The sequence below is a fragment of the Sneathiella sp. genome (assembly GCF_041689005.1).
Taxonomy (GTDB): Bacteria; Pseudomonadota; Alphaproteobacteria; order Sneathiellales; family Sneathiellaceae; genus Sneathiella.
Window position 1 is genome coordinate 1 of sequence record NZ_JBDNHC010000087.1, and the last position, 57,671, is coordinate 57,671.

Sequence of the window (57,671 nt, forward strand, 5' to 3'; positions counted from 1 at the left end):
AATGTAAACAACAATTGCTCGACGGGTTCTTCTGCCCTTTTCCTGGCACGCCAAGCCGTTGAATCGGGAGCGGTAGATTGTGCGCTGGCTGTGGGTTTCGAGCAGATGACGCCGGGAGCGTTAGCCGATGTTTGGACGGATCGACCGAGCCCGCTGAGCAAGTTTAATAAGCTTACAGATGAGCTAACTCAGGACTTCACGTCTCCAATGGCGCTGAAAATGTTCGGAGGCGCCGGACTTGAACATCAGAGAAAATACGGCACGAAGGATGAGACTTTCGCCAAAATTCGCGCCAAAGCAAGTACCCACGCTGTTCACAACGACAAAGCAATTTTTCGCAAGGAAGTTTCTGTTGAAGACATCATGGAATCGCCTAGGGTCACTAGTCTCCTCACACGGCTTCAATGCTGCCCGCCAACCTGTGGTGCGGGTGCGGCTATTGTTTGCACGGAAGAATTTGCTAAAAAGCACGGCATCAACGCAGACGTAGTCATTGCCGGTCAAGCAATGACTACAGATTTCGTTTCAACGTTTGGCGACGACATGATGCGGGTAGTCGGGTATGACATGACAGTTGCCGCCGCCAAGAAGGTTTATGAAATGAGTGGTGTTGGCCCGGAAGAAGTTGACGTAGTCGAGCTTCATGATTGTTTTACGGTGAACGAACTTATCACCTATGAAGGTCTTGGCTTTACCACGGAAGGTGGCGCTGAGAAATTCATTTGGGACGGCGATAATACCTATGGGGGAAAAGTTGTCACTAATCCGTCCGGTGGACTGCTTTCCAAGGGGCATCCTCTTGGCGCAACCGGCTTGGCGCAATGTTTTGAGTTGGTGAACCAGTTGCGCGGAAATGTGGGTAACCGGCAGGTGGACGGTGCAAGAAACGCACTCCAGCATAATCTTGGGCTTGGTGGTGCTTGCGTTGTAACTCTTTATCAAACGGCCTAGCCCTTCCTCCCGCAAGAGCGCCGGCACGTCTTGTATCGCTGTCATAGTACCGCATTGTTACCGATGGATGCCCAGTGCTTTCTGTACTGAGTTTTCATCGGGCGGCGGGGGGGCATGGATGAAAATGCCCAATGCCGACATATCGTTTGTTCAGCTCAGGGTTTTAAATCTTCAAGGAAAAAAGTCTGGTCTTTCCAGATAACATCGAGTTGGCGCTGGCTTTTTTCGTTGATCATTGCATAGGCTGTATGAGCATAGCCTTTTGCATTCTCAAAACCCACAGTCTGGTATGCCTGCTTCAGATGGGCTCTTTGGCTATCCACAACACCATGCCAGGCTGTCAGCCCTTTTTCAGTTAAATAAAGATGTCGGCTGCGCCGATCTTTGAGGTTTTCCTTCTGGGCTATGAAACCCTCCGTAATCAATGTCTTGATTGTGGGACTGATTGATTGTTGTGTTACGTCAAGGAAAGCGAGAATTTCTCTCACAGTCGCTCCAGGTTTGCGTTGAATTACATACAGTGCCCTAAAGTGGGGACGGCGCAGGCCGATAGACCGGAGGTAGATATCCCCCGCTTCGAGCATACTGTTGTAGCCCAAATACATAACCGCAAACAGCCAATGTGCATGATCCTCGGGGCAGAGGCTATCCTCATCCGGTGTCATTTCGGTGTTTACTCCTTGTTTTGGAGGGGCCTCACCAACTGCAGTTGGCCCCTGAAACTCGTTACGTGACTGTGGTTCGCTTGCAACTACTTATATTATAACATGAAGCTGGAATGAGGAAAGGCGACAGAGATACTTCCCGAACATAGGCCGCAAACATAAACTATATCTTGTTGTTTTTCGACAAGATGAGGAAGAAAGACCTCGAAGCAGAACCAGCTACCTACAATGTGTAGGCGCAGGAAATGTTCGGCGCCCGTGTTCTTTCGGACACCTAACGTTATTTGTTTTTCCCTTTTGCCAGATCTAGAGTCCCCGTTTGTGTCATTCCGGCCGAGGCATAACCGCCATCAACGGTCAAAATTTCGCCATTTACGTAACCGGTTTTGGGACTCGCTAAATAGCAAACGGCCTCCGCAATATCAGAGCAGCTTCCAAAACGCCCAACTGGAATCATGGGCAACAGGCGTGCAATCGTTTCTTCGGAATACGTCGCCTCAATCAAGGGGGTCATAATAGGGCCCGGCGCGATCGCATTCGCGGTTATGCCATAAGGTCCCATTTCGAGGGCGATTTGCCGGGTCAATCCAATTATCGCCGCTTTTGATGTGCCATAGGCAGTCCGTCCCACGCCGGCACGAAGGCCGCTAACAGACGACATGTTGATTATTCGTCCATAGGATTGACCGATCATATCGCGCGCAGCTCGCTGCGCGCACAGGAAGCTGCCGGTAAGGTTTACGTCCATTACCTGGTGCCAGCTCTTGGCGGTGAATTCGAGGAACGTCTGAATATTAACGATCCCAGCATTGTTCACCAGTATGTCTACGCATTTGTCCCAGCGTTCCGCCGCTGCAAAGGCGGCTTCGATGTCATCGGGATCGCTCACATCGAGCCTTTGACCGAGTGCGACGCCGCCCAAGGCTTCAATCTTCCTTACAGTGTCAGAAATGCCTGCTTCGGAAATATCTGTAACTATCACGCGGGCGCCTTTTTCCGCCAAATGGATGGCGGTCTCCTGTCCTATCCCCGAGCCAGCGCCGGTCACCAAAGCCACGCCGTATTCTTTCATGGTCATGCCCTATTATTTTTCATAATCGTAGACGCTTTTTTAGCTCTTCTGAGGCAGCGCATTTAATGCCGCCAGCCAATGTAAAGTAGATACAAACCCCAGAGATCGCAAAGCCGGTATGTCGATTGACTTCTTTGATCCCCGAAATTGATTTATCACCGCATTTTGTACTTATAGTGATCAAAACCTTCGAACTGATTATTTGTAAACAGGGGGCCTGATTAAGTCAATTTGATTGTTGCATTAGCGGTCCGTCTACCGTGTTTGGATATATAACAAACAAATTGACTTAAGCAGTTACCCTGTTATATAATTTTTGAAACTTGGAGGATTGTGCTGCGAATATGCAGTGCATGATAAAATCTATAAAAGCGTTGGGCGATAAAGAGCCTGTAATTAAACTACCAGAGCCTTATTAGGGAGGAACCATGAACGTTTTCAAATCTACAATTTTAACTGCTGCCTGCATCGGTGTACTAGCCGTCGCGGGGGGTAATGTTGTTCGTGCGGATGAAGCAGACGTCTTCAAGATCGGCGCTGTGCTGCCTTTTTCGGGACCCTACGGAATCATCGGTAAGGGCATGAAGCAAGGCGCGGAACTTGCTATCGAAATGCGCGGCAGCAAAGTTCTCGGAAAACCGATCGAGGTGACATGGGAAGATAGCGAAACGAAACCGCAACCATCTGTACAAAAAGCAACCCGCCTGATTTCTTCCGGGGCGCAGATGATTTTTGGTGCCGCAAGTTCCGCCTCAACCGTGGCCCTTCAGGGTATTACAGAACAGCGCAAAATTCCGCTTCTGGTGACCATCTCGGCCGATGACAAAATCACGCAGGCAAACGGATATCGTTATACTTTCCGGACATCCAACACACTTGGAATGGAAATTCGCATGGCGATAGAATTCGCTAAGGTTCGGGGTCTTAAAAAGATTTACGGCGTCGCCGCAGATTACGCGGTTACCCGTGATGGTATGGATTCCTTTAGTGCCGCCGCAAAAGAGGCTGGCATCGAGATCGTGGATGTTGATTACCCGGCGCTCGGAAATCGTGACTATTCCATCATCATTGACAAGATTTCCAAGACCGATGCCGACGGTGTAGCCCTGATCGTCACGGGAAGTGACGGCGTGACCTTCCTGAAACAGGCGGGCCAGGCCGGTCTGGGCAAAAGCAAGGTCCTGTTTGGTCCGGTTTTGCAAGATGAAGTTCTGGCGGCGGCCGTAGGGCCTGATGCCATCGGCGCAGCCTCGGGCGTCCGGTATCACTATTCCGTCGATAACCCTGCCAACAAGGAATTTGTTGAGGCGTATCGCGCCAAATTCAATGAATGGCCAGATAGTTTTGCTGGCGAAGCTTTTGATGGGATGAGCTGGTTCCTCGACGTGATTGATGGCACCAAGTCATGGGACCGGGAGAAATGGGTCGATGCCTTTGCAGGTAGTGTCCGCGAGAACTCCGTGGAAGGCCGAAAAGAAATGCGCGCTTGTGATCATCAGGCATTGCAGGTCGGCCTCTGGGGCGTTGTCGAAAAGGGTGAAGCTCCTTATCCTGCCCTAAAAATGAAGATCACCAATGTCTTTCAGCCGGAAGCTCTGTTCCCCGACTGTAAAGAATAGTCTGACTAGAAAAATCCGGGCGGTCGAAAACCAAATTTGACCGCCCTATTCTAATTGCAGGTTAGGTGATCGAGTTATGTCCACCATTGTGATAGGCCTCTCCATGGGGATGCTGCTATTTTTGCTGGCAGCGGGATTGACCCTTATATTCGGCATGCTCAGGGTTATTAATTTTGCGCATGGCTCCTTATACATGCTCGGGGCATATCTGGCTTTTCAGACGGTTAATATTACCGGTAACTTTTGGGCGGGATTGATTGCAGCGCCGATTATTGCGGCGGTTGTCGGGGCGTTAATGGAACGTATCGCCCTGCGTCCAGTCTATAATCGTGACCATGTTTACCAGTTGTTGCTGACCTTTGGTTTCATTCTTGTTGTTGACGAAGCCGTCCGGATGATTTGGGGGCTGGAATACAAGCAGATGTATCCGCCGGAGCTGTTTTCGGGGGCCGTCGAGATGTTTGGCAGTTCAGTTCCAAGCTACCGCCTTTTCATTATAGGCTTTGGTGCGGCCGTTTCCGCGGCCTTGTTCTTTATGCTCGATCGTAGCCGCTACGGCATGATCATTCGGGCCGCCAGCGGCGATCCCGAGATGGTGCGGACGCTCGGCATAAATGTTTCTCTGGTTCGCACGGGCGTTTTCTCCTTTGGCGCGGGGCTTGCTGCCCTCGGGGGCGCTGTCGCGGGGCCCTTGTTCCCGATCGAACTCGGCATGGGGTTTAACATTATCATCGACAGCTTCATCGTTGTGATCATCGGCGGTCTCGGCAATATCCGGGGCGCCATCTTGGCCTCGCTTTTAATCGGGATGACGCGCGCATTGGGGTATAGTTTCGCGCCGAGCTGGGTCGATTTCCTCACTTTTGTGTTGTTAATCGGGACACTCATCCTCAGGCCCGAAGGGTTATTCAGTCGCAAGGGGCGGACGGCATGAATGCACAACGTCTCATGGCATTGATCGTCGCCCTCGTTATTTCCACGCCTTTGATGTTTCCAGACGGACAAAGCGTCGGCCTGGTGAATGCCATACTGATCTGGTCAATATTCGCAATTGGATTTGACCTAGTATTTGGGGTTGCCGGAATGCTGTCGTTCGGTCACGCGGCTTTTTTCGGGGTCGGGGCTTATACGCTTTCGCTGGTGACAATGCGCCTTGGCTGGGATTTCCTTCCGGCACTTGGGGCCGCGGGCCTGGTTGGCGGCGCCTTGGCCTTGCTTTTCAGTTATTTTGCCATGCGGGTATCGGGATTGTTCTTTGCCCTTCTCACGCTCGCATTATCGCAATTGATCTATATTATGGCAGGCACTAAGCTTCGAATGCTCACAGGGGGCGTTGATGGCATTGCGGGTGTGCCGCGCCCGGACCTGTTTGGCGTCGATTTTTATGACGACGGCAACTACTATTTCTTCCTGCTGGCGTTGTTCCTTGTCGCCTTGCTGATTTCCGGGCTGATCCGGATATCGCCCTTGGGCCAGGCTTTAAAGGCCGTGAAATCCAATGAAGTGAGAGCGGAACAGATCGGCTTCAATGTCCAGCGGTTACAACGGTCCGTTTTTACAATTTCCGGGGTTTATGCCGGGGTCAGCGGGGGCTTGCTTGCCTCTCTGATTTTCTACGTCGGTCCGCAAATGCTGCATTGGACGACGTCTGGTGATATTGTAATCATGGTTCTGCTAGGCGGTATGGGAACATTGTTTGGGCCTGTTCTCGGGGTCGCGATATTCGAAATCATGCGTGAATGGCTTTCAACACAGACGTCCCACTGGTACGGAATTCTCGGGCTTATATTTATCATTTCAACGATTGGAATGCCAAAAGGCATTGCCGGCCTGATAACGCAGCTTTGGAACCGCTTCATGCCGGGAGGCAAGCCATGAGTGCTGCAGCCGAGAATAAACATGCTTTGCGTTGTGAGAATATTGAAGTCTCTTATGGCGCCTTCAAGGCGGTAACCAACGTCACCTATGATTTTAAGCCCGGATTACTATATGGTTTGATAGGCCCCAACGGTGCGGGCAAGACAACTCTTATGAACGCCCTGTCAGGCCGGGCGCAACTCAGCAAGGGTCGCGTGTTCCTCAATGAGCAGGAAATCACCGGTAAGTCCCCGCATGCCCGGACATGGGCAGGTCTTGGCCGTAGCTTCCAGATCACCCAGATTTTCGCTGAGATGACGGTGTTTGAGAACCTGCGGTTGGCGGCTCAGGCTCATCGGTTCAGGTTGCAGCCTTTCTGGCGCCCCGTTCATCATTTTAGAGAGATTGCAACGGACGCCGAGCGCGTTCTGGCAGAAATTGGCCTGGAGGGGTTCGGCCATGTTGATGCCGGAAGTCTTTCTCATGGTGATCAGCGCGCGCTCGAAATTGGATTGGCGTTGTTGAGTGAACCCAAGGTATTACTGCTGGATGAACCACTCGCGGGTGTCGGCCAGGATGTCGCTGAAAAGGCGGTCGAACTGATCCGCCGGGTGTCACAAGAGCGAACCGTATTGCTGATCGAGCATAATATGGACGTGGTTATGGAAATTTCCGACGAGATTATCGTCATGCTCTCGGGGGAGATCTTGGCGGCGGGAACGGCCGAAACGATCAAGCACGATCCGCGCGTTCGGAGCGCATATCTGGGAGAGGAAGAATGAGCCTTCTGGAAATGCGGAATTGTGACGTTTTCTACGGTAAGGCCCAGGCTTTGCACGATGTATCTATTAACGTGGAAGAGGGCGAGATCGTTTCCCTAATCGGCCGGAACGGTGCGGGCAAAAGTACGTTGCTGAAGGCGATCATGGGTCTGAACCCGCTCAATGCCGGTCAGCGCATGTTTGAGGGCCGGGACGCAACGAAAATCCCGACGGAGAAGCTCGGGCGTTCGGGTATTGCTTATGTGCCCGAAGATCGCCGGATATTTGCGACGTTGAGCGTCGATGAGAATTTGCGGATTGCGACCGTGATGGGACGCGAGGGGGCCTGGGACCTGAAGCGGGTATATAACCTGTTCCCCCGCCTACAGGAACGGAAGAATTCACGGGGCGATACACTGTCCGGCGGGGAACAGCAGATGCTCGCGGTAGGTCGTGGATTGTTGACAAACCCGAAGCTCCTACTGCTGGATGAACCCACGGAAGGTCTGGCGCCGCTGGTGGTTGAAGATCTTATCAAGGCAATGTCGTTAATTAATGCCGAGGGCGTGGCCATCCTTCTTGTTGAGCAGAACTTGAAAGTCCCGCTTAAACTGGCGCAACGGCAGTATATGATCGACAATGGCCATATTCGCTGGTCAGGAAAAACAGAAGAGCTGCTGGCGGAACGGGAAAAAATCGAAGGCTTGATAAGCCTTTAAATCAGGGAGTTAATCAAATGTCAGACGTGTATATCATTGGAATAGGAATGACACAGTTCGGTAAGTTTTTAAACCGTTCGGTCAAGGACATGACGTCAGAAGTGGTTGAAGAGGCACTGGAAGATGCGGGGCTAGAACGCAGCAGCATTCAGGCCGCCTTTTTTGCCAATGCCTCCCAGGCGGCCGTTGAAGCGCAATATCTGGTGCCGGGGCAGATCGCACTGCGGTCAGCTGGCTTCGAGGGCATTCCAATTACCAATATAGAGAATGCCTGCGCCAGCGCGAGCACCGCGCTCAACTCGGCGTGTGCGTTCATCCAGTCGGGGCAGGGCGATATTGCCTTGGCCATTGGGACGGACAAGATGAATTCCACCGATCGTGCGCGCTCCTTCGCTGTCTTTGATGGCGGCTGGGATGTTCATGCAGCGGAAGAATCGATTGCCCGTCTCAAAGATATGTCAAAAGATATGCCATTGCCGCCAGAAGCGGAAGACAACGGCGGTCAGCGCAGTGTTTTCATGGATGTCTACGCGTCACTCGCGCGCAATCACATGCACAGCTTTGGGATAACCCAAGCCGAAATTGCCGCCGCCTGCGCGAAGAATCACACCCATTCCCAATATAATCCAAAAGCACAATATCAGAACAAGATGACGGTGGAAGAGGTGTTGAGAGACCGCCCGGTGGCGTGGCCGCTTACACTTGCGATGTGTGCCCCGATCAGTGATGGCGCCGCGGCGGCCATTGTCTGTTCGGAAGAAAAAGCACGCCAGCTTGGTTTCGGTCGGGCGATCCGTGTCGCGGCATCTGTCTTGCGGTCGGGTACGAACCGAAAGCATGACGAATTTAACAAGCAGATTACGCATCTGGCGGCAAATGCCGCCTATGAAAAGGCGGGGCTCTCTCCGGAGGATATGGATGTAGCTGAAGTTCATGATGCAACCGCATTCGCCGAAGTTCTTCAGGTGGAAGCACTGGGTTTTTGTGAATTTGGGGAGGGTGGACGCTTGTCCGCGGAAGGCCATACGACCGTGGGCGGCCGGATACCCGTCAATCCTTCGGGCGGCCTGGAATCCCGTGGGCATCCGATTGGCGCCACCGGCCTGGCACAGGTCTATGAACTTGTAACACAGCTCCGCGGAGAAGCGGGTCCCCGCCAGGTGGACGGAGCGAGGACAGCCATTGCCGAGAACGGGGGCGGGTTCATGGGTTATGAGGAAGCCGCCGCCTGCATCACTATTTTGCAGAAAAACTAATCGACCGGGAGGAAAATTCGTGCGGGTAATTGATTATTTTGATCGCGGCGTCGCCTTGGATCCAGAAAGAGTTTGCCTAAAAGACAGCGATATTTCGCGCAGCTACGCGGACGTGCAGGAGCGGAACTACAGGATCGCCAATTCGCTTATCCGTCTCGGAATAAAGCCCCGGTCAAAAGGTGCGGTTTTCAGTTCCAACGCTGTTCCGGCTTTTGAATGCTGTTTGGGATTGCTGCGCGCAGGTGTGGTTTGGGTTCCGCTAAACGCCAAAAACGAGGTCAAGGAAAATGCTTATATCCTTGATAATTCTGACGTGGAGCTTCTTTTCTACCACAGCTCCTACGAAAGCAAAATTGAGGAGTTCGCGAGCCTTTGCCCGCAAATTCGTCATTTTATCTGTATTGATAAGGCCGGCGGGCGCGGCCAGTATCTGGAAGACTGGATCGACGGGGAAGCCAGTACCGACCCCGATATCCCGGGCGATCATGACACGCTCGCCTCGATCTTTTCGTCGGGCGGAACGACGGGCCTGCCCAAGGGCGTGTTATGGCCCAATCGGGTATGGGATGCCATGGTAACGGCATTTTACACCACCATGCCGGTGAAGAAACCTCCCGTGCACCTTGTCGTCGCGCCGATGTCCCATGCGGCGGGTGTTCTTGCCATTATCTCCATGGCAAATGGCGGTACCCAGGTTATCTTGCCGCAATTTGATGCGGAGAAGGTTGCGGAAGCAATCCAGAATGAAGGGGTAACCCATCTTTTCCTGCCGCCCACGGCGATCTATATGTTGCTGGCCTCTCCCGGGGTCAATAAATACGATTACAGCAGCCTGGAGCATTTCATTTACGCGGCGGCGCCGATGTCCGTGGACAAGCTGAAGGAATGCCTCAATGTCTTCGGGCCGGTGATGACCCAATCTTTCGGGCAGGCGGAGGCACCGATGTTCTGCACGTATCTATCGCCGGAAGATCATCTCGTAATCGGCAGCAATACAAAAGAAAAGAGGCTGGCCAGTTGTGGGCGACAGACCTTGCAGATGCGGGTGGCAATTATGGATGACGATGGCAATATCCTGCCGCCAAACGAGCGCGGGGAAATTGTCGTAAACGGTAATCTGGTGATGATGGGATATTATAAGAACCCGGAAGCAACCGAGGAAGTCTCCACCTTCGGATGGCATCACACCGGCGACATTGGATACAAGGACGAGGACGGCTTTGTCTATATTGTTGATCGCAAGAAAGACATGATCATTACGGGCGGTTTCAATGTCTATCCAAGCGAGATTGAGCAGGTAATCTGGGGGCATCCCGCCGTTCAGGACTGCGCCGTCATTGGCGCACCTGATGAAAAATGGGGCGAGGCCGTGAAAGCCGTGATTGAGCTAAAACCAGGGTTTAAGCTTGAGGCCGAAGAAATTATGAGCCTTTGCAAGAAAACATTGGGCAGCGTGAAATCGCCAAAAACTGTTGAATTCTGGACCAGCCTGCCGCGTACGCCGGTTGGGAAGGTTCGTAAAAAAGATATCCGTGCGAGCTTTTGGACCGAAAGGGACCGGGCAATTTAATTTTGCACAGACGCATCAGTAAACCCTAAGAATAAGCAAAAATATTGCGTTGCTGATTATGCCTGAAAGGAAAACTATGAGATGAATATATCGGCCTTTTTACCGGGCGTTGCGAAAATATACGGGGAGCGCCCGGCAGTTTCGCTCGGCACAAAGCTACTTTACACCTATCGTGAGTTTTCCGAACGCGTGATCGGTTTGGCCGGGGCGCTCCGCGGGGAATTAAATTTGGAACAAGGCGACCGAGTTGGCCTTGCCATGACCAATACTCCGCAATATCTTGAACTTCTGGTCGCCTGCTGGCATGCAGGGCTTTGCGCTGTTCCCATGAACTCTAAACTGCATCCGAAGGAATTCTCCTATATTCTAGAAAACGCAGGCGTAAAAGTCTGCTTCGTCACTGGAAACCTGATCGAGAACCTGAGCCAGTCGCTGACTGCTGTCGACGGATTCCACCGGGTTATCTGTGTAAATGATGATGAATATGAGACGTTGGTAAACAGCGCTTCAATCGATATGGTCGACGTCGAGGCCACGGACCCTGCATGGATTTTTTATACCAGCGGGACAACCGGGCGTCCCAAGGGCGCAACACTCAGCCATCATAACCTGATGGCGATGACCTTGCGGTATTACGCGGATATTGACCAAGTCTCTAGCAACGACTGCTATTTGCATACTGCTCCCATATCCCATGGCGACGGGCTCTATGCTCTTCCTCATTTATTCAAGGCAGCGCATCATATTCTACCGGAAAGCGGCGGCTTTAACGTTGAAGAGGTTTTCGAACTCCTTGAAACGTTTGAAAATGTAACTTTTATGGTGGCACCGACAATGTTGACGCGGATGACAAACCACCCCGGGTCGGCCACTGCCAAGGCGGAGAATATTAAGACAATGTATTATGGCGGGGCGCCCATGTATCTGGAAGATATTAAGCGGGCCATTGCTGTCTTTGGACCTAGATTTTACCAAATCTTCGGTCAGGGGGAATCTCCCATGACGGGGACGGGCCTAAGCAAAGAACAGCATGCTGATTTCTCTCATCCAAGATATGAGAAAAGGCTCGCGAGCACGGGGGCGCCGCGAACCGGGGTCGACATCCGTGTTGTCAATTCAGAAGACTTGGATGTCCCAACCGGGGAAGACGGTGAGATTCTGCTGCGCAGTGACGTGACAATGTCTGGATACTGGAATAATCCGGACGCCACAAACGACACCATTAAAGACGGTTGGCTGCATACTGGAGATGTCGGCTTTGCCGATGAGGACGGATTCATTACGTTGAAAGACCGTTCTAAGGATATGATTATTAGCGGAGGAATGAATATCTATCCGCGCGAAATAGAAGAAGTTCTCATGATGGATAGTCGTGTGGACGAGGTTTCAGTTGTCGGTCGTCCACAAACTGATTGGGGCGAAGAAGTCGTCGCCTTTGTCGTCCTGAGAGAAGGGGCTTCGATTATTATAGAAGAACTGGACGCGCTATGCCTTAATAACATCGCCAGGTTCAAACGGCCCAAAGAGTATTTCTTTGTAGATCAGTTACCAAAAAGCAACTATGGGAAAATTCTAAAAACCGAACTCAGGAAACGATTTTCAGCAAGGTAAACGGTACTGTCAGATGAAAATGGCTTGTCGTCTTATTTGGCATTTTTTACTCTCTCTGAATGCAAAATCGTAATCCGTTACGCTATTTCAAAACCTCACTAGAGGTTATGCGCCTTGCTGTGATGATGTATGTCAGATTTCCGCTGTCCCTTCGCAACGTCGAAGATCTTCTTCATGAACGAGGCATCGACATTAGCCATGAATCCGTTCGCTACTGGTGGAACCGGTTCGTCCAGTTTTTGCGCGCGCGATCCGAAAGAAACGGATCAATCCACCTTAAAATTATTCAAACTGGAAATGGCACCTGGAGGAAGTATTTGTGAAGATCAATGGAGAAACTCATTACTTGTGGCGAGCCGTCCACCATGAGGGCGAAGTGCTGGAAGCCTTTGTTTCTAAACGTCGGGATCGCAAGGCAGCCTTGGCGTTCGTTAAGAAAATTATGAAACGGTACGGAAACCCACAGGAAACAGAAACGAACAGATTACGTTCATATCGTGCCGCGATGCCGTTAATTAGAAATGAAGCATTGCAAGAAACAGGCCGTTGGTTGAACAATCCCTGTGAAAACTCCCACCTACCATTTCGACAACGAGAGAAGGCTATGCTGAAATTCAAGCACTTTCACAGATTGCAAAAATTTATTTCTATTCACGCATAGTTCCATAACCATTTCAACTATGAGCGCCACCCAAACGACAGAGAAACATTCAAGCTTCAAAGAAGTGCCGCACTGGCCGAGTGGCAATAACTTAACACTAAATTACGCCAATCAGAAATGAGGTCGCATTCTTGCTGACGGCACCGCTCAAGCTATTTGTCCTCTGACAACGCCATGCTGGATACTGCACATATCTCTGCCGTTCGATATATGTGTTTGGCGAGACATTCGCAGGCCTTTTTGACATTGCGCTCAAGCGTCGCGTTGAGAATTTCCGAATGCTCTTCGGGTACGTTGCGGCTTCCGGGAGTCTTGGTCAATGAAAGCCGTCGATACCGTTCACTTTGGTCAAATAATTGTCGTCTGATATGCTTGAGTTTCTCGTAAGGGCTGGCCGCGACCAGGCTTTCATGAAATTCCAAATGAACGCGTTCCCAAGCATCGTTCGGAGGATTCTGCCCAAGCTTTTGATCGAGTTTTGATAAACGATGGAATGTGGCAAGTATTTGCGCTTCCCATGAATCGCCCTGTGTCCCGTCTCCTGCATTCTCTATCGAAGATTTTAAAGCGGCGATTTCGACGACGACCCGAGTCTCAGTGATATCCCACAATTCTTCGGTTGAGATGCCTGCAACAGTAAAGCCACGACGTTCCTCGATAATCACAAGCCCATCCCCGCTTAGACGAGACAAAGCTTCTCGTATCGGACTATTGCCAGTATTGTAGAGGGTCTTTAAGGCGTCGACGCGCAAGCGCAACAGCGGGGGTAATTTGCCACTTAGAATATCCTCGCGGATATTTTGGTATGCCTGATCGGTCAGAGTCGATCCAGCGTTCGATGATTTAAGTCTAACGTCCATGTCTCACCAAAACCCATACATGCGCGATGCCGACAACTGGCAATTCAACCTGTTTTATATAATGTGTCATACCTTCGCTAAAAATACAATACATCGATAAAATATACTTTATCGATAAAACTATTGACTGCCGATGAGATTTGTTTATCAATCTCGTATGGACGCCTAATGAATTAAAATGAACACATCCGCATGGCGCCAAAAGGAGGAGACATCAAATCATGACTAAAAAATTATGGACGCTATTTACGTTTGCGATTGCAATCGTTTTTCTTTCCGTGCCAGCGTCCGCGGACGAATATCCCTCACGACCGATTAAAATTGTCCATGGTTCGAGTGCCGGTGCGCCACAAGATGTGATGCTGCGAAAATTAGCAGAATCCATGACAAAGGCCGCCGGGGTGGCTGTGGTGGTTGAGCCGCGCCCAGGTGGAACTGGTCAGGTTGCCATGGCCTATCTTAAAGGTCAGGCTGCGGACGGTTATACGATCTTTTCGGACGCGACCGGCATTACTAGTGTGTTGCAGCTTCCGGGCGCCGCATACAAGTGGACTGATTTTACGCCGCTTTATCGCATTCAGCTTGATCCTTTTGCGCTTTACGTAAAGCGCGATGGTAAATACGCGTCGTTGAAAGATTTGCTAAAAGACATGAAGGCACACCCGGAGGAAGTCCGCATTGGTGGGTATGGAACGGGTTCGCCGCACCAGCTGACGGCTCTCTTTCTTGCCGATGAAGCTGACGTGCAACTTAATTGGGTGCCTTACAAGAGCGGTTCAGATGCAATAGCTGCAGTTATGGCTGGCGATCTTGATGCTGCGATGAGTAATATCAGCGTCTATAATCGCTTCAAGGAGAAGACTCTGGTCATTGGTGTGACATCCGAAGAGCGTGTAAAGGCTCATCCCGATGTGCCGACAATAGACGAACAGGGTTTCAAGCTTGCACGTTATCATTGGCGCGGCATGTTCGTGAACAATGGCACGGATCCAGCTGTCGTCGATAAACTTTACGCAATTGTTGATAAAGGCGTGAATAGTGAAGAGTTCCAAGCATATCTTACGAAGTCGTCGACACTTCAAGGAACCATGAGCCGTGCTGATTTCGTGAAAATGCTGGAGGTGCAGGCGGCCAATGATGCCGTCACGCTCAAAAAAATCGGCATGATCAAGGACTAAGCTGGAATGATGATCCCGCTCACACTTGTCCTTTACGCTGGGTTAGCTGCTCTTACCATTCTTTTACTGGTAACGGCAGGCAGCTTTCCTGAGGCGCTTTCGGGCCGAGATATAGGTCCGGCAGCTTTCCCGGCCAGCCTCGCTGTATTGATGCTGGTCTTGATGGCTTGCGACGTTGTAATCTCGCGGCGGCAACTTAAGCGCGTACATGTAAAGGTCATTCTGCAAGCGGGATCGACGGCTCTTTTGGTTGCCCTCGCCGTTTGGTGTGCCGCACATTGGGGCTTCTTCTATGTCTTGCCGTTCGCACTTTTCGTTGGCTTACGGTTAGCTGGTTCAAAATCCTGGTTGGCAAACGGCATATTCTCCGTTGTCTTGCCCTTAGCTCTTTGGGTTCTATTCGACTATGTTCTGCTCATCCCCATCGCCACGCTTTAGGAGCACCTGATGCTTATAGAGGGACTTATTGGCGGGCTTGACCTGCTCATTCAGCCATCGGTATTGCTTGCGCTGTTCGTCGGGGTCACGATTGGTATGGCGTTTGGCGTGACTCCTGGTCTCGATGCCACATCCGGGACAGCGCTTCTGGTTTCCGCGACGTATGCACTTTCGACCGAGGTCGCCCTCGCTGTCCTGATTGGGCTATATACCGCAGCAACATACGCGGGTTCAATTACTGCCATCACGATCGGCGTACCTGGTACGCCAGCCTCCGCAGCGACGGTTTTGGATGGCTATGAATTGACGAAGAAGGGCGAACTTGACAGCGCGCTCTCAATCTCAATTACGGCCTCCGTCATTGGCGGTCTTATCGGCACCGTTGCACTTGTCTTTCTTGCTCTCCCACTTGCAGATTTAGCGCTGGCGTTCGGGGCACCAGAATACTTTGCGCTCGGGGTTCTCGGCGTCGCGATCATCGCCAGCTTGGTTAAAGGATCAATTCTGAGCGGGTTTGTCGTTGCGCTGTTCGGGCTTATCTTGACCACGGTTGGAATCGATCCGCTGACCGGTTTTCCTCGCTTTACGTTCAACAATATCAATTTGATTGAAGGCATTCCTTACATACCGGCACTTGTCGGCTTGTTTGCAGTGTCGGAAGCGCTGTCACTGCTGTTCGATGATAATGGCGACGGCCGGGTTGTGGCAAAGCCAAAGTTGTTTGCATTTACGCTATCAGCAAAAGTGTTCCGTCACATTTTCCGTGTGACGATGATTGGGTCGGTATTAGGTTCTTTTCTCGGCGCACTGCCTGCAGTCGGTGCGGCGGCAGCCAATTGGATCGGCTATAACGAAGCAAAGCGTTTTTCGCATAATCCAGAGCGGTTCGGGAAAGGGTCGTATGAAGGATTAGCCGCTGCGGAATCCAGTAACAATGCGACCGTCAGTTCTGCATTAGTGCCGTTGCTCGCACTCGGGATTCCTGGCTCAGCGACTGCCGCCGTGCTGCTTGGCGCCATGCTCTTGCATGGCGTGACCCCAGGGCCATCACTTTTTACCCAACAACTTGACCTCGTTTACTTCATCTTTCTTGCCCTTGGTGGTGCCAATGTCTTCATGGCGATCTTCGGCGTGTTTGGTGTCGGCTTCTGGGTGAAAATGGTGCAGATGCCGAAACCATTTATCGTTGTGACGATCCTGACGCTATCGGTGGTAGGTTCATTTAGCGTGCGGTCAAACGTCTTTGACATCTATCTCGCGTTAGGCCTTGGGTTGTTTGGCTACGTGCTGCGACGCGTGGGGATATCTGTCGTGCCGATTGTGTTGGCAATCGTACTGGGAGGATTAATTGAAGAAAATTTGCGTCGAGCATTAATAGCGTCCAACGATGGCATTTCGTTGTTTCTTGATCGCCCAATCGCACTTGGCGTTTTAATCTTCGCTTGTCTCACCTTCATTATACCGTTCGTCCAGAACTTCCGGTCTTCAGACCTGGATCATTTTCACGACAATACTAAAGAGCAGGAATGATGACTATGGGCAATCGAAACCTCGCATCTCCATCTCACACTGTGATCGAACAGTTGGGTGCTTATTGGTTGCGGCTTCCCCTCCTGACTCCTTACGAAAATTCACTTGGCACATTGTCCGATTTCGATGTGATTCTAATTTCTGTGACAGACAATTCCGGCCGCATCGGGTGGGGTGAGGCGTGCCCGGTGAAAGGTTATTCACCGGAAGACCCAACCGAGGCGTGGAATTATGCGGAAATGCTGTCGCCAGAACTCAAGGGATTGACACCCTCCGGAATTGCGCTTCATCTCAAAGCTTGGTTTCAGCGGTGTCCGTTCCTTGTTTCCGCAATCACTGAGGCAGTGGAGGATCTCGAAAACGAGCCGCTCCTTCGTATGTCGAAGCCTGGCGAACTTGAACTCGCGGGTACGGTCAATACGCTTGATGCGTCATCGGCCGCCGAATATGCATCCGGTCTCATCGAGCAGGGGTATCGGACGCTCAAGGTCAAAGTCGGGTACGATCCCAAGGATGATGCGCATCGCGTCAACGCGATTGTCGAAGCCGTCGGCGATTGCGCCCGACTGAGAGTGGATGCCAATCAGGGATATCAAGTGGATGCCGCGCTTGCGTTTGCACGCTCAGTGCCGGAAGACGCAATTGAATTTTTTGAGCAGCCCGTCGACAGTCATGACTGGCAGGCCATGGCAACAATTGCGAGCGAGTCTCCGATCCCTATTATGCTTGATGAGGCCATTTATGGCGATGATGATATTCGGCGTTCGAGTGCCATTCCTGGCATTGCTGCCGTTAAGTTGAAACTTAGCAAGGCTGGTGGTGCAAAAAACTTGTATCGCCAGTTTCGCCTGGCTCAAGAGCTCGGGCTTCAGGTCACCGTTGGTAATGGTGTCGCCAGTGATCTCGGCTGCTTGCATGAGGCGTTGGTTTGCCTGCATATGGAGATGCCGCTTGCCGGCGAGATGAATGGATTTATTAAGACCGATGTCCGTTTGCTTGAGCAATCGATCTCTGTTTCCGGGCCGAAGCTTGTTTTGCCAGCTAGCTCAAAAACACGGCTTACACAGAAATTCGATAATTGGATTCACAGGGAAATGACCTGCGCTTAAGTGCGGAGGCAAAAGCAGAGAAAGAAGATGAGCAATACTCCATCAATCATCGTTCGACCAACCGGTAAGGCACTCGGGGCCGATATTGAGGGCGTCGACCTTTCAAAGCCCATAAAGGCTGAAACGTTCCAGCAAATTCAAAAAGCATGGAATGATCATCTCGTATTGCGTTTCCGTGGACAGAAGTTGTCGGATGCTGACCTGATAGCATTCAGTCGGCATTTTGGGACGCTGGACCTTGCCCCGATTACGACAAGCGGTGAGCGTGAGATACCTGAGTACCCAGAGATCAACGTAATCTCAAATGTAAAGGTGAATGGCAAAGCCATCGGTAGCCTCGGTTCGTATGAATCTGTTTGGCACACAGATATGTCATATAACCCGGATCCCCCGAAAATGAGTTGCCTTTATTCACTTGAGGTTCCCACCGAAGGGGGAGACACGGGCTTCGTCAATATGTATGAAGCTTATGAGGCCCTGCCGGCGGATCTTAAGGAAATCGCGGACAACTACGAGTGCAAGCACGACGCAAGCAGAAACAGTGCTGGAGAACTGCGCAAGGGTTTCAGTGATAGTGATGATCCACGGGAGGTCCCTGGCGCGCTTCATCCTCTCGCTCCGGCCCATCCGGAAACCGGGCGCCGGGTCATCTATCTTGGCCGCCGCCGCAACGCATATATCCCCGGCCTTCCGCTGGAAGAGAGTGAAGAAATTCTAGACCGCATTTGGAAGCACGCCAGTCAGGACAAATTCCGTTGGGACCAGGTTTGGAAGAAGGGCGATCTTATTTTCTGGGATAACCGATGCACCATGCACCGCCGCGACGCGTTCGACGAGACCGCACGGAGGTTAATGCATCGCACGCAAATACAAGGGGCTGCAATGCATCGCTAAGTTTACGCCAATTTTCAAAGATTAAGATTACCACGAAGAGGAAAGATAAATGCGTTTGCTTCGGTTCGGAGAGCCTCGTCAGGAAAAACCCGGTATCTTGGATGACAATGGCGTTATCCGAGATTTGTCTGGCATTATCCCGGATATTACACCTGCAACGATTGATGATGGCTTAATGGATCGGTTGCGAGACGTGGACCTTGAAAGCCTTCCCGCGGTCGATAGTGCCGTCAGGATTGGTCCATGTGTGAACCGGCCCGGAAAAATTGTCTGTATCGGCCTGAATTTTAAAGACCATGCTGACGAGGCGGGTATGGAGAGGCCGTCGGAACCGATCATATTCATGAAGGCGACCACCTCTATTTGTGGACCGAGCGACAACATAATTCTTCCGCGCGGCTATAAGAAAGTCGATTGGGAGATTGAGCTTGGAGTGGTTATTGGCCAGCGTGCGAGTTATCTGGATGAAGCCTCTGCTGCTGACGTCATTGCCGGGTATTGTCTCGTCAATGATATTTCGGAACGAAGTTTTCAGCTCGATCGTAATGGACAATGGACAAAAGGGAAGTCGGCTGACACGTTCTGTCCGCTAGGGCCTTGGCTCGTCACGAAAGACGAAATCCGAGACCCGGGCAATTTACATATGCATTTGGAATTGGACGGCCAGGTCTATCAGGACAGCAGCACAGCCCAGATGATCTTTCATGTACCCGCTCTGGTTTCCTATGTAAGCCATTTCATGACTCTGGAACCTGGCGACATCATAGCCACAGGAACACCCGCGGGTGTGGGTATGGGACAAACGCCTCAAGTGTATTTGAAGCCAGGCAGCCAACTTGTTCTAAAGATTGCAGGGCTTGGCGAGCAGCGCCAGACAGCCGTCGAATTGGATGATTTGAAGGCTGTAGGATAGTCGCGCTGTAAGAATGATGCATGAAGGAAGTTACTGCATTTGTTTTGCCTTCGAGGAAATTTTACAAAATTTTAACTGAGGATGATCAGATAATGGACTTCCAACTTAAAAATAAAACGGCATTAATTACCGGTGGCAGCCGCGGCATCGGTCGGGCAATAGCCCTCATGCTGGCAGATCAGGGTGTCAACGTTGCGATATGCGGGCGGTCCCAAGATAGTTTAGATCAGACCGTTGCCGACTTAAAGGATAAGGGGATTAAAGCGTGGGGCTATAAAGCCGACGTCAGCCGTATAGAAGACATAGAGAAGTTCGTTTTGGATGCTACGAAGGCAGCCGGATCTCTGGATTTTCTCATTAATAATGCGGTGACCTCGACAAGTGCGCCGTTCGACGAATTGACTGATGATGAGTTCCGGTATCATATCGACGTCAAGCTTATGGCATATATCCGCATAGCGCGGTTGGTGCTCCCGCATATGCAAAGTAGAGGAGCCGGCAGGATCATCAATATAGGTGGAATGACAGCCCGCATCGTTGCACCACTTAGGATTACAAACGGTGTGGCGAATGCGGGGGTCGCCAACTTTACGAAACAATTTGCTAACTATGCCGCCCGCTTCAACGTAACCGTTAATTGTATCCATCCAGGATACACGGCAACTGAGCGAGCAACCCAAATGTTCGAAAGTGAAGCCAGCCAGACGGGCGAAGATATTGATACCGTAATTTCGAGACGTGTTAAAGATATCCCGCTTGGGAAGCTAATACAACCAGAGGATATTGCGGCGGCTGCACTTTTTTTCTGTTCTCCCATGGCAAACATGGTGACCGGGCAATGCATCGCCGTCGATGGCGGGTCAGGCGAAGCGGTGGCGTATTGAATAACATTGTCATATATGAACGCCTCCTGAAATATAGGCGATTTCTAATTTGGTGGTGGGACGGGCACTGTCAGAAGAAAATCGGGCTTTGACCGTATCTTAGCAATTCCATAGAATCCTCGAATAAAAAATAAGAACCCATTCCGGTATTTCAAAATCTCACCGGAGATTATCCGCCTTGCGGTGATGATGTACGTCAGGTTTGCACTTTCACTTCGCAATGTCGAAGACCTTGTTCATGAACGGGTCATCGATATCCGTCATGAAACAGTCGGCTATTGGTGGAACAGATTTGGCCCATTGTTCGCAAATGAAATCTGTAAGAAACGGATCCATCCATCTCAAAATTATTCAAACTGGAAATGGCATCTTGACGAGGAATTTGTGAAGTTTGATGGCGAAACATATTACCTGTAGCGCGCCGTCGACCACGAAGGAGAAGTTCTGGAAGTCTTTGTTTCTCGGCGCCGCGATTGCAAGGCAGCCATGGTGTTTTTTAAAAAGCTTATGAAACGGTACAGAAAACCACAGGAAATAGTAACGGATAGATCGCGTTCATATCGTGCTGCCACGAAGACCATCGGAAATGTTGAGGTTCAAGAGGTTGGTCGGTGGGAGAATAATCGCTGTGGAAACTCCCATCTCCCGTTCTGGCGACGAGAGTAAGCGATACTGAAATTCAGGCATCACCGAAGTTTACAAAAATTCGTCTCAATCCACGCGTTAGTCCATAACCACTTCAACCATGAACGTCACCTAACCTACCGACAAACATTCAAGCTTCAAAGAAATGCTGCACTGGTCGAGTGGCAGCAACTTAGTGCGGCATAATAGTGGCACCTTATCGTCAATTTACGCCAAACAGAAACCAGGTCGCATAAGTCTAACAGCACCAATCTGATGCTTGGCTTAAAGTCCTGAGAATTCTCGTCCGAATAATTCGCGCACCAACAGAACTTTCATTATGTTTATGGTTCCTCCGGTGAATGACAATGCGGTGACGTCACGCACGCGCTGTTCATGCGGATAGTCAATGAGGTAGCCGTCGGCCCCATGCAGTTGCAGACAATCCGAAATCGCGGCCTTTGCCGATGAAATTCCAAACCACTTTGCCATCGCCGCCTCCCGCATCGAAGATTGCCCGAGGGACGACATGCTTAAGGCGCGATACGCCATGAGACGCGCCGCCTCAATTCGTGTCCAATGTTCGACGAGCGGAAAGCTGACCGCCTGATTGGTAGCGATGGGCCGGTCAAATACAATTCTGTTCTTGGTGTATTCAATTGTTTCTTCAAGCACCGCCTGCGCGGCCCCGATCGCGGCAAGTGGAGAGAGGCACCGCGAGACATTGAAGCGAACATTCAATGCGCGGCGACCGCCGCCATCATCGCCCATCATCGCAGATGCAGGGACCCGAACATGTTCAAACACGACCCGACCGAGTTGGTGGGCGCGGGCGCCCATCTGGTCCATTGAGCTAACGTTGATCCCGGGGAGATCGGAGTCGACGCGAAACATGCTGATTTTGGTTTTGCCGTCTTCGGATTCCGTCTTTGCCGTGACCGCCATGACCTGCGCGCCAGGCACCAGGCTCACATGGATCTTGGTGCCGTTAATGACATATTCGTCGCCGGCTTTTTTTGCAAATGTAGATGTGTTCCCGACATCCGAGCCGGAGTCCTGTTCGGACATGGCGAGAGCGACCATCGTCTCACCGGCATTCACAGCGCGCACCGTTTCCGCGCCCCACCCGGGCATCAGCGTTCCAATACTCGCCTGCAGCCAACATATGATTGCACAGCTGATATCGGCTCTCGCTAACTCCTCGATGGTGATGCCGAGACAGACATGATCCCGAGCCTGACCACCCATCTCCCGGGGGGCAATGACACCGAGGAGGCCAGCGTCCCCCATCTTTTTAACGGCCTCCCAGGGTATTCTATTCTCCTGATCCCACTTGCTGGAATAAGGTGCGATCTCCTTCTTTGCAAATTCACGCACATAGGCGCGATAGCGCTCATGATCTTCCGTAAAGGTTAGAACAAGATTGCTGGGCGTTATATCATCCATCTTTTGTCTCCGCCTAGGATGTGACTGGATCGGCAGGGGAGGTGATTGCTCCAGCCTTCTCAAGCGCGTGCAATTTATCGTCCGAATAGCCGAGTTCCCGGGACAAGACCGCATGCGTATCCTTACCGATCGCGCCCCCCGCCCACCGTATGGACCCCGGGGAATGAGAGAATTTAGGCACAATGCCGGATAGCTTGACCCGTCCCATTTCGTCATCGGGAACGTCGAGAATCATCTCGCGCGCGGCGAACTGAGGATCCTCAAAGACATCCGCAATTGTGTAGATGGGGGCTGCCGGAACGTCATGTTCAACCAGAAATTCATACAAATCATTCAGGGACCAACCTGCGGTCCATTCACCAATTATTCCAACAATTTCTTCTTCGTTAGCGAGGCGAGCGGGGCCACTGTTGAATTTCAGATCATCGAGAAGCTCTGGCTTCCCAATGGCAACAGCGAACCGGTCGAATACTGTGTCGTTCCCGGCGGCGATATGTATCCACTCATCATTTTTTACGGGAAAAAGACTGTTTGGCACGTGTCCATGCAATCTGGAACCAACGCGCGTTGGTACTATGCCAAGCTTTTCAAACGTCGGAACAAAGTTTTCCATCATGGAAAATGAAGATTCATAAAGTGCGACGTCAACGACTTGGCCGAGACCGGTTCGATGTCGCTCTTGCATGGCGGCAAGACCTCCGAAGGCGCCATAGAGACCGGCAACATAATCGGTAACGGGCGCCGCGACACGGGCGGGCGGGCGGTCTGGCTCCCCGGTGATACTGCGAATGCCGCTCAGGGATTCCCCGATTATCCCGAACCCGGCTCGCTTACTATAGGGGCCGGTTTGCCCAAACCCACTAATACGGACAAGCACAAGACTGGGATTGTCCTTGGAAATCTCGTCATATCCAAGGCCCCATTTTTCGAGCGTTCCCGGTTTAAAGTTTTCAATTAAAATATCGGCGCCTCGCACCAGATCCCGGACGATGCGGCGTCCGTCCTCGGACTTCATATTGACGGCGACCGTCTCCTTGTTCCGATGCATGCTCGCCCACCACAAGGACTTTCCGTTGAACTGGCGCCCCATGCCCCGAAGCGCATCGCCGGACGGCTTTTCGATACAAATGACAGAGGCGCCGAGATCGGCATATAACCGTCCGCAAAAAGGGCCCGCCACCGTACTTCCCAATTCAACGACCCGGCATCCTGTTAAAGGCCCCTTGGCCGCGTCTGCTTGATTCATAATGCCTACTCCAGTAATCCGGACAAACTCATTGCGTTTGCTCGCGATAGGGTCTTCGGGGGTTTTTTTTAAGGAAAAGTCGGTGCGACTGGAGAACTTACACAAGCTCCCCAGTCGCAAACTATGTTCCCGACCGACATCAAAAGCCGTCGGCAGGTGAGGGATAATACTCACTCACCCCTTGATATAAGCCTCGTAAATCTTTTTATAGGCTTCTTTGTCGTGATACATGCCTTTGCGGAAATCCTCTCCGTTGATCCAGACAGGCGGATATCCAAACTTCTTGCCGAATTCGATAAATTCAGGATCTTTTATGGCACTTTCAAGCCAGCCTGCCAGTTCGGCAACGACCTCATCGGGTGTTGTTACGGGAACGAAGATACCGCGGATTGCGGCCACCTTAACCGGGATTCCCAGACTTTCAAGTGTCGGGACATTGCGAATTTCAGGATATTCGATGTTGGTGAGCTCTCCGCCCGCCGTCAGCACATTGATCATGCCGGCTTTGACTTCCTTCAGAAGAACCGGGGAATGAATCACGCCGGCATCGACCTGATTGGCGAGCATGGCTTTCTTCAGGTCGGCCCCGCCGGAATAGGGAACGATTGTAACGTCAAGATCGCCGTACCCCTTGATACCCGACGCCATGATCATGAGCGCCCCCGTCGCGCCGCCGACCCCGATTGTCAGCGTGCCCGGATTGGCTTTTGCTTTTGCCGCGAAATCTTCGAACGAGCTGTAGCCGCGATCCTTGTGCGACACCAGCCAGGTTGGCGTGTTGTAAAATGCGCCAACATATTTCATCTTGTCGAGATCGATCGGCAAGTTCTGCTTAAAGGTCATAAAGGCAACCATCTCGGTCGAGCCATTCATCAGGATCGTACATCCGTCCGGCTTGGCATTAATTGCCTTAACCGACCCGGTAACGCTGCTTGCCCCGCTGATGTTATCGACGATGACGGACTTGCCGCTCACTTTCTCAAGCGCCACCGCCAGGCCGCGCCCGAGCCGGTCGGTGCCCCCGCCAGCTTTCCATGGTACAATCATGCGGACTGTATCGCAGTCGATGGATGCCTGGGCGATCGGGGCTTGAACAGCGAACGCAGTTGCCAAGGCGATCGCACCCGCCAGAATTTTTCCTGTTCTTTTCATCTTCATTTCCTCCTTTGAAGTTTGTTGTTTTGATAGTTAATCCGAGATGCCGATCTTGCTGCGTCGGCCTTTCCGTGCATCTTTGGTCCCGGAATAGATTTCCCAAGACAGGACGAGAACAATAAGCGCCACAATCAGCTGTCGTGGCCATGTGTCGATAAAGGTAGTCCAGTCATTATGGGAAATAACGAGCGCGAGACGAAGGTTCGCCTCGATAATGGGCCCAAGAATTATCCCCAGGACCACGGTAACAACGGGGAAGCCGCGCGCTTCCAGAAAGTACCCGACAACCCCGAAGAATATAGCGATATAGACGGCATAAACACTGTTTACGGTTGCAAAGGCGCCGACTGTCGCCAGCAAAAGGACGAAGGGGAACAGCCATGACCTATCCTGCTGCAAAACGAAGATAAACATTCGGATGGCGCGCCAGGCAATCAGGAACATGAAGATCGTGGCGATCAACAGCCCGGCCAGAATGCCGTAAACCAAATCGGAGTTTGACTGGAACAGCATAACACCAGGCTCAATCCCATGCAGCACCAAAGCCCCCAGCATAATTGCCGTCGAGCCATCGCCGGGAATACCGAGCGTCAGCATCGGGACCATGGTCCCGCCTGTCGTCGCGTTATTGGTGGATTCCGGTGCAATAATACCGTCCGGCTCCCCTTTTCCAAAGGCCTCCGGGTTTTTCGATTGACGTTTGACGGTCGCATAAGCGATCCATGTCGCCCCTTCAGCCCCGACGCCCGGGACCGCGCCAATACCGGTGCCAAACAGACTGCCGATAACGGCCGGTCGCCAGCGGCGTACCATGTCCATCATGGAGGGCAGCGCGAGGTTTACCTTGGCGACAATCTTTTCGCTCCGCTGTCCGACCAGCTTCAAATCGCTGAAGACAACGGCGATCCCGAAAAAGCCGGTGAGGGCCGCTGCAAACGGGATACCCGACATCAGGTCGACGATGTCGAATGTATAACGGGATGTCGCGTCGACCGGATCCAGTCCCACTGTTGAGATCAACAGACCGAGAAGAACTCCGATCAGGCCCTTTAACATCGATCCGCGCACGAAGGATGAAACCATCAACAGGCCAAGAATACCAACCAATGCAATATCGGCATTCCCCGATTGCAGGGCGATGGTCGCAAGAAGGGGAATGAACGTAATCGCGATGACCCAGCCGAATACACCGCCGAATGTCGAGGCCAGCGTTGCGTATCCAAGCGCCAGCCCGGCCTCTCCTCGCTCCGCCATAGGATGCCCGTCCAGCGCCGTACAGGCGCCTGCTGGCGTTCCGGGCGTTCGCAGCAAAATCGCAGAGAAGGAGCCGCCTAACTTAGTGCCAACATATACGCCGATCATTGTCAGGAGCGCGGGGAGAGGCTGCATTGTGTAAGTAAGCGGCAGCAAAATAACGATTGCCATGGGGGAGCTTAGCCCCGGCAGCGCCCCGATCATCAGGCCAAGCCCGGTGCCCAGGAATAAAAGCAAAAGGTTCCACGGCTGAATGACGTCGCCAAAGCCGCCTATGAGTCCTTCAATCATTCTTTCTAACCCTCAGTAAAGCGGCAAATTCAATATGGAAACAAACAGGATGTGAAACAGCCCGCCGCCGATCGCAGCGACAAGGGCGTTGAGCAAAATGCGCTTTTCGCCGAATATGAAGAACGCGATAAACAGGAATACGCCCGTCAACAAAAAGAAGGGAACCTTGCCAAGCAATAAGGCGAACCCGATTAGCATCGCCAGGACGGCAAGAATGCGAAGAGACGAATGCGATGGCGCCGCTGTTTTATCAGCGGGAGGCTCTATATCCGCGTCAGCCTCTTTTTGATCCTCGACCACTTCCTTGCGGGAGCGGGATAACGCTAAAAGGCTTGAAATGACGTACAGGCTGGATATTAGAAAAAGCAGTGCTGAAATCGCAAACGGAAAGCTGCGAAACGTGATATTCGCCGCGCGGCTGCTTTGAATGGCTTCGCCTGGACCATACTGAATATAAAAAAGTGCAAAAAGCCCGACGATCGCCAGTACCGTCCCGAGGACAGCATCCTTCATATGCTCCGACATAAAATTTAATCCTCCCCTATACCGTTTTCGGTCTTGCTTAGCTTTTCTCTTCCCATTACTATATAGGATATATACTATATAGTAATCAAAATAATTGGACATTGGCCAAGATTTTTGCTGACAAGACAAGATGCTGTGCAAAACCGCAGAAATTTTAAGGAAGGTGAGACGAAGGTGGACACATTGCTCGACAGCCGTCCCGACCATATCCGAGCCGCCACCGTGATTGTGGATCTTGGAGATTTCCTGCCGAAAGCGTTGGCGGCCACCGACAGACCCGCTGCCCCGAAACATATTCAGTTGTCCCGAGCCCTCGTCCGTGCCCTGGATGAAGGCATCGTCAGGGAGGGTGACAAACTCCCGAGTGAATCCGATCTGACGGAAATGACACCTTATAGTCTCGGAACCGTTCAAAAGGCCGTTAAGGGACTGATGCAAAGCGGCTTTGTCATGCGCCGTCCGGGAATCGGAACAATTGTCAAGCCATGGCGGAAACGCCTTACGGAGCCCCTGCATTGCCGGTTTACAAACAAGGAGGGAGATTACCTTCCGGTTTATCCCTCGATCCTCAACAGGACGCTGGTCACGGACGCGGGCCCTTGGAGTGTGGTGCTTGGGGAAACGTCGCAGATTTTCCGGATCGACCGTTGCTTGCGGATGGATGATGAATTTTCAGTTTTCTCTCACTTTTTTGTCGACATTGACCGGTATCCAATATTTGAGACCCTGCAGATCAAGGATTTCGAGAGCAACAACTTCAAGAAACTGATGTACGCGCAATCAGGCGATCCGATATCCCAACTCCGTCAAAGCCTCACTTTCGTGCCTGCGAGTGCTGAAATAGCTGGCCATATCGGTGTCGAAGAAAAAACATCGGTCCTGCTGTTTAAGGTAACGGTCAGGACGAGTTCCGACGACACCCTTTATTATCAGGAACTCTACATCCCGCCGAACAACTTTGACCTTCATATCGACAGCCATCTTGACGGTCTTGTCAGCCCTTAATTTCTTTCAATATCATGTGAGGATAAAATGAAGCCGCAAAATCTTCTCGTCATCATGTCAGACGAGCATAACCCCAAATATCTCGGCTGCAAGAATCACCCGCTTGTGAAAACGCCCAATCTCGACAAGCTTGCCGCCGACGGTGCCCGCTTCGACAGCGCCTATACGCCGTCGCCGATCTGTGTGCCAGCCCGCGCTTCCTTCGCGACAGGTAAATATGTGCACCAGATTAATTACTGGGATAACGCACTCGCTTTCGATGGGTCGGTGCCGAGCTGGCATAGCGTGCTGCGGGAGCGGGGTCACCAGGTCGTTTCAATCGGAAAACTTCATTTCCGGTCCAGCGAAGACGACAACGGCTTTTCCGACGAGCAGATCGCGATGCACGTCATTGACGGAAAAGGGGACCTGATGGGTCTCGTTCGCGGCGAGGATATGCCGGTTCGCAAGGGGGCGTATAAAATGGCGCGCATGGCCGGCCCCGGGGAATCGGTGTACACGACATATGATCGTGATATTACGGCGCGCGCCCAGTCATGGTTAAGTGAGGAAGCATCGAAATATACGGATAAGCCCTGGATTTTATTCGTATCGCTTGTCTGCCCGCATTTCCCCCTGACTGCGCCAACAGAGCATTTTAATTACTATTACAATCAAGATATCCCGTTGCCGAAATTGTACGAGCAGGCCCGGGAAAAACAGCATCCCTATATTCAAAAATATCGCGCGACGATGCCGTATAACGATTTTTTCAAGACGCCGGATATGGTCAAAAGGGCGCTGGCCGGTTATCTTGGGCTCTGTAGTTTCGTCGACGAGAATGTCGGCAAAATCCTGAATACCCTTGAAGATAGCGGCCTCGTCGATAACACTCGCATCATCTACACGAGTGACCATGGCGATAATAACGGCGCCCGGGGTATCTGGGGGAAATCAACGATGTATGAAGAATCTGTCGGCGTGCCGCTCATCCTGAAGGGGCCGGATATCCCCTCTGGTGTTACGGAAACGACGCCCGTCAACTTGACGGACCTGTATCCGTTCATTATCGATGCGGTTGGGGAGCTGGATGACGAAAGCGTCACCGCCGAGCATCCAGGAATCAATGTCTTGGACGTTTTGGCGGGCAACCATCCGAATCTCGCCGTCTTTTCAGAATATCACGCGATGTGTTCGAAGTCGGCCTCCTTCATGATCCGAAAGGGTATATACAAACTCGTTTATTATATCGATTATGAACCTCAGTTATTTGATATTGCGGCCGACCCGGAAGAATTGAAAAACCTCGCCGGACTTCCGGAATTTACCGACATTCAAAAGGATCTAACGGACGAATTATTTAAGATTTGTGATCCGCATGAGGTTGACCGCAAAGCGAAGGCGGACCAGGTGGCTATGCTGGCGGCCTGCGGCGGAAAAGAGGCCGTGATCGCCAGAGGTGACCTGGGATTCAGCGTACCCCCGGGCGTCGAACCGATGTTTGATTAAATAGCTGAGGGGGCATTGTCATGCGTGGGCGGCTCCCTTTTTTCAAGAGATTAATTGAGGTAATTCTGATCAAAGCTATGCCAGAGGCTTTGTCAGAAGAAAATTTCTTTTTTGTCTTGCTCGTTGACGAGCCTCAGAGCATGACAAAAAAGAACCCCTTCCGCTATTTCGAAACCTCGCCGGAAGTCATCCGTCTGGCGGTGATGATGTATGTCCGATTTCCGCTTTCTCCTTGAAATTTCAAAGGCTTTCTTCATGAGCGCGGCATCGATATCTGTCATGAAACAGCCCGCTATTGGTGGAATAGATTTGGCCCAATGTTCGCAAGTGAAATCCGTAAGAAGCGGATCCATCCGTCTCACGATTATCCATGAACGCCATCTAACAAGCCGAGAAACATTCAAGCTTCAGAAAAATGCCGCACTGACCGCATGACGCCAACTTAGTGCGGCATGATAGCGGGTACGTTTGAGCCACCTTGTTTCATACGGAGACGAGGGCGCATTCGTCCGATAGCACCTTAAATAATACGGAATAAAAGGTATGAACTGCAGTGCAATTGCGAGTGATTAGCAAAAACATTGCGTCTAATGTGGAATGGTGTAAGGTCGCCTAATTCAGAATATTTGGTGAATTGAGGGATTATGCGCTTTTTAACTATTATGCTTTGTGCACTTGGCCTTGCGGCTTTCGATGACAATACAAATACGGCTAATGCTGCTACTCAAAATGAGCAGGTAGTGAACCTTTACTCCTCGCAGCAAGAGCACCTAATTCGCCCTGTATTGGTAAACTTTACCAAAAAAACAGGTATTACGGTCAATCTGACCACTGGTGGCAACGCTGAGCTGGTAACCCGATTGGAATATGAAGGTGAAAACACGCCCGCAGATATGCTGTTGACGGTGGATATCGGCAATGTATACCAAGCCAAAGACAAAGGCTTGTTACAAGTGGTTGAGTCTGAAATATTGTCGGGAAATATCCTTGCCTATCTACGCGACCCCGAAGGCTACTGGTTTGGCATAACCTCGCGAGCGCGACTGATTTTTTATCATAAAGACCGGGTTGAGGCGCACGCCGTGCAAAACTATGCGGATTTGGCAGACGACCGCTGGAAAGGTCGTGTTTTAATTCGCTCCTCTAATAATGTGTATAATCAATCATTGGTCGCGTCTCGGGTTGCGCATGATGGGCGCGAAGCTGCGCTGAAGTGGGCAAAAGGTTTAGTGGCTAATATGGCGCGCTCCCCTCAGGGTGGCGATACAGATCAGATTAAAGCGTTGCTGGCAGGCGAGGGTGATTTAGCTGTGGCGAATAGCTATTATTATGGTCGTCTAATCGCCGGAGATGAATCGGTACGTGACCCGAAGGTGGCAGAAAAAATTGGAGTAATTTTCCCCGATCAGGAAGGTCATGGTACGCATGTGAATATCCGCGGTGGTGGAGTGACAAAATATGCAAAAAACCGTGCCAATGCGGTGAAGCTTTTGGAATATTTGGTGCAGGAGCCAGCACAACGTTTCTTTGCCGACGCCAACCTTGAATACCCCGCCAACCTGGCTGTTAAGGCCAATAGTGCAGTGGAAGCATGGGGAGAATTTAACCGCGATCAGTTGAATTTAGAAGAAGTCGGCAAGCACCAGCGCACCGCTATCGAAGTAATGGACGAGGCGGGCTGGCGCTAACCGATGATCCGCAGCAAAAGTTATATCAGCATAACGCTTGCAGTGATGATAGCGGCGCCGCTATTTATCATTGCAGCGGGCTGGGTGGTGGCAGATAAGGGCACATTTTCCTATTACCTTTCCAATAATTTGATTTCCATCTATGCGTTGAATAGCGCCATTATTTCGATGGCGGTAAGTACTTGCGCGCTGGGAATTGGTATTTGCACTGCATGGGCGGTGACGATGTTGGCCTTTCCTTGCCGCGGTCTGATGGAATGGTTGCTGGTTTTGCCGCTGGCCATGCCTGCTTATGTTGCGGCAATGATATATGGCGATGTGCTACAGGGAGCGGGGCCAGTGCAAAGCTGGATTCGTGAACTAACAGGGTTGAGCTATGGCGAATACTATTTCCCCGCGGTTCACTCGTTGGGCGGGGTGGTATTTGTACTTTCGTTCACACTTTATCCATATGTCTATTTATTGGCACGCAGTGCGTTTCTCAGCCAATCTCGACAAATGCTGGAATGCGGTGAAACACTGGGACTGACAGGGTACAGCCTATTCACTCGCCTTGCTCTGCCGATGGCGCGGCCCGCTCTGGTAGCAGGAATGGCGCTGGTGGCGATGGAGGCGCTTGCAGATTTCGGGGTAGTGGCACTCTATGGCGTACCTGCTTTTACCACGGGCATTTATCGTGCATGGCAAGGCATGTATGACCCCGTAGCGGCAGCGCGCATGGCATGCATTTTGTTAGCAATGGTGCTGTTTGCGCTGGCGATAGAGCGCCGTGCTCGTGGGCAGGCAAGCTATCACAATAACAATGCGCTTTATCATCCACTACCGCGCTATCGTCTGTCAGGTATCGCGCAGTTGGGAGTATTATTGGGCTGTAGTTTGCCAGTCTTGCTGGGCTTTATTGTACCGCTTGCACTAATTATGCAGTGGAGTATGGAACATGTTGCACTGTTTGCCGATACATCCACGCTGCAGGCGCTAGGAAATTCATTGCTGCTGGCGATATTAACAGTGGCGGTAGCGATAACGGTGGGCTTGTGGTTTGCTTACGCTCTACGGGGGCAGATTCCGAAGGCAGGTAGATGGGCTATTCGACTAGCCACGGCGGGATATGCCATTCCCGGATCCGTTATCGCTGTGGGGGTGTTGCTGCTGTTTATTTTGTTGCAACAATATGTATTGCCAGGAGGCTGGTTGCTGACCGGCTCGTTGCTAGGCATTGTTTGGGGATGCGTTCTACGCTTTCTGACAGTGGCTTTCCAGTCTGCCGAGACGGGGCTGGGGCAGGTTATGCCGCAGATGGATGCCGTCGCCAGTACGCTGGGAGCGAGTGGACGCGGAATTTTATGGCGAGTGCATTTGCCAATAATGCAGGCGAGTCTGCTATCAGGCATGTTGTTGGTCTTTGTGGACACATTAAAGGAGTTGCCCGCCACGTTGTTATTGCGGCCTTTCAATTTCGATACGCTGGCGATCCGCACCTATGAACTGGCGGGAGATGAACTATTGCATCGCGCCGCGCCTACGGCATTGCTGCTAGTGGCGGCGAGTCTATTACCTGTATGGCTACTGAACCATAAGATGGCGGCAGCCGGAAGGGGCGATGTCCCATGACGCAACTTAAAGTGCAAGGCATTTCCCATGCGTTTGACATATTAGAAGTGTTGAACGATGTCAGCTTTACGGTGGAAGCGGGAGAGCTGACTTGTTTGGTTGGCCCTTCTGGCTGTGGAAAATCGACTCTGTTGCGGCTGATTGCCGGACTCGAACAAACTCAAAGCGGCAGTATTACACTGGAAGGCGAGGTGCTTTCGGCGCCGGCGCATTCGGTGCCGACGCGGCTGCGGCGCATTGGACTGGTGTTCCAGCAACCATCGTTGTTTCCGCATTTAACGGTGTGTGAGAATATAGCTTTCGGGCTACATGGTCAGCCAAAAGACCGCGTGGCAGCAGCAGTGGAAGAATTACTGGCAGTGATTGGCTTGGCTGAGCGCAGCAAAGCCTATCCCCATCAGCTTTCCGGTGGTCAGCAGCAGCGGGTGGCATTGGCGCGAGCTTTAGCACCCAAACCACGTTTGATGCTGTTGGATGAACCTTTTGCCAACCTTGATCATGCCTTGCGCTGTGACATGCGCGAGGAGGTGTTGGGGATGCTGAAACAAACGGGTATTCCTGTGGTAATGGTTACTCATGAGCCGGAAGAAGCGTTGATTATGGCCGATAAAATGGTGCTGTTGCGCGCTGACGGGCGCGTGCATCAGTATGCCAGCCCGCAAGAAATTTACCGTGCCCCCGTGGATGCCGAAGCGGCAGCGTTCTTTGGCGTAATCAATCGTATTGGCGGGTATGTTGAGGAAGGGCAGGTGGTGTCACCTTTGGGCATCTGGTCACAATCCGCCTGCGGGGTGGAGATGACCGATGGCTCCAAGGTGGATATTATTGTCCGGCCCGAATCCCTTAGGCTTGCCAATGACGCTGACATAGCGGCTACCGTAAATGAGGTGTGGGCGACTGCAGTTGGCTGGATGACAGCAGCAAAGCTGAGCGGTGGTATCAGTGTGCGTTTTATGATCCCCTATGCACAAGGCATCAAACCCGCCTTCGGCGACCATGTGAATCTACACTGCGATGGCGCACATATATTCCCTGCCTGAGACTATATGTCAGATTTCTCCTTTCGCTTCACAATGTTGAAGATTTGCTTCATGAGAAATTCCTATTTTCCGTTCCGGCGAAGAGAGCAGGCTATGCAGAAATTCAGGCACCTGCGAGTTTACAGAAATTCGTTTTTATTCACGCATCAGTCCATAATCACTTCAACCATGACCGCCATCTAACAAGCCGAAAACTATTCGAACTCCACCGAATTGTCGCACTGGCTGAGTGGCAGCACCTTAGGGCGGCATAATAGAGACACTTTTGGGCCACTTTACGCCAAACAGAGACGAGGTCGCATTCGTCTGACAGCACCAAAATGGCTCATAAGTTGGGGAATCTTGCCCCCGAAAGGACCATCTCATTCATTCGCATTGAGATGTTGGCGGTGTGTATCGGGGCAAAATCTCCAAATCCGGTGAAGTATTAGTCGGCCAGTTCAGGCTCCGTCGGCAGTTCCTGCGGAGATTTGACCGACATGCCCAAGGCCTTGGCAATTCCTTCGCCATAGGCCCGGTGACAGCGGGTGCAATTGTCGATGTGGCGTTGCTTTATGAAATCCGGAGCATCACCGAGATTTCGCGCTGTGTTCTCGAAAAGAATTTGCTGCTGCGCCGGCGTCATCAACTGGAAAAGCTTGCACGGCTGACTGTAATAATCATCGTCATCTTCACGGAAATTGAACATCTCGGCATTGCCGTCTATCTTGAGCGGCGGTTCTGCGTATTCGGGCTGATCAATCCATTGGCCGAAGCTGTTCGGCTGGTAGTGCGGCAGGCCTCCGTAATTGCTGTCGATCCGCCCTTGGCCATCGCGGTGATTGCTCATGACCGGACACTTGGCCGCATTGACCGGCACCTGTTGATAATTCACGCCGAGGCGGTAACGCTGCGAATCCGGATAATTGATGAGGCGCGTCTGGAGCATCTTATCAGGTGAAACGCTGATGCCGGGCGCCAAATTCGATGGCGAGAAGGCGGCCTGCTCGACGTCCATGTGATAGTTTTCGGGGTTGCGATTTAGTTCGAACTCGCCAACCTCGATGAGTGGATAATCCTTCTTGTACCAGACTTTGGTCAGGTCGAACGGATGAACGTGATAAGTTTCCGCCTCTGCCTCGGGCATGATCTGCACATACATCTTCCAGCGCGGAAAATCGCCACGCTCGATCGCTTCGAAGAGGTCGCGCTGATTGCTTTCGCGGTCATTGGCCACGACCGCCGCCGCCTCTGCGTCGGTCAGATTCTCGATGCCCTGCTGGGTCCTGAAGTGGAACTTTACCCAGAAGCGTTCGCCAGCATCGTTCCAGAAGCTGTAGGTGTGGCTGCTGAAGCCATGCATATGCCGGAAGCTCTTAGGTATGCCGCGGTCCGACATCACCACTGTAACCTGATGCAGGGCTTCAGGCAGAAGCGTCCAAAAATCCCAGTTGTTCGTCGGCGAACGCATGTTGGTACGCGGATCCCGCTTCACCGCCTTGTTGAGGTCGGGGAATTTCTTGGCATCGCGCATGAAGAACACAGGGGTGTTGTTACCCACCATGTCCCAATTACCTTCTTAAGTATAGAACTTGAGCGCAAAGCCCCGAATATCACGCTCGGCATCCGCCGCGCCGCGTTCCCCTGCGACGGTACTGAAGCGGGCAAACATCTCAGTCTTCTTGCCAACCGTGCTGAAAATCTTGGCACGCGTGTAGCGTGAGATATCGTTTGTCACGGTGAAGGTGCCGAACGCACCTGAACCCTTGGCGTGCATGCGACGCTCCGGGATGACTTCGCGCACGAAATTGGCGAGCTTCTCGTTGAGCCAGACATCCTGAACCAGCACGGGGCCGCGCTTGCCGGCGGTCATGGAGTTCTGGTTATCAACAACTGGAGCGCCAAAGGCAGTAGTAAGGCGGGATACAGGGCATTTGCCCTTGTTCAAGATTTCATCAGCCATGATTATTACCACTCCAGTGCATAGAAAAATTGTTGTTACATCCTATAGTGTGCGTCCTCTCGTGGCTATCGGAAATAACAGAGCGGATATTTGAGCTAATAGCGGAAGCTGTTGCAGCATGAAAAAACCTTTTCCGGTATTTCAAATACTCACCGGAGATCGTCCGGCTGACTGTGATGATGTCTCTCAGGTTTCCCTTTTCACTTCGCGATATCGACGACCTATCTTCATGAACGCGGTATCGACATTTGTCATGAAACCGATCGCTATTGGTGGAACAGATTTGGTTCCCTGTTTGCGCACGAGATCCGGAAGCAGCATATTTATTCTTCTCACAGTCATTCCAACTGGAAATGGCACCAGGACGAAGTATTTGTGGAGATCAATGGAGGAACATATTACCTGTAGCATGCCGTCGATCACGAGGGCGAAGTGCGGTTAGGAAATTTTCTTCGATTGAGATTAGATGAGCATTAATTTCGTCGCACAAAATTAATGCGGCAAGGCGGCTATCCTCTCCTGCAACACCCTCTTCGCGTCATGTTAGTGGCATCATTGTTATCCTGACTAGATATAAATTTTGTATCAATTCTAGCATATTGTAACTGAAACAATTTATACATTGACCTAAAATTGAATCAATGCATAGTTTATGCACATACTAATGCGATTTTGAAATCGCCTTAGTACTTAAAACAATAAACACGCTTGGAACCCTTGATATAGGCATCCTTGATAAAGCACTATTGTATCAATCTTAAAGCAATAGAGACGTTGGTTACCTAGATCTGCCTTTTAGAAACCAACAGAGATTTGGACGTCTATATCCAAACATTGTCGGGAGGACAAAACAGATGGCTTTCTTATTCTTGAATGCGCGTCGTTTAATCGGCGCCATTGCGCTTATAGCTGCATTGTCATCAATCATGACATCCACGCAAGCTGCCGAACTCAAAAAAGTAAATCTTGCTCTCGGCAGCACAAGTTTCGCCTGGTTTTCAATTTACGTGACACACGGCGCGGGCTTCTTTGAAGAAGAAGGCTTGGATGTAAATATTATTTCAGTCAGTGCCAACCAAACACCCGTGGCCGCGATACTCAGCGGTGGTGCTGATATTGCTGGCATTGGCGTCCAGGCTTCCTTTGCTGCTCGCGATAAAAAGCTACCGGTTAAGCTGTTAGCCCCGGTGGCTGAGGCATATACCTCAACGATGTTTATTCGCAAGGAGACTGCGGCAAGACTCGGCATATCCCGTGAATCTCCGATCGAAGATCGGGTTCGCGCCCTTAAAGGGCTCAAACTTGCGACAACCGCAATTGGCGCGGGCCCACACCTTATGTATAAGTTCCTGTTTGCTAAATACGGCATGGATGCCGACAAAGATGCAACTGTGGTTCCTGTTGGCAACTCACAAGCCACACTTGCTGCCATGAGCAAGGGAGTGGTCGATGTCAGTTGTTTTTCCCCACCGGTGCCGCAAAAGGCGATAGCCGACGGTTATGCAGAAACCCTGATTGATTTCATCAATGGTGATGTGCCCGAAACACTGGGCATGGTATATACCGCACTGGCGATATCGGAAAAGAAACTGCAGGATGACCCGAAAATGCTCGCTGCTTTCCTGCGTGCGCTCGACAAGGGGGGCAAACTTGCTCATAGCGATAAAAAGCGTGCCGGTGAAGCTGCTAAAAAATTCATGAAAGGGCTTGATTCAAAGCTCTATAGCGAAGCTGTGGATGCAATTATCGGTTCCGTGCCGACATCCGTGGAGACGCCGATTGACGGGCTTGAAAAGTACATGGTCATCCTTAAGGGGGGCGGGTATAAATACGATATCGATTTCAATGATCTTGTTATCAACGACTTTGTCAAAAAATCACTCGCAAATAAGATGTAAGCTTTAGGCCGCCCCGGTGCGGTGCGTCGGGACGGCTTGCGTGCGTTTCTTCAAATTCACGATAAAGATTGGCGCAGGGAGAAACAGTTGAAATGCTCATCTTCGACTTTCTAATTTTGTTGCCATCGAAGACTGCGATCCAATCGGGTAATAGCAAAAATGACGGAGCCGACAAGTGATTGATTCTCCGATATTAGAATTTCGCGATGTCACGAAGGTTTTTTACAAGGGAACACAGCCGGTCGTTGCGCTCGAAGGCTTGAATATCAAGATTCAGGAAGGTGAGTTCGTTTCTGTGATTGGCCCCAGCGGCTGTGGCAAGTCAACCCTCCTCAATCTGGCGGCCGGGCTCAGTCCTGCGGCAAAAGGCGACGTAATCTACCGTGGCAGTCCGGTCGACAAAATCAACCTTTCTGTTGGTTATATCACCCAGCACGACAACCTTCTGCCATGGGCCACAGTGCGCAAGAATATTACTATGGGTTTAAAAATACGTAACGTACCGACGGCAGAGCGCAAACAACGTCTTGAGCATTATCTTGAACTTACCGGACTCAAGGGTTTTGAAAATCATTACCCGGCGGAACTTTCTGGAGGTATGCGAAAGCGCTGCTCTCTTGCACGAACTCTTATTTATTCGCCAGAAATGGTTCTGATGGATGAACCGTTCAGTGCACTTGATGCACACGTAAAAATGATCATGCATAAGGAGTTGCTGCGTATCTGGGACGAGGAACGCAAAACAATCCTGTTTATCACACACGATCTTGTCGAAGCGATAACGCTGTCGGATAGAATAATTGTTCTTTCAGCGCGGCCTGGTCAAGTTAAACAGGTAATGCAGGTTGATCTGCCACGCCCCCGCGATCCCTTCACCCTGCACACAAAACCCGAATTCTCCGCTATCTTCGAAACTCTGTGGGATGGCCTCAAGGACGATATCTATAAGGGTGAGAATGTCTGATGACCGAACGTATCGTTAACGAAGCAGAACGGCGCAGAATCAAACGGGCCGAGGATGAGTTTAGTGATGCACCCCGTTCACCTATGGATATGCCCGCAATACGTATCGGCATCCGCTTGCTGATGATTACAGTCTTTCTCATCACCTGGGAGTATGTCTCCGGTCGGTGGATCGAGGAATACTGGGTTAGCAGACCAACAGAGGTCTGGGCCAAAATTGTGGAATGGTGGCAATCCGGCGATCTTGTCTTGCATATGGGCATCACCTCCGGTGAAGCGATGTCCGGATTTCTTATCGGTACTATATTGGGCGGCGTCGTTGGTTTCATCTTTGGCTGGTACAAGAGAATTGCTGATATCCTTGATCCCTTCATCATCGCCATCTACAGCTTGCCGAAAGTTGCGCTGGCGCCACTCTTTATTATCTGGTTCGGAATTGGCTTTGAAATGAAAGTCATTCTGACAGCTGTAATTGTCTTCTTTCTTGTCTTTTTCAATACATACTCTGGGGTCAGGGACACCAGCCGTGAATTGATCGATATTGTTCGGCTGATGGGCGCCAAAACACCACAAGTCCTTTGGTGGGTGGTACTCCCTTCGGCGTTGACCGCTATCTTTGTAGGATTAAGGATTTCCGTTCCGTACGCTCTGATTGGCGCCGTCGTTGGCGAGATGATGGCTTCAAACCGTGGCGTTGGATTCTTGCTGATGCAGTCAGCGGGCCAATTCGACACGGCCGGGACCTTTGCTGCGCTTCTGGTGCTGATCGTCATTTCGGCGGTGTTCAACGAAACAATCCGACATCTGGAAGCTTATCTTTTGCGTTGGAAGGATGTGCAGCGTTAGTAAGTTGCTATTTAGCCAAAATATAAAAAAGAAAAACCTAAACGCCATCTGAGAGCAACAAGAAATAATTCACCATGTAATCACACATCTAATTGCACCAGTTGCGGAAATTTTGACGCCCTGTAGTCAAACGCCATCAACGCACAAAACTGGCCGGACTGTGTCGCCATTGTATATCAGGCCTCGTCGACCCGGTCTTCACAATCAAAAACCCATTTTTCGATACATAGAGAAAGTCACAACATGAATGAGCTGATAAAAGATGAATATACGGGCATTTCAAGCCTGCTTGTTAGTGAACGGGCAGTTCCCGGTGCAGGCTTCCCATGCAACCCGGAACATGTACGGCTCGCCGCTGAAATAGGCACTTTTGCTGATCAACACTTCAAGCCCATCGCGGCAAAATGGGATACTGAAAATACCTTTCCACTGGTTAACTTCGAAAAATTAAAAGATCAAGGCTGGTTGGGTATTCCCGTTTCCACTCGGTTCGGCGGCCAGGGTCTGGGTCTCCATGAAAATCCATTGAGTTGGGTGCTGGTGATTCAGCAGTTATCGAAAGCATGCGGCAATACCGGGCAAACCTTCCAGATCTGGGGCCACTGCATGTCAATGATTGAAGAACTTTCAACCCCCGAGCAAGCCAAGCGGTTTACACAAGAAGCGATGCAAGGAATAATTTGGTGCTCCGGTGGCAGTGAACCGTCGAATTACACCCAACGCCGGAACAGCCCGACAAACGCACGCACGACTTATGCTCGAAAAGTCGACGGTGGCGTCAGGGTTAGTGGGCGCAAGCTGTTTATTAGCAACTCAACAGCGGCGGAACGCTTCTTTATCTTTGCCGAACTTATGTCGCCCGAGGGCGAACACATCGGCATGGTTCATCCCGTTATCAATCGTGGAACTGAAGGTCTCACGGTGGAAAATACGTGGGATGCAATGGGCATGCGCGGCACCGCCAGTGACAATCTGATCCTCGATGACGTTTTTGTCCCGGACGAGGATATTATTGGCATGCATAATCCGAACGGCTATTACCAATCCCGTCTTGCTGGAAGCTTCCTGGTAGGGCGGGCCGCGGTTTATCTCGGGATTGCAGATGCCGCATTTCTGTATCTGGTCCAGTATCTGCGCGAGAAAGTCAAATCAGGTGATGATCCCATCATGCAGTACCGGATCGGCCAATTGGAAATCGAACGGCAACAGTCGGCGGCAATTCTATATCGCGCGGCTTGGGTTTGGCAGGAAGCAATCGCCGGGCGGGGCGATATGACAGAATGCGCAACATATGCAGCACTATCGCATACTGCGGTCAGCGAAACTGCCCTTCGTATTACCAACGAGGCACTAGAACTTTGTGGGGGGAGAGGGATGCTGAAAAACTCCCCGCTGGAAAGATACCATCGGGACGTTCGCGCATATTCCGTATCGCCGCCAACATCAAATGCGACCCGGGTCAATATTGGCACCAAGATACTGGCGCCGTTAACTGAACGTGATTCGCTAGTAGGTGAGGGCGTCTAAAAACATATCCCCAAAAGACACCAACGCCCCGGGAACAGCGAACCATTTCCGGGGCGTCAGCGGGAGAAAGTCTAACGTTGACCCTTCGTGAAGGGTCAACGCCATGTCCAGTTCAGTTATTCAACGCTCATCTTGCTGTATATGCGCTCCTTCAGAAGCTCAGCGAACGTTTCTTCGTCGCGGCCCCGCTCATCAAGCAGCTTTGTCCACTCGGCCTTAAGCCGAATGATTGATGCCTTGATCTTTTCGGGATCTTTGACGCCGCGTTCCTTGCCTTTGGCAACAATACGATTGTCAATGTAGTCCTTGCGGAAATTGTTGATGAAGCTCACCATTTCTTTATCCGCGTGATAGAACTTGTTGCCTTTTGCTTCCATTTCTTTCTGAACTTCACCATCGGAATGGACATAGCTAAATGTCGTCTCCGCGATCACACTTGGCAGATTATTGATGATGATTTGACGTTGCTCGGGCGACAATTCGGCCCATTTCTCAAGCCTCATATTCAACATCGATCCGCCCATGAACCCGCCAAGGGGATCAAGTATCGTATACTTTGCAACTTCGCCCAACGAGAACGATTTTTGGCTGGCCAGCATATGGGCTGTGCAGTCGATCACGCCTCGGTCTAACGCTTCATACATCTCGCTGGTCGTCACGCCCACCGGTATGCCACCCATTTCCTTTATCATTTCGGCGATGCTGGAAAAGCCGCGCACTTTTACATTTTTAAAGTCTTCAAGGTTCTTCCTTTCTTCCTTGCATTGAAGCAAGTACGGGGTCAGCGCATAGGTTCCAAGATATTTAACTTTGAAGTCATTTTCATACTCATTAGTGCATTGCGGGCAGTTCTGAATGACCAGCTCGTTCAGCGCACCGGTTATGGCAAGCGGGTCGTCATTAAGCATTGAAAAATCGCCGATGTAGTTATCCACTGGCATTTCCGAAGGGACAAAGATGCCAAGCATATAACCTGAATCAGCCAGACCATCACGAACCCCGGACGGGATATCCTTGGCACCTAGCAACACCGACCCGAACTGCCGATCAAATTCAATGCTGCCGCCGGAGTCCTTTTCAATCTTGGAAAAAAACTTTTCCAGCGTTATGTTCGTTGGATGCTTCAGTGGAACGTAACTGGCATATATGATTTTAACCGGGTCTGCGGCTTTAGCAACAATCGGTATCGCACTTGTCAGCGCTAAAGCCACTGTAAGGATTATTGGTAATCTCATGAATTCCTCCCATGAACTATATTGTTGGTGGCTTTTTTAATTTTAGCTGCCCTGGCACCACCAAAACCACTTTGGCAAGTATTTTCGGTTATTTTTTGAGCATTTCAGAAGTGCTTAATATCCCCCATCAAGCGACCTTTGATGACTTGTTCTCGACCACAATCTGCTGCTGGGTAGCATCAAACTCCATCCCTAGCGCCGCGCGCCCAATAAGTTGCGCGGTGCCATAAAGATTTGCATGCGTGCTATGAACGTGAATGTCACGGATGGCGCGCTCTAGATCGAAAGATTTCAGCAGCGCTGTTGAACCCACCACCCTGATTGTTTCGCTGACCATCCACTCGGCAGTCATAATGCAGTACAACTTGGCCATCAGTGAGTATTCTTCGGCTTTGGCCGTATCGTCGCCGGCCCATAGAGAGCCTGCGTGATATAACATGTCGCGGGCAGCGGCCAGACGCATACGCATTTCCCCCACAGCGCGCTGGGTATGGGGGTCGTCGCCAGTTTTGCGTTTGTTCGGTACATAATCGATAACAAAATCGAACATTCCTTGAGCAGCCCCGAGATGTGACGCGCCAAATCCCAAGTGCCAGCGGGCACCAAGGCGTTCGCGCGGATAATACCCGGGTCCAACCAAGACATCTTCATCCGGAACAAAGACATCCTTCAAAGTGAGTTTTGGACTTACAGCGGATCGCATACCTGTCGGGTCCCACCATGATGCGTCAACTTCGAATCCGTTGGCATCGGCAGGGATCATCACCAAAAGAAAGTTGTCCGGGATTTCACCCTGGTCACTACTGAGGGCAACAATATTCCACGTCGCAGCAGACGCGTTAGTCCCGTAGTTCTTGATGCCATTCAAAAGATAGCCGCCATCTTTCTTGATAGCATCACTCTGTAAATTATATTGTCCTCGGGCGGTACGCCCAGGCTCGCTACCGGTCCAGGAGATGGGGGTTCCCTTCTCAACGACCAGGCCGAGATAGCGCTTTTTCTGTTCGGGTGTGCAGGCATGATCCAGCATCATGCATGAATGCCCATGCACCTGAAATACGTGGGCCGCCCCCATATCGACGCGGGCAATTTCCTCAATCCCAATTAAAAACGAGAGAGGATCGTGACCCGTAACAAAACTTGAGCCGTTACCACCCAGTTCCCGCGGAACACAGATGTTCATAAGGCCATTTTGATGAAGCGCCTCGATCATTTCGATAGGTACTGAAGCCGCCGCATCATGCTTACGCGCGTGTTCAGCGACAGTTGTGGTTGCCACCGCCCGAAATTTATCGCGCAGTTCTTGATGTTGCTTATCAAGTTCATAATTCATTGATCAGGTTCCCTCATCCAGATATCTCGACACCCGAAACCCATTCTTCGACAATTTCGGCTAGAGTTCTGCCGCATCAATCATGGTACGTTCCGGTATACCGTCTAATAAAAAAAACGGTAATTTGTATCAGTTTTTTCAGTGCAATTTTTTAATTTCATCTAACATATTGACCTATTTTTCTATTTTGAAAAATTATAGTGTTTATTATCAATATGTTACTGTCTTTAAAATGACACCTATTCAATAGTGACAAAGTATGAGTTGAAACAATGTTCAGGTCAATGTATAAATTGTTCTAATGACAATGTGGATCCCCAATCTTTCTAGCAAACGCGGTCCTCGGTACCTGGCGATCGTCAACGCGATCGGTGAGGCCGTGGAAAGTGGTGAATTATCCGAAGGCGACAAGCTCCTCCCGCAACGCGACTTTGCCTACCGGATTGGTCTGACGCTGGGCACGGTAAGCCGGGCGTTTTCTTTGGCTCAGAAACGAGGGTTAATTCGCGGAGAAGTCGGTCGTGGCAGTTTTGTCTGTGGCCAGAATTTGACGCGAACGGGACTTGATTTCAGGCCCCGCTCACCGACAGGAGAAATAGTCGATCTATCGTGCTTTTTACCTGGCGGAAATCGCATTATAGCAGCCATTTCAAAAGTAATTGGGGAATTACAGCAAGAGGGTGATATTTTGTCTCTGCATCGCTATCCGCCAGGTGCAGGGATCAAGAGCCATCGGATTGCCGGCGCAAAATGGGTCGGTCGACTTGGCTTTGATGTCAATGCGGCTGATATCATTGTTTGCCCAGGTGCTCAACAGGCCCTGTCGGCAACAATGGCGACGATTACCAGCCCTGGCGAAATCATTTTGACCGAAGCATTGACCTATTCCGGTGTGAAACAGCTTGCGCATCTTTTTCATCTTCGCCCAGAAGGCATAGCAATTGATCACGAAGGCATATTACCCGACGCCCTGGAAGCTGCCTGTGTGACATCACAGTCACGCGTTCTTTACATACAGCCGTCGGTCCATAATCCGACAACGGCGGTAATGAGTGCCGAACGTCGCAAGGATATCGCCGCTATAGCCCGCAAATTCGATTTAACTGTGATAGAAGACGCGTCATGCGCCGCATTATTGCTTGATGGCCCGCCACCGATTGCGACGCTAATTCCAGAACGTACCGTTTTCATCGTCGGGACGTCAAAATCGCTCTCACCAAGTCTACGTACAGGGTTCTTGACTTGCCCACATGATCTACGCCGGCGAATTGCGGCAAACATGCATACCCTGAGCTTGTCATCGGCACCATTAATGGCGGAAATTGCGGCGCGTCTGATCAACAGTGTCGATATGACGGCAATGTTAAAGTTGCTTAGGTCTGACTTGGCGGATCAACATGATCGTGTCGAAAGGATCCTTGGCTCATTCGAAATACAGCACCACCCTGCAGCACCGTATACATGGCTGAAATTACCATCCTCGTGGCGTGCTGACGATTTTTCCTCGACAGCAAAAATGCATGGCGTTGCCGTGGTCAGCGCTGAAAACTTTGCTGTAGGCAGAATCAATGCACCGCATGACATACGCATATCCGTCGGCATTAGTGCTCAGCAGAGGACCTTCGAATCCGGGCTTTTAACTCTTGCGAATTTACTTGGAAAGCCGCCGCAGCCACAGCATTCAATCGTCTGACTGAATTTTGGCGTCTCTTAATTTCGCAGAGAGATGCGCCGCCAACCACTGATGAAGCTATATCAAACTATATTTGCACCGCTTGCTCTGAAAATGCTCTTTGAACGGCCAATTTTTAGGCAAAAAAATCGGGGGCAATAATACGCCCCCGAAGTTTAATCATTGGATTTATTCCAAGATTGCTTAATTCATTCAATGCAAGCCGGAGTCAGTTAACCGGAACCTTGCTGTAGACTTGTTCCCACAACAGACGCTCGAAGGTTTCGCGATCGCGGCCATTTTCGGCCAACAGCTTATCCCACTTGGCGCGGAGTTCGACAATTTTATCGGCAATAATCTGGGGATTCTTGACGCCCCGCTCTTTGCCTTTTTCTACTGCGCGCGTTTTAATATAGTCGGTGCGAAAATCTTTGATGAACTTGGCGAGATCCGGATCGGCGTCATAAAACTTGTTGCCTTTCGCTTCCATTTCTTTTCGCACTTCAATATCACCGTCAATATAGCCAAACATTGCTTCGGTGATCAGCTTGGGCACGTTCTTCAGGATCACCGTCCGCTCACTCGGGTTAAGTTCGTTCCACTTTTCGAGGCGCATATTGATGAATGATCCGCCCATGAACCCACCTAATGAATTCAGGATAACGTTGTGCGCCACCTCACCCAGAGAGCGAGTTTTCTGGTTTGTGATCGCCTGCGTGGCGCAGTCGAGCGTTCCACGCTCAAGCGCTTCATACATTTCATTGGCAGAGATTGAAACGGGGATTGCCCCCATCGCTTTGACTAAATCAGACCAACCCGAGAAGCCGCGCACCCTCATATTTTCCATATCGGCAAGATTTTTAATTTCTTCCTTACACTGGAAGACATAGTCGGTCAGCGCATAGGCCCCCAGAAACTGGGTATTGAAGCCTTCGCGATACTCCTTGTCGCATTCATCACATTCGAGGAGGATCAGTTCGTTGTTGACACCCGTCATTGCGAGGGCGTCGTCATTCATCATCGAGAAATCACCGATGTAGTTATCAACCGGCATTTCCGAAGGGACATAGACCCCAACGAAATATCCGGCATCAGCAATGCCATCCCGTACCCCGGCCGGAATGTCTTTTGGCCCGAGCAGAGAAGATGCAAAATGGGGCTCCCAGACGACGCTGCCGTTGGTTTCTTTCTCAACCCGCTCAAAGAATCTCTCAAGAGGCGGATTTGATGTGTGCTTCAGGCCTAGGTAGTTTGCGTAAACGATTTTCGTTTCTGCAGATGCCTGACCTGTAAAGATCATTGCCGCAAATGCCATTGCAACAAGTTTAATAACTGAATATTTCATAGTTTGGTCTCCCATTTTAATTTTTTCTAGTCTGTTCGTCAGTCTGTATAGTTTCTAATACTCTCTCCAATCATATAACTGGGCAACAAGCGCTTCGAATTCTGGCTTGATTACTCATGCTGGAAAAAGGCATGTCTTATTTCACGGACACTTTGCTGTAGATTTGTTCCCACAACAGTCGTTCAAAGGTCGCCTGATCACGACCATTTTCGGCTAAAAGCTTATCCCACTTGGCGCGGAGTTCGACGATTTTAGCAGCGATTTTCTCCGGGTTCTTTACACCCCGTTTTTTACCTTGCTCGATTGCGTCGGACTTAACATAGTTAACGCGAAAGTCGGTGATGATTTTACCGACTTCTTCGTCGGCCATGTAGAACTTGTTGCCCTTCTCTTCCATTTTCTCGCGCACCTCGGCATCCAGATACACGCCATTATTAAAAGCGGTCGACGCGATCAGATGCGGCAGATGTTTGAGGAGCACGGTCCTCTCGGAAGATGTCAAGGCGTCCCATTTCTCAGTTCGCAGGTTGATCATCGACGCCCCCATAAAACCGCCGAGCGAATTCAGGACAGTGTTTTTAGCAAGTTCACCAAGTGAGCGGGTCTGCTGGCCACTGATAGCGAACATCGCACAATCAATGATGCCTCTGTCAAGCGCTTCGTACATTTCATTGCTGGATACAGATACCGGGACAGCACCAAGTTCTTTGATTAAACTCGTCCAGGCCGAGAAACCGCGAATTTTCTTGCCCTTGAAATCAGCAAGACTATGGAGTTCGTCCTTGCACTGGAAGACATAGTCGGTCAGCGCATAGGTTGCAAGAAACTGGGTATCGAAGCCTTCTCGATACTCGTTATCGCATTCTTCACACTCGAGAAGGATCAGCTCGTTGTTGACACCCGTCATCGCGAGAGTATCGTCATTCATCATCGAGAAATCGCCGATGTAGTTGTCAACCGGCATTTCCGACGGGACATAGACTCCGACGAAATATCCGGCATCCGCAATGCCATCCCGGACCCCCGCCGGAATATCCTTTGGTCCGAGCAGAGCAGATGCAAAATGGGGCTCCCAGACGACACTGCCGTTAGTATCTTTTTCAACGGCTGCAAAATAGTCGATAAGCGCCTTATTCGTCGGCTGCTTAATGCTAATATAGTTTGCATAAATCAACTTTGTTGTCTCTGCGGCCGAATAGCCGGCACTGCATAGAACTGCGAATGCAACGAGCATTATGCCATAGAAATGTTTCTTCATTTTATTTCCCCCTGTTGGGTTAATTAGGTGTTGGTATTTCAGCTTTTCTAACCACATCACACGTCAAAACTGCATCAAACTTGGCAGATATAGTGAGATTTGAGGGAAGATTATCAGCAAAGTAAGTGTGAAAATATCCGCAACGATAAACCACAGCACGCCTTTAAATATAGTCTCGAGAGGAATACTGTCGCCAACCACGCCCTTGATTATATAAACATTCAGGCCTACCGGCGGTGTAATGAGACCTATTTCAAGGTATTTGATGACCAGGATACCAAACCAAATGATGTCGGCGCCCGATGCTTCAAACAAAGGCAGTAGGACCGGAAGCGTCAGCAGCATCAATCCAAGAGAGTCCAGGAACATACCAAGAAAGATGTATATAACAGAGGCTGCTATTACCAGTATCACCGGGTCCAGCCCATAAGGTCCAAGCGCAGAAGAAAGCGCTGCCGGTACACCAGATACAGCCATGAAACGGGTCAGCATAATGCCACCCATAGCGATTAAGAAAATCATCGCCGTGGCTGAACAGGTCTCAATTACCGATTCCTTAAACACGGTCCAGTTCAGTCGTTTCTGAGTTGCTGCAATGATAAATGCCAGAAAAGCTCCGCCCGCTCCGGCTTCTGTCGGGGTGAAAAACCCACTGTAGATTCCGCCAAGAACGCCGACGATAAGTACCGGCAGCGGCCAGACTTCGCGGAGCACCTGAATCTTTTCGGTCAAGGTAACGCCACCCTCAACTTTCGGTGCGAGTTTCGGGTTGATTTTGCAACGTATCATGATCATGGCCGCAAAAACGAGTCCGGACAAAATGCCTGGTAAAATCCCCGCGATCAGCATTTGCCCGATCGAAGCCTCGGTAAATATTGCGAACAAGATAATCAGGATAGAAGGTGGAATCAAAGATCCTAGAGTACCGGCTGCGGCGACAGTCCCGGTTGCAAGCCCCGGATCATACTTGTATTTCATCATCTCCGGGATCGCGATCCGTCCCATTGCCGACGCCGTAGCAACGCTTGACCCGGAAGCCGCGGCAAACATTGCACAGGCCGCAGTACTCGCAATCGCCAAGCCGCCCGGCAATCCGCTTAGCCACATTCGCGCCGCGCGATAGAGGCTTTGAGTCAAGCCTGATTTGTAAGCAATATTGCCCATCAAAAGGAACATCGGCACTGCCGATAACGACCAATGCGCGATGAAGTTAAAAGTGAGTGTTTCCAGTGCTGAAATCGCCGGCAGCCCACCGCGAAGCACGGCGACTCCACCCAGCGAGACAATTCCAAGGGAAAACGCAATCGGCACCCGCAAAGCTAAAAGTACTAAAAGAAGTACGAGGCCACCGATACCTATAATTAAATCCAAATCCATTATCTCACACTCTCTCTGAATCTTCGATGTGACGGTGGGCGATAGCGCCCTTACCAGTGACGGCAAATTGAAATTCTCGTATGCATTGCACAACCATCATGAGAGTCATTACCGTGAGCCCGACAGGAAGCATCCATCGTGCTGGCCAGATACTGACATCAACCATTCCAATCCATATTTCATTCTTGATTGTCATGTTTATTGCCTTATCGAAACCGGCGTATGCAAAAATGGCAAGGGCTGCGCTACACACGGTAAGAACAACGCCATCCATCCAGGCTTTGCCTCGTTCACTCACCTTAAGTGTGAAAAGCTCAATGATAATGTGCCCGCGCTCGAGTTGTACGTAGCCGAGCGGCAGGAAAACGACGGCAACCATGTAGTATCCTGAAACAATTTCTTCCGTCCCCGGGATCGACGCCGTAAAAAAGTAGCGCAAAAACACTTCTGACATGACATGAAGCATCATCATGGTCATCGCCACACAGCCAAGCACCATGAGTAAACGCGCACATAAATTAACTATTTTCTCGGATATTTCTAGCATATAACCACCCCATTTCTCCGGCTCATTTTTTCTATCCGCTCGCGCGGATTTTGATTTGCCGTGTATTATCTTAATCATAAATCTATACTATTGTATCTATTTTAATCAATACAAAGATAGAAAAATGTAATACTCTAATAGAGCAATTTTGCTGAATCAGCAAACTAAGCTTTAAGCCAAGGGATGACGGAGGAAAGAATGAACAATCTCAAGTCAATTGCCAAAGCGGATGTTCAGATGCAACTTGCTGATTTCGCCGCGAACGGCGATCTCACGCAAATGCCAGAGAATGCCTGGAACACTGCAATCCAACAAATCATCGATACCATCGCAGTCGGATGGGCCGGCAGCAACGCAGACGGGGTCGCGCAAGCAGCGGAACTCGCCATAGAGGATAGCAGCCAGCATTGTGCGCTACTTTGGGGGCGAGAGGAAAGCGTATCGGCGGCGCAGGCATCATTTGTAAATGGCGTTGCCGCGGCGGCGCTCGATTACGACTGTGTCCATCAGGAATCACTGCTGCATCCGGCAGCAATCACGGTGCCAATTGCGTTAGCCTTGGCTTCCGAAGTGAACGCTAGCGGCGAAAAATTGATAGCGGCGCACATTATCGGCAGTGAATTTATGTGCAGGCTGTCGATGGCGACACCACGACAATCGAACTGGTTTGCGGGGTCGATATATGGAATTTTTGGCGCCACGGCCTGCGCTGGATACCTTCTTGATCTATCTCCGCAGCAAATGCAGAACGCCTTCGGGTTGGCGCTTGCGCAAACGTCGGGAACGAAACAGGCAATCACGGAACGGAAGTTGGCAAAAAGGTTCCAGACGGCTTTCGCCGCCCGCTCCGGTGTGCTTTCTGCACGATTGGCGCTACGCGGTGTAACTGCGGCGAACAATTGGCTCGATGGCACGGCCGGGCTGTTTGCACTCTATGAAGCAGGCGATCCCATGCTTGCCGTCCATGACCTCGGCAATTCATTCACGTTTGATCAAGCGACCATCAAGAAGTATCCAAGCTGTCTCTGCACGCATGTCGTTATCGATGGCGTTTGTCGATTGCTTCAGGACAACAACGTTGCGATAAACGACGTGTCGAGCATCGATACAACTATTACAAAATACATGTCCCGGATAGTAGGGGCACGCTACGAGCCAGGTGATAACCCTCAAGTTGCCGCACAATTTTCTGCTGCTTATACCGCCGCATGTGCCTTAACGCGCGGCGGGGTGACGCTGGCGGATATCGAGATGAAAGCTGCGACAGATCCCCAGCGCGTTGAATTGGCGCAATCCATATCGGTAACAACATTTGATGATATTGACGGTCACGTCGCGCCGGCAAAAGTATCCTTGACGCTAAAAAATGGCATCACGCATAGTATCGATGTAACCGAAGTACCGAATGCCGCAAATGGCCCCGACGCAGACAACATATTGCGCCGTAAATCAATCGACTGCTTCACGCGAGGTCAAACGCCGCTATCAGAAGCTTCAGCCAACGAACTTGTTAATCGGCTGCTTGAGTTGCGGGCACGCACAAATGTCCGTGACTTATTCGACAATCTTTGAGAGCGGACCCCGCCTACAGCAATACACTAAATCGCAAAGGAAAGACTAAGATGACCCAGTTACTTACCGAAAAAACCGCATGGATAACAGGCGCCGCTGGCGCCATCGGAGCAGAAGTATGTCGCCGGTTTGCAGAACATGGAGCTAGGATCGTACTTTCAGGTCGAAATGAAGCGGCTCTTCAGGAAATAGCCGACACCTTGCCTGCCAGCGCTACGCCATTAGTATGTGTTCTCGACATTACTGACCGCAAAGCGGTCGATGCCGCGGCAGAAGAGATACTCAAAAGTAATGGCGCGATAGATATACTGGTAAATTCGACCACCTGTCCGATTTTCGCAGATTTTCTTGATCTCTCGGACGAGGATTGGATGGCCGTGCTCGATGCTAAAGTTCTGGGCTACATGCGTAGTAGCCGTGCCGTTTTGCCGCATATGAAGAAAAACGGCGGCGGTGCTATTATCAACATTTCTGGACGCGGCGGACATCAGCCGAGCTCACCATCGCATCTTGCCGGGAGTTGTTCCAATGCTGCAGTCAACACCCTGACCAAAGGCCTTGCCAACATCTACGGGCCAGCCGGCATTCGTATCAATGCGATCGCGCCCGGACCGGTTCGCTCGCCCCGATATGACGCAATAACACTGGCAAACAAGAAGCTTGCCGGTAAATCCAGCGGTTCGCAGAGAAGTGGTATCGCTACAGCCAATCCGCTCGGCGAGATGTCGGAAGTCGGTGATATTGCAGATGGCGCATTATATCTCGCATCCGACATGTCGCGGTTTGTTACCGGGATTGTCCTGCAAGTTGATGGCGGTGGAACCGCCTGTCTTTAAAAAGCGGGATTTAACGCTCGCGAGTTTTAAGTGTTTCGCGTGTCGAAGCATTGACTTCGCGAGCGTGCGCGAACCCGTCTTCAAGAGAAAGGCCGTCACAGTTCCTGACTAGGGACTTGATCCATCCGATTATCCGTCGATCATGCGCCGCCAACGTGCCAGCAATACTTATCGCCTCGGCGCGCGCGGTTCCGGGCGTAACGATTGCTGAAACGAGTCCCATTTCTCTGAATGCCTTAGCACTGTATTGCTGACCCAGAGCGAGCAGAATGAACGTATCTTTCGGACCGATCCTTTTCACCAGATTTGGCGCGACCAGTGCAGGCATCACGCCTTTGGTCACTTCGGGATAACCGAAAACCGCAGTATTCGATGCAACTACCGAATCGCACGCCATAGCCAGACCACAGCCGCCTCCCAACGCAAAACCCTCAACAGCGGCTATCACAGGGGTCTCCATCTTGTTCAGCGCAAGAAATAGCCCGGCAATTCTGTCTGCATGGGCCCCAATATCATTTGCGGATGAAAGCTTCTTCGTCTCATTGAGATCGACGCCTGCTGAGAATGCTTTTGGACAGCCGGCAATTACGACCGCACGGACATCCTCCGAAGCCTCGGCGTTTGCCAACTCCTGAGTAAGCCGTTCCACCAAAGGCCGATTCAGTGCATTCAACTTCTCGGCGCGGTCGAGCGTCAGTATACGAACCTTGCCGACATCTTGTACAAGCAGGTGATTGACGGTTGCGCTCATCTAATCTGTCCAAGGTGATAGTGCGGCAGCTTCTCTGGCGGCGATCCACCCACCGACGACGCATTCCGTCAGGTTCCCGCCACCCATATAAAGATGCCCGAAGACGCTGCCCATTTCACCCGCCGCATATAGTCTCGATATCGGTTGATCAAACGGATTAACGATTTCCTGACGGACATTGTGACGAGGGCCGCCCTGGGTATTTATGACGACAGGATAAACGCGCCCGAAATAGTATGGCGGTGTATCAATGGGCACCATCGTGTCGGGCTGCCGACCCTGCTCATAATCGAAACCATCGGCAACGTAGCGGTTCCAATTTATAATCGTCTCTTCAAGCCGGCGCACTTCAACCTTGAGCTTGCCTGCGAGTTCTTCGATTGAGTTCGCCTTTTCAAATATACCACGCTCTACTTCCTTAAGATTATCAGGACTCCAGTCATAATGAGCATCGGCATCATTGAAGGCTGTCCGCCCCATAGCGTACATTTTCCTGCCGTTTTCGTCGAAAATCATGTACGCCGGAATCCGAGGAAAGCGCTGTCGTTTAGAATCAAAAATATCGAACGGACGGACACCCATATCTCCCGGGTAAGGCAGATATTCGTCCATGAAGCGATGACCATCCTGGTCAACGACGATCCAAGCCATTTTTGCCAGTGACTTTTGTGATAGCGGTTTCCCGTGGTCATCGACAACACCAAGATCCGACACCTTATCAAGATGACCTGGTGTCCACATCGGAACGGCCTTCAGATAAAAGCCGAAGGGGTACTCACCTTTCGGATCCTGTAGACCGTAGGGTCCGTGATAGTGCCACATATGCCAAAGGTCTGCGCCAACCGCCTGCGCCATGCGAATGCCGTCGCCGGTATTGCCGGCGAATGAACCAGGTAATACCGGTTTGGCTTGGAAATACTGTTGCTTCATTTCATCGTCATTTTCGAAGCCGCCACAGGTTAAGATGACAGCTTTAGAGGCGCGGATATGCAGCGTCTGGTCGCCTTTGCGGGCAACGAGTCCCCGTACCTCGTTATCGGCATCAACGATCAATTCCCGTGCAGCAATTCCAGTATGAACGGGAATCTTGCGTGCGGTAATGTTGTCTTCAATAACCTTGAACAGTCTCCCGCCGTTCTTCGTGCTGTGCGTTGCGTGATATCGCTCGCCGTTTTCAAGTTCCGGGACCTCAGATACTTCGCAATATGCCAGCGCCTCGCAACCAGGTAACGGATAATTGCCAAGTGCGGGTGTCACCTTGACCGTTGCATTACTGAGTTTGGCAAGGCCGCGGATATAATCGGGAATTTCAGTCATTCCGTCTGCAATAACCCTGAGAATATCGTCCGGCGTGCGTCCGCCGCACGTGGCTTTCAAATAACTGAACGCTTCTTCGGCATCCTCTGAGACTCTAATCCCACCTGCCGAAACAGCAGAAAGACCGCCCGGGAATAACATCTTCTCTAAAATGATAACCGACGATCCCGCATCATGCGTTTCTATGGCTGTTACGCCGCCTGCTGCACCAAAGCCGACGACAACGACGTCTGCTTCCATATCCCAAGCTGGAACCTGATGAATTTTCATGGCATGCTCCCCCAAATCAAACCATTGATCACGGATCTATCCGATGCTTAAAGCCCGGAACGCGTCTCGTACGTGTTCGGTAAAGCACGCTGCGGATAACATCGCGGGTCTCACACGGCTTGATTACATCGTCAATGAGCGCCATATCTGCAGCGCGGTAGGCTGATGCGGCCTCCACGGCTTTCTCATAATATTCGGCGCGAAGTGCTGCCGGGTCTTCAGCCGCAGCAATTTTCTTGCCATAAGTCAACTCAACGCCCGCGGCTGGTCCCATCATATCAAATTGCCCCGTTGGATATGAGACAATGGTATCGGGTTCCATGGTTTTGCCGGCCATGGCAATATAAGCCAATCCGATTGCCTTCCGGACAATAATGGTCGTTATCGGCACCGTCGTTTCCACGACTGTGTTGAGAAAGCGTGCTGCCAGCGGGACCATGCCCTGACTTTCGACTTCCGGACCGACGATAAAGCCCGGACAGTCAGTCAGAAATACCATCGGGATATGATACGCATCGCACAACTCAATAAATTTGCGGGTTTTGCGTGTTGCCTTGTCATCCATTGCGCCAGCCATATGCTTGGGGTGATTGCCGACGATACCGACCGTTTCGCCATCTATTCTGGCCCATGCATTTACCATATTGCGTCCGTAGTGTTCCTTGTAATGAAGGATCTCTCCGGCATCGACGAACAGTCGGATCAATTCCTCCATATCGTACGCACGGCGATGATTTTCCGGCACGATAGTCGTGATTCTCTTGAGGCCTTCAGGGGTATCCATCGGCGCCGACTTCGGTTCGGATCTGGGCGGCAACTCATCACAGTTACTCGGAAAGTATGACAGGAATTGACGGATTGAGTTCAGACAGTCCTCTTCGCTTTCGGCGAGATAATCGACTTGCCCCGTTTCCTTCGCCACTTTTTCAGCGCCGCCTATTTCTTTCGCTGTTACGTCAAGCCCAATTCCGACTTTAACGACTGGCGGACCCGACATACCCATAAATCCGGTGTCTTTGACGATCGTAACAAAGTCCGATTGCGCTGCCGTAAACGACGGACCACCAAAGCAAGCGCCCATAATTGCTGCGACAACTGGTACGCGGCCTGAAAGCTTGTAGTGTTCGCGAAAGCGGTTTCCGATACCTGCCGCCATTGCACCGTTGGCTTCCTGAAAACGTCCGGCACCAGCTTCCATCAATGCGATATACGGAGCCTTATGAAGATATGCCAGTTCGCGTATTCGAGCAGACTTGAGCTCTCCAACCCGGCCACGCGTCCCGGCAACGACTGTAAAGTCTTCCGAGGTGACATACGCAATCCGACCATCGATTGTCCCCCAGCCAGCGACAAGCCCATCGGCCGGAGTTCTTTCTCGCAAATCCGAATGCTGGCTACGGCCTAATAGACCAATTTCCTGAAAGGAATTTTCATCGAAAAGGAAGGTGATTCGTTCGCGTGCTGTCATTTTATTCTGCTGATGGAGGCGATCAATTTTCTCCTGTCCGCCCATCAACCGGCTATTATCACGGATTTCATCCAAAGTCTCGATTGTCGAATCTTCCATTTCCAAACCCCTTGTTTTATAGTTTTAGCAATATTCTCGTTTGCCGCGAACCTGTATGCACCGTAAACCTTTTGGAATGGGGTGCGCTTGTTTTTGTTGTATCTTATCCCATAATGTCATAGGTATAATCAATACATTTTACCGATATTGGATCGGTTGAATTATGCACAATGATTAAATCAGGCGCAAGATGCGCCCAAAATAGGACGAAATTTATGAGCAATACTGACGTAGCCGCCTCAGTTACCGGGACAGTTTGGAAAATAGAAAAATCTGTCGGAGATTCAGTTTCCACTGGCGATGAGATCATGATTCTTGAGTCTATGAAGATGGAAATCGGAGTCGAGGCGCCTTGCGACGGCACACTTTCGGCGATCACCGTTAAAGAACAGGATACGATCAGCGAAGGACAGGTCCTTGCCGTTGTTACCAGTGCATAAGACAAATTCACGCTGTTTAGTTAGGATGGCGTCTGATTCAAGGCCGCATATTTTCCATCATGATAAATCAACGGTTGCCCTTCGTCCGCTGTCCGCTGTGCAACAACCCGGCCAAAACAGATCGTGTGCGTTCCGACGTCCACTTTTGAATCCAATTCGCAATCAAAATTAACCAGAGCACCTTGTATAGCCGGTGCCCCTGTTCTCAGGGTATCCCAATCGCAAATAGTAAATCTCTCCGAAGCGCCCTGGGACATAAAGTGGCAAGCGGTATCAAATTGCCTCTGATCAAGCACGTTTACACAGAACCGCCCGGTGTCCTGGATGGCGCTATACATGGACGCCGAGCGATTAATGCAAATCAAAAGTGTCGGAGGGTCGGCGCACACCGAGCAGACTGCTGTTGCCAGCATTCCACGGGGCTCGTCGCCACACATTACTGAAATGACATTAACGGTTGCAGCAAGATGCCGCATGCCGTGTTTGAACAGATCGGGGGAAACCTCTTGCATCTTCAATTCTCGTTCATTGCGTGTTTGGCTGAAGAGCAGTGCAGGACCGGCCCCTCATGGATTGTCCGGCCGAGGAGCATCCCGGGCACTTTTCTGAAATCTATACCGTAGCCGATCAATGCCGCGACGGTTTCTAGAGCCCCGATATCATTGAAAGGTACTTTTTTAACTAAGGTTGCCTGCATTAATGATTGTCTCTATTGCTGAATTTTGGCAGATTATGGCCCAGACTTGGAATAGGCACAAGAAGAATGTATCGTATTTTATGTTGACAATAAACCTACAATTAAGCGTTACTGATAGGTACAATTAAACGATATTGATCGAATCGTCCTCATAAAAACACAAAAACCCTAATCCGGAGGAAACATGGATTTTTCATATACGTCGCGTCAACGGGAACTCATGGACACCGCGCGCGAAGCATACACGCGGAAACTAGAACCCCTAATCGGAGACGGAGGTGTCGAAGAACACTATAAGGTCCGCCGTGCCATGGCGGAACAGGGATTACTCGGTCTGAACATGCCGACCGAACTTGG

49 protein-coding genes and 6 pseudogenes (1 of these 55 running past the window's edge) are annotated in these 57,671 nt (G+C 50.9%); 35 read left to right on the forward strand and 20 right to left on the reverse strand.

Features of this window, described 5'->3' with window-relative positions; genetic code table 11:
- A partial coding sequence (locus ACESNI_RS10430) for a lipid-transfer protein (RefSeq protein WP_373086564.1) occupies positions 1-951 on the forward strand: 951 nt, incomplete at its 5' end.
- Between the two features lie 155 nt (positions 952-1,106).
- On the opposite strand, the gene ACESNI_RS10435 is transcribed toward ACESNI_RS10430, so the two are convergent.
- Together ACESNI_RS10435 and ACESNI_RS10440 are read right to left on the reverse strand one after the other, a co-directional pair.
- The gene (locus ACESNI_RS10435; RefSeq protein ID WP_373086565.1) at positions 1,107-1,616 is read right to left on the reverse strand and encodes a MarR family winged helix-turn-helix transcriptional regulator; all 510 of its coding nucleotides are present in this window, start codon (positions 1,614-1,616) and stop codon (positions 1,107-1,109) included.
- 280 nt (positions 1,617-1,896) lie between these two features.
- On the reverse strand, positions 1,897-2,694 hold the full coding sequence (locus tag ACESNI_RS10440) for an SDR family NAD(P)-dependent oxidoreductase (RefSeq protein ID WP_373086566.1): 798 nt from the start codon (positions 2,692-2,694) through the stop codon (positions 1,897-1,899).
- Between the two features lie 422 nt (positions 2,695-3,116).
- On the opposite strand from ACESNI_RS10440, the gene ACESNI_RS10445 reads away from it, so the two are divergent.
- From ACESNI_RS10445 to ACESNI_RS10485, 9 genes and pseudogenes are all read left to right on the forward strand, one after another.
- Positions 3,117-4,307: an ABC transporter substrate-binding protein gene (locus tag ACESNI_RS10445; protein ID WP_373086568.1), complete on the forward strand. Its 1,191-nt coding sequence runs from the start codon at positions 3,117-3,119 to the stop codon at positions 4,305-4,307.
- A gap of 76 nt (positions 4,308-4,383) precedes the next feature.
- Positions 4,384-5,241 carry a branched-chain amino acid ABC transporter permease gene (locus ACESNI_RS10450; protein ID WP_373086569.1) on the forward strand — a complete coding sequence of 286 codons (858 nt, stop codon included), beginning with the start codon at positions 4,384-4,386 and terminating at the stop codon, positions 5,239-5,241.
- Positions 5,238-6,185, forward strand: a complete 948-nt coding sequence (locus ACESNI_RS10455) for a branched-chain amino acid ABC transporter permease (RefSeq protein ID WP_373086570.1) — start codon at positions 5,238-5,240, stop codon at positions 6,183-6,185. Before ACESNI_RS10450 ends, ACESNI_RS10455 begins: the two co-directional genes overlap by 4 nt.
- Positions 6,182-6,946: an ABC transporter ATP-binding protein gene (locus ACESNI_RS10460; protein WP_373086571.1), complete on the forward strand. Its 765-nt coding sequence runs from the start codon at positions 6,182-6,184 to the stop codon at positions 6,944-6,946. The genes ACESNI_RS10455 and ACESNI_RS10460 overlap by 4 nt, the downstream gene beginning before the upstream one ends.
- Positions 6,943-7,644 (forward strand): ABC transporter ATP-binding protein, encoded by a 702-nt coding sequence (locus tag ACESNI_RS10465; RefSeq protein WP_373086573.1) that lies wholly within the window; start codon positions 6,943-6,945, stop codon positions 7,642-7,644. Before ACESNI_RS10460 ends, ACESNI_RS10465 begins: the two co-directional genes overlap by 4 nt.
- Positions 7,645-7,661: 17 nt before the next feature.
- Positions 7,662-8,900, forward strand: coding sequence for a thiolase family protein (locus ACESNI_RS10470; protein WP_373086574.1), 1,239 nt, complete (start codon positions 7,662-7,664; stop codon positions 8,898-8,900).
- A gap of 19 nt (positions 8,901-8,919) precedes the next feature.
- Positions 8,920-10,470, forward strand: a complete 1,551-nt coding sequence (locus tag ACESNI_RS10475; protein WP_373086575.1) for a class I adenylate-forming enzyme family protein — start codon at positions 8,920-8,922, stop codon at positions 10,468-10,470.
- An 81-nt stretch (positions 10,471-10,551) separates the two neighbouring features.
- Positions 10,552-12,081: an AMP-binding protein gene (locus tag ACESNI_RS10480; RefSeq protein WP_373086577.1), complete on the forward strand. Its 1,530-nt coding sequence runs from the start codon at positions 10,552-10,554 to the stop codon at positions 12,079-12,081.
- A gap of 59 nt (positions 12,082-12,140) precedes the next feature.
- Positions 12,141-12,832: pseudogene (locus ACESNI_RS10485) on the forward strand (IS6 family transposase).
- Positions 12,833-12,894: 62 nt separating this feature from the next.
- Here ACESNI_RS10485 and ACESNI_RS10490 read toward each other — a convergent pair.
- Positions 12,895-13,602, reverse strand: a complete 708-nt coding sequence (locus ACESNI_RS10490; protein ID WP_373086578.1) for a GntR family transcriptional regulator — start codon at positions 13,600-13,602, stop codon at positions 12,895-12,897.
- Between the two features lie 221 nt (positions 13,603-13,823).
- On the opposite strand from ACESNI_RS10490, the gene ACESNI_RS10495 reads away from it, so the two are divergent.
- From ACESNI_RS10495 to ACESNI_RS10530, 8 genes and pseudogenes are all read left to right on the forward strand, one after another.
- The gene (locus ACESNI_RS10495; protein WP_373086579.1) at positions 13,824-14,780 is read left to right on the forward strand and encodes a Bug family tripartite tricarboxylate transporter substrate binding protein; all 957 of its coding nucleotides are present in this window, start codon (positions 13,824-13,826) and stop codon (positions 14,778-14,780) included.
- 6 nt (positions 14,781-14,786) lie between these two features.
- On the forward strand, positions 14,787-15,218 hold the full coding sequence (locus ACESNI_RS10500; RefSeq protein WP_373086580.1) for a tripartite tricarboxylate transporter TctB family protein: 432 nt from the start codon (positions 14,787-14,789) through the stop codon (positions 15,216-15,218).
- A gap of 9 nt (positions 15,219-15,227) precedes the next feature.
- On the forward strand, positions 15,228-16,748 hold the full coding sequence (locus ACESNI_RS10505) for a tripartite tricarboxylate transporter permease (RefSeq protein WP_373086581.1): 1,521 nt from the start codon (positions 15,228-15,230) through the stop codon (positions 16,746-16,748).
- 5 nt (positions 16,749-16,753) lie between these two features.
- Positions 16,754-17,857: a mandelate racemase/muconate lactonizing enzyme family protein gene (locus ACESNI_RS10510; protein WP_373086582.1), complete on the forward strand. Its 1,104-nt coding sequence runs from the start codon at positions 16,754-16,756 to the stop codon at positions 17,855-17,857.
- Positions 17,858-17,884: 27 nt separating this feature from the next.
- Positions 17,885-18,751: a TauD/TfdA dioxygenase family protein gene (locus ACESNI_RS10515; RefSeq protein WP_373086583.1), complete on the forward strand. Its 867-nt coding sequence runs from the start codon at positions 17,885-17,887 to the stop codon at positions 18,749-18,751.
- A 49-nt stretch (positions 18,752-18,800) separates the two neighbouring features.
- Positions 18,801-19,664, forward strand: coding sequence for a fumarylacetoacetate hydrolase family protein (locus tag ACESNI_RS10520; protein ID WP_373086584.1), 864 nt, complete (start codon positions 18,801-18,803; stop codon positions 19,662-19,664).
- Between the two features lie 20 nt (positions 19,665-19,684).
- Positions 19,685-20,548 carry an SDR family NAD(P)-dependent oxidoreductase gene (locus tag ACESNI_RS10525; RefSeq protein ID WP_373086585.1) on the forward strand — a complete coding sequence of 288 codons (864 nt, stop codon included), beginning with the start codon at positions 19,685-19,687 and terminating at the stop codon, positions 20,546-20,548.
- Positions 20,549-20,734: 186 nt separating this feature from the next.
- Positions 20,735-21,379, forward strand: a pseudogene (locus ACESNI_RS10530) (IS6 family transposase).
- 78 nt (positions 21,380-21,457) lie between these two features.
- On the opposite strand, the gene ACESNI_RS10535 reads toward ACESNI_RS10530, so the two are convergent.
- The 5 genes from ACESNI_RS10535 to ACESNI_RS10555 all read right to left on the reverse strand — a co-directional run bounded on the left by ACESNI_RS10535 (position 21,458) and on the right by ACESNI_RS10555 (position 27,089).
- The gene (locus tag ACESNI_RS10535; RefSeq protein ID WP_373086586.1) at positions 21,458-22,618 is read right to left on the reverse strand and encodes an acyl-CoA dehydrogenase family protein; all 1,161 of its coding nucleotides are present in this window, start codon (positions 22,616-22,618) and stop codon (positions 21,458-21,460) included.
- A 13-nt stretch (positions 22,619-22,631) separates the two neighbouring features.
- Positions 22,632-23,864, reverse strand: a complete 1,233-nt coding sequence (locus tag ACESNI_RS10540) for a CaiB/BaiF CoA transferase family protein (RefSeq protein ID WP_373086587.1) — start codon at positions 23,862-23,864, stop codon at positions 22,632-22,634.
- A 174-nt stretch (positions 23,865-24,038) separates the two neighbouring features.
- Positions 24,039-25,016: a Bug family tripartite tricarboxylate transporter substrate binding protein gene (locus ACESNI_RS10545; RefSeq protein WP_373086588.1), complete on the reverse strand. Its 978-nt coding sequence runs from the start codon at positions 25,014-25,016 to the stop codon at positions 24,039-24,041.
- Positions 25,017-25,052: 36 nt separating this feature from the next.
- On the reverse strand, positions 25,053-26,564 hold the full coding sequence (locus tag ACESNI_RS10550) for a tripartite tricarboxylate transporter permease (RefSeq protein ID WP_373086589.1): 1,512 nt from the start codon (positions 26,562-26,564) through the stop codon (positions 25,053-25,055).
- A 12-nt stretch (positions 26,565-26,576) separates the two neighbouring features.
- Positions 26,577-27,089: a tripartite tricarboxylate transporter TctB family protein gene (locus ACESNI_RS10555; RefSeq protein ID WP_373086590.1), complete on the reverse strand. Its 513-nt coding sequence runs from the start codon at positions 27,087-27,089 to the stop codon at positions 26,577-26,579.
- 174 nt (positions 27,090-27,263) lie between these two features.
- Here ACESNI_RS10555 and ACESNI_RS10560 point away from each other — a divergent pair, with 174 nt between their 5' ends.
- The 7 genes and pseudogenes from ACESNI_RS10560 to ACESNI_RS10590 form a co-directional block, all read left to right on the forward strand.
- Entirely contained in the window at positions 27,264-28,094 is an 831-nt protein-coding gene (locus ACESNI_RS10560; protein ID WP_373086591.1) for a GntR family transcriptional regulator, read from the forward strand.
- 27 nt (positions 28,095-28,121) lie between these two features.
- Positions 28,122-29,582 carry a sulfatase-like hydrolase/transferase gene (locus ACESNI_RS10565; RefSeq protein WP_373086592.1) on the forward strand — a complete coding sequence of 487 codons (1,461 nt, stop codon included), beginning with the start codon at positions 28,122-28,124 and terminating at the stop codon, positions 29,580-29,582.
- A gap of 140 nt (positions 29,583-29,722) precedes the next feature.
- Positions 29,723-29,950 (forward strand): annotated as a pseudogene (locus ACESNI_RS10570) (IS6 family transposase); the annotation flags it as partial.
- Between the two features lie 276 nt (positions 29,951-30,226).
- Positions 30,227-31,270 carry a Fe(3+) ABC transporter substrate-binding protein gene (locus ACESNI_RS10575; RefSeq protein WP_373086593.1) on the forward strand — a complete coding sequence of 348 codons (1,044 nt, stop codon included), beginning with the start codon at positions 30,227-30,229 and terminating at the stop codon, positions 31,268-31,270.
- A gap of 3 nt (positions 31,271-31,273) precedes the next feature.
- Positions 31,274-32,881: an ABC transporter permease gene (locus ACESNI_RS10580; RefSeq protein WP_373086595.1), complete on the forward strand. Its 1,608-nt coding sequence runs from the start codon at positions 31,274-31,276 to the stop codon at positions 32,879-32,881.
- Positions 32,878-33,921 carry an ABC transporter ATP-binding protein gene (locus tag ACESNI_RS10585; protein WP_373086596.1) on the forward strand — a complete coding sequence of 348 codons (1,044 nt, stop codon included), beginning with the start codon at positions 32,878-32,880 and terminating at the stop codon, positions 33,919-33,921. The genes ACESNI_RS10580 and ACESNI_RS10585 overlap by 4 nt, the downstream gene beginning before the upstream one ends.
- A gap of 57 nt (positions 33,922-33,978) precedes the next feature.
- Positions 33,979-34,175, forward strand: a pseudogene (locus tag ACESNI_RS10590) (IS6 family transposase); the annotation flags it as partial.
- A gap of 173 nt (positions 34,176-34,348) precedes the next feature.
- Here the strand turns inward: ACESNI_RS10590 and ACESNI_RS10595 are convergent.
- Positions 34,349-35,863 (reverse strand): annotated as a pseudogene (locus tag ACESNI_RS10595) (catalase).
- A gap of 176 nt (positions 35,864-36,039) precedes the next feature.
- Here ACESNI_RS10595 and ACESNI_RS10600 point away from each other — a divergent pair.
- From ACESNI_RS10600 to ACESNI_RS10620, 5 genes and pseudogenes are all read left to right on the forward strand, one after another.
- A pseudogene (locus ACESNI_RS10600) lies at positions 36,040-36,268 on the forward strand (IS6 family transposase); the annotation flags it as partial.
- A 449-nt stretch (positions 36,269-36,717) separates the two neighbouring features.
- Positions 36,718-37,761 (forward strand): ABC transporter substrate-binding protein, encoded by a 1,044-nt coding sequence (locus ACESNI_RS10605; RefSeq protein ID WP_373086597.1) that lies wholly within the window; start codon positions 36,718-36,720, stop codon positions 37,759-37,761.
- A 175-nt stretch (positions 37,762-37,936) separates the two neighbouring features.
- On the forward strand, positions 37,937-38,725 hold the full coding sequence (locus tag ACESNI_RS10610; protein ID WP_373086598.1) for an ABC transporter ATP-binding protein: 789 nt from the start codon (positions 37,937-37,939) through the stop codon (positions 38,723-38,725).
- Positions 38,725-39,570, forward strand: a complete 846-nt coding sequence (locus ACESNI_RS10615) for an ABC transporter permease (protein WP_373086599.1) — start codon at positions 38,725-38,727, stop codon at positions 39,568-39,570. The genes ACESNI_RS10610 and ACESNI_RS10615 overlap by 1 nt, the downstream gene beginning before the upstream one ends.
- 243 nt (positions 39,571-39,813) lie before the next feature.
- Positions 39,814-41,097, forward strand: a complete 1,284-nt coding sequence (locus tag ACESNI_RS10620) for an acyl-CoA dehydrogenase family protein (RefSeq protein WP_373086601.1) — start codon at positions 39,814-39,816, stop codon at positions 41,095-41,097.
- Positions 41,098-41,213: 116 nt separating this feature from the next.
- On the opposite strand, the gene ACESNI_RS10625 is transcribed toward ACESNI_RS10620, so the two are convergent.
- Positions 41,214-42,332: a C4-dicarboxylate TRAP transporter substrate-binding protein gene (locus ACESNI_RS10625; RefSeq protein ID WP_373086602.1), complete on the reverse strand. Its 1,119-nt coding sequence runs from the start codon at positions 42,330-42,332 to the stop codon at positions 41,214-41,216.
- A 127-nt stretch (positions 42,333-42,459) separates the two neighbouring features.
- Positions 42,460-43,665 carry an acyl-CoA dehydrogenase family protein gene (locus ACESNI_RS10630; RefSeq protein WP_373086604.1) on the reverse strand — a complete coding sequence of 402 codons (1,206 nt, stop codon included), beginning with the start codon at positions 43,663-43,665 and terminating at the stop codon, positions 42,460-42,462.
- Between the two features lie 301 nt (positions 43,666-43,966).
- Between ACESNI_RS10630 and ACESNI_RS10635 the strand changes: the two genes are divergently transcribed.
- A complete protein-coding gene (locus tag ACESNI_RS10635) occupies positions 43,967-45,358 on the forward strand; it encodes a PLP-dependent aminotransferase family protein (RefSeq protein WP_373086605.1) in 1,392 nt (463 codons plus the stop codon).
- Positions 45,359-45,566: 208 nt separating this feature from the next.
- On the opposite strand, the gene ACESNI_RS10640 is transcribed toward ACESNI_RS10635, so the two are convergent.
- The 4 genes from ACESNI_RS10640 to ACESNI_RS10655 all read right to left on the reverse strand — a co-directional run bounded on the left by ACESNI_RS10640 (position 45,567) and on the right by ACESNI_RS10655 (position 49,942).
- Complete coding sequence (locus ACESNI_RS10640; RefSeq protein ID WP_373086606.1) at positions 45,567-46,682, reverse strand: C4-dicarboxylate TRAP transporter substrate-binding protein; 1,116 nt, start codon at positions 46,680-46,682, stop codon at positions 45,567-45,569.
- Between the two features lie 136 nt (positions 46,683-46,818).
- Positions 46,819-47,940, reverse strand: a complete 1,122-nt coding sequence (locus tag ACESNI_RS10645) for a C4-dicarboxylate TRAP transporter substrate-binding protein (RefSeq protein WP_373086607.1) — start codon at positions 47,938-47,940, stop codon at positions 46,819-46,821.
- 63 nt (positions 47,941-48,003) lie between these two features.
- Complete coding sequence (locus ACESNI_RS10650; protein ID WP_373086609.1) at positions 48,004-49,317, reverse strand: TRAP transporter large permease; 1,314 nt, start codon at positions 49,315-49,317, stop codon at positions 48,004-48,006.
- Between the two features lie 4 nt (positions 49,318-49,321).
- The gene (locus ACESNI_RS10655) at positions 49,322-49,942 is read right to left on the reverse strand and encodes a TRAP transporter small permease (protein ID WP_373086611.1); all 621 of its coding nucleotides are present in this window, start codon (positions 49,940-49,942) and stop codon (positions 49,322-49,324) included.
- 120 nt (positions 49,943-50,062) lie between these two features.
- On the opposite strand from ACESNI_RS10655, the gene ACESNI_RS10660 reads away from it, so the two are divergent.
- Both ACESNI_RS10660 and ACESNI_RS10665 read left to right on the forward strand, forming a co-directional pair.
- Positions 50,063-51,436: an MmgE/PrpD family protein gene (locus tag ACESNI_RS10660; RefSeq protein WP_373086612.1), complete on the forward strand. Its 1,374-nt coding sequence runs from the start codon at positions 50,063-50,065 to the stop codon at positions 51,434-51,436.
- 50 nt (positions 51,437-51,486) lie between these two features.
- Entirely contained in the window at positions 51,487-52,272 is a 786-nt protein-coding gene (locus tag ACESNI_RS10665; protein WP_373086613.1) for an SDR family NAD(P)-dependent oxidoreductase, read from the forward strand.
- A gap of 10 nt (positions 52,273-52,282) precedes the next feature.
- On the opposite strand, the gene ACESNI_RS10670 is transcribed toward ACESNI_RS10665, so the two are convergent.
- The 3 genes from ACESNI_RS10670 to ACESNI_RS10680 are packed head-to-tail and all read right to left on the reverse strand — an operon-like array spanning position 52,283 to position 56,177.
- Positions 52,283-53,023 (reverse strand): enoyl-CoA hydratase/isomerase family protein, encoded by a 741-nt coding sequence (locus ACESNI_RS10670; protein ID WP_373086614.1) that lies wholly within the window; start codon positions 53,021-53,023, stop codon positions 52,283-52,285.
- The gene (locus tag ACESNI_RS10675) at positions 53,024-54,610 is read right to left on the reverse strand and encodes an FAD-binding protein (RefSeq protein ID WP_373086615.1); all 1,587 of its coding nucleotides are present in this window, start codon (positions 54,608-54,610) and stop codon (positions 53,024-53,026) included.
- Positions 54,611-54,638: 28 nt separating this feature from the next.
- A complete protein-coding gene (locus ACESNI_RS10680) occupies positions 54,639-56,177 on the reverse strand; it encodes an acyl-CoA carboxylase subunit beta (protein WP_373086616.1) in 1,539 nt (512 codons plus the stop codon).
- 215 nt (positions 56,178-56,392) lie between these two features.
- Here ACESNI_RS10680 and ACESNI_RS10685 point away from each other — a divergent pair, with 215 nt between their 5' ends.
- Positions 56,393-56,617 carry an acetyl-CoA carboxylase biotin carboxyl carrier protein subunit gene (locus tag ACESNI_RS10685; protein ID WP_373086617.1) on the forward strand — a complete coding sequence of 75 codons (225 nt, stop codon included), beginning with the start codon at positions 56,393-56,395 and terminating at the stop codon, positions 56,615-56,617.
- Positions 56,618-56,637: 20 nt separating this feature from the next.
- Here the strand turns inward: ACESNI_RS10685 and ACESNI_RS10690 are convergent, their stop codons facing one another.
- Both ACESNI_RS10690 and ACESNI_RS10695 read right to left on the reverse strand, forming a co-directional pair.
- The gene (locus ACESNI_RS10690) at positions 56,638-57,129 is read right to left on the reverse strand and encodes a flavin reductase family protein (RefSeq protein WP_373086618.1); all 492 of its coding nucleotides are present in this window, start codon (positions 57,127-57,129) and stop codon (positions 56,638-56,640) included.
- A gap of 2 nt (positions 57,130-57,131) precedes the next feature.
- Positions 57,132-57,314, reverse strand: a complete 183-nt coding sequence (locus tag ACESNI_RS10695; protein WP_373086619.1) for a hypothetical protein — start codon at positions 57,312-57,314, stop codon at positions 57,132-57,134.
- A 184-nt stretch (positions 57,315-57,498) separates the two neighbouring features.
- Here ACESNI_RS10695 and ACESNI_RS10700 point away from each other — a divergent pair, with 184 nt between their 5' ends.
- Positions 57,499-57,671, forward strand: partial view of an acyl-CoA dehydrogenase family protein gene (locus ACESNI_RS10700; RefSeq protein WP_373086621.1) — the 5' end (the start) only. Its footprint extends 982 nt past the window's final position; only the first 173 of its 1,155 coding nucleotides appear in the window; its start codon is at positions 57,499-57,501; its stop codon lies beyond the right edge, outside the window.

Bases quoted from the DNA above. Each gene is read 5' to 3' on its own strand.
- ACESNI_RS10480 (WP_373086577.1), top strand. From the start codon at position 10,552: ATGAATATATCGGCCTTTTTACCGGGCGTTGCGAAAATATACGGGGAG.
- ACESNI_RS10525 (WP_373086585.1), top strand. From the start codon at position 19,685: ATGAAGGAAGTTACTGCATTTGTTTTGCCTTCGAGGAAATTTTACAAA.
- ACESNI_RS10465 (WP_373086573.1), top strand. From the start codon at position 6,943: ATGAGCCTTCTGGAAATGCGGAATTGTGACGTTTTCTACGGTAAGGCC.
- ACESNI_RS10645 (WP_373086607.1), bottom strand. From the start codon at position 47,940: ATGAAGAAACATTTCTATGGCATAATGCTCGTTGCATTCGCAGTTCTA.
- ACESNI_RS10640 (WP_373086606.1), bottom strand. From the start codon at position 46,682: ATGAAATATTCAGTTATTAAACTTGTTGCAATGGCATTTGCGGCAATG.
- ACESNI_RS10655 (WP_373086611.1), bottom strand. From the start codon at position 49,942: ATGATTAAGATAATACACGGCAAATCAAAATCCGCGCGAGCGGATAGA.
- ACESNI_RS10575 (WP_373086593.1), top strand. From the start codon at position 30,227: ATGCGCTTTTTAACTATTATGCTTTGTGCACTTGGCCTTGCGGCTTTC.
- ACESNI_RS10440 (WP_373086566.1), bottom strand. From the start codon at position 2,694: ATGACCATGAAAGAATACGGCGTGGCTTTGGTGACCGGCGCTGGCTCG.
- ACESNI_RS10435 (WP_373086565.1), bottom strand. From the start codon at position 1,616: ATGACACCGGATGAGGATAGCCTCTGCCCCGAGGATCATGCACATTGG.
- ACESNI_RS10515 (WP_373086583.1), top strand. From the start codon at position 17,885: ATGAGCAATACTCCATCAATCATCGTTCGACCAACCGGTAAGGCACTC.
- ACESNI_RS10550 (WP_373086589.1), bottom strand. From the start codon at position 26,564: ATGATTGAAGGACTCATAGGCGGCTTTGGCGACGTCATTCAGCCGTGG.
- ACESNI_RS10555 (WP_373086590.1), bottom strand. From the start codon at position 27,089: ATGTCGGAGCATATGAAGGATGCTGTCCTCGGGACGGTACTGGCGATC.
- ACESNI_RS10580 (WP_373086595.1), top strand. From the start codon at position 31,274: ATGATCCGCAGCAAAAGTTATATCAGCATAACGCTTGCAGTGATGATA.
- ACESNI_RS10665 (WP_373086613.1), top strand. From the start codon at position 51,487: ATGACCCAGTTACTTACCGAAAAAACCGCATGGATAACAGGCGCCGCT.
- ACESNI_RS10510 (WP_373086582.1), top strand. From the start codon at position 16,754: ATGGGCAATCGAAACCTCGCATCTCCATCTCACACTGTGATCGAACAG.
- ACESNI_RS10680 (WP_373086616.1), bottom strand. From the start codon at position 56,177: ATGGAAGATTCGACAATCGAGACTTTGGATGAAATCCGTGATAATAGC.
- ACESNI_RS10500 (WP_373086580.1), top strand. From the start codon at position 14,787: ATGATGATCCCGCTCACACTTGTCCTTTACGCTGGGTTAGCTGCTCTT.
- ACESNI_RS10535 (WP_373086586.1), bottom strand. From the start codon at position 22,618: ATGGATGATATAACGCCCAGCAATCTTGTTCTAACCTTTACGGAAGAT.
- ACESNI_RS10505 (WP_373086581.1), top strand. From the start codon at position 15,228: ATGCTTATAGAGGGACTTATTGGCGGGCTTGACCTGCTCATTCAGCCA.
- ACESNI_RS10470 (WP_373086574.1), top strand. From the start codon at position 7,662: ATGTCAGACGTGTATATCATTGGAATAGGAATGACACAGTTCGGTAAG.
- ACESNI_RS10445 (WP_373086568.1), top strand. From the start codon at position 3,117: ATGAACGTTTTCAAATCTACAATTTTAACTGCTGCCTGCATCGGTGTA.
- ACESNI_RS10450 (WP_373086569.1), top strand. From the start codon at position 4,384: ATGTCCACCATTGTGATAGGCCTCTCCATGGGGATGCTGCTATTTTTG.
- ACESNI_RS10585 (WP_373086596.1), top strand. From the start codon at position 32,878: ATGACGCAACTTAAAGTGCAAGGCATTTCCCATGCGTTTGACATATTA.
- ACESNI_RS10540 (WP_373086587.1), bottom strand. From the start codon at position 23,864: ATGAATCAAGCAGACGCGGCCAAGGGGCCTTTAACAGGATGCCGGGTC.
- ACESNI_RS10520 (WP_373086584.1), top strand. From the start codon at position 18,801: ATGCGTTTGCTTCGGTTCGGAGAGCCTCGTCAGGAAAAACCCGGTATC.
- ACESNI_RS10615 (WP_373086599.1), top strand. From the start codon at position 38,725: ATGACCGAACGTATCGTTAACGAAGCAGAACGGCGCAGAATCAAACGG.
- ACESNI_RS10625 (WP_373086602.1), bottom strand. From the start codon at position 42,332: ATGAGATTACCAATAATCCTTACAGTGGCTTTAGCGCTGACAAGTGCG.
- ACESNI_RS10455 (WP_373086570.1), top strand. From the start codon at position 5,238: ATGAATGCACAACGTCTCATGGCATTGATCGTCGCCCTCGTTATTTCC.
- ACESNI_RS10690 (WP_373086618.1), bottom strand. From the start codon at position 57,129: ATGCAAGAGGTTTCCCCCGATCTGTTCAAACACGGCATGCGGCATCTT.
- ACESNI_RS10460 (WP_373086571.1), top strand. From the start codon at position 6,182: ATGAGTGCTGCAGCCGAGAATAAACATGCTTTGCGTTGTGAGAATATT.
- ACESNI_RS10685 (WP_373086617.1), top strand. From the start codon at position 56,393: ATGAGCAATACTGACGTAGCCGCCTCAGTTACCGGGACAGTTTGGAAA.
- ACESNI_RS10675 (WP_373086615.1), bottom strand. From the start codon at position 54,610: ATGAAAATTCATCAGGTTCCAGCTTGGGATATGGAAGCAGACGTCGTT.
- ACESNI_RS10650 (WP_373086609.1), bottom strand. From the start codon at position 49,317: ATGGATTTGGATTTAATTATAGGTATCGGTGGCCTCGTACTTCTTTTA.
- ACESNI_RS10620 (WP_373086601.1), top strand. From the start codon at position 39,814: ATGAATGAGCTGATAAAAGATGAATATACGGGCATTTCAAGCCTGCTT.
- ACESNI_RS10660 (WP_373086612.1), top strand. From the start codon at position 50,063: ATGAACAATCTCAAGTCAATTGCCAAAGCGGATGTTCAGATGCAACTT.
- ACESNI_RS10630 (WP_373086604.1), bottom strand. From the start codon at position 43,665: ATGAATTATGAACTTGATAAGCAACATCAAGAACTGCGCGATAAATTT.
- ACESNI_RS10490 (WP_373086578.1), bottom strand. From the start codon at position 13,602: ATGGACGTTAGACTTAAATCATCGAACGCTGGATCGACTCTGACCGAT.
- ACESNI_RS10635 (WP_373086605.1), top strand. From the start codon at position 43,967: ATGACAATGTGGATCCCCAATCTTTCTAGCAAACGCGGTCCTCGGTAC.
- ACESNI_RS10545 (WP_373086588.1), bottom strand. From the start codon at position 25,016: ATGAAAAGAACAGGAAAAATTCTGGCGGGTGCGATCGCCTTGGCAACT.
- ACESNI_RS10565 (WP_373086592.1), top strand. From the start codon at position 28,122: ATGAAGCCGCAAAATCTTCTCGTCATCATGTCAGACGAGCATAACCCC.
- ACESNI_RS10670 (WP_373086614.1), bottom strand. From the start codon at position 53,023: ATGAGCGCAACCGTCAATCACCTGCTTGTACAAGATGTCGGCAAGGTT.
- ACESNI_RS10495 (WP_373086579.1), top strand. From the start codon at position 13,824: ATGACTAAAAAATTATGGACGCTATTTACGTTTGCGATTGCAATCGTT.
- ACESNI_RS10695 (WP_373086619.1), bottom strand. From the start codon at position 57,314: ATGCAGGCAACCTTAGTTAAAAAAGTACCTTTCAATGATATCGGGGCT.
- ACESNI_RS10605 (WP_373086597.1), top strand. From the start codon at position 36,718: ATGGCTTTCTTATTCTTGAATGCGCGTCGTTTAATCGGCGCCATTGCG.